Annotated in this window: 50 protein-coding genes and 15 pseudogenes (1 of these 65 only partly in view); 36 read left to right on the top strand and 29 right to left on the bottom strand. The window is 65.0% G+C overall.

From position 1 onward, the window contains the following. Positions 1 to 68 precede the first annotated feature (68 nt). On the bottom strand, positions 69 to 419 hold the full coding sequence (locus GO592_RS42615) for a hypothetical protein (RefSeq protein ID WP_032491936.1): 351 nt from the start codon (positions 417 to 419) through the stop codon (positions 69 to 71). 19 nt (positions 420 to 438) lie between these two features. Continuing rightward, a pseudogene (locus GO592_RS45580) lies at positions 439 to 668 on the bottom strand (general stress protein); the annotation flags it as partial. A gap of 552 nt (positions 669 to 1,220) precedes the next feature. Here GO592_RS45580 and GO592_RS46820 point away from each other — a divergent pair. The 4 genes and pseudogenes from GO592_RS46820 to GO592_RS46420 all read left to right on the top strand — a co-directional run. Next, positions 1,221 to 1,454: pseudogene (locus GO592_RS46820) on the top strand (universal stress protein); the annotation flags it as partial. A 428-nt stretch (positions 1,455 to 1,882) separates the two neighbouring features. Beyond that, positions 1,883 to 3,931: an erythromycin esterase family protein gene (locus GO592_RS42610; protein ID WP_050998611.1), complete on the top strand. Its 2,049-nt coding sequence runs from the start codon at positions 1,883 to 1,885 to the stop codon at positions 3,929 to 3,931. Positions 3,932 to 3,989: 58 nt separating this feature from the next. After that, positions 3,990 to 5,306, top strand: coding sequence for an NAD(P)/FAD-dependent oxidoreductase (locus GO592_RS42605; protein WP_007297296.1), 1,317 nt, complete (start codon positions 3,990 to 3,992; stop codon positions 5,304 to 5,306). A 137-nt stretch (positions 5,307 to 5,443) separates the two neighbouring features. Beyond that, positions 5,444 to 5,545, top strand: coding sequence for a universal stress protein (locus tag GO592_RS46420; RefSeq protein WP_109335568.1), 102 nt, complete (start codon positions 5,444 to 5,446; stop codon positions 5,543 to 5,545). Between the two features lie 442 nt (positions 5,546 to 5,987). Here the strand turns inward: GO592_RS46420 and GO592_RS42600 are convergent, their stop codons facing one another. The 7 genes from GO592_RS42600 to GO592_RS42570 form a co-directional block, all read right to left on the bottom strand. Further along, positions 5,988 to 6,719 (bottom strand): class II aldolase/adducin family protein, encoded by a 732-nt coding sequence (locus GO592_RS42600; RefSeq protein ID WP_007297297.1) that lies wholly within the window; start codon positions 6,717 to 6,719, stop codon positions 5,988 to 5,990. Then, on the bottom strand, positions 6,716 to 7,957 hold the full coding sequence (locus GO592_RS42595) for an NAD(P)/FAD-dependent oxidoreductase (RefSeq protein WP_007297298.1): 1,242 nt from the start codon (positions 7,955 to 7,957) through the stop codon (positions 6,716 to 6,718). The genes GO592_RS42600 and GO592_RS42595 overlap by 4 nt, the downstream gene beginning before the upstream one ends. Beyond that, positions 7,957 to 8,151, bottom strand: a complete 195-nt coding sequence (locus GO592_RS42590; RefSeq protein WP_005256000.1) for a ferredoxin — start codon at positions 8,149 to 8,151, stop codon at positions 7,957 to 7,959. The genes GO592_RS42595 and GO592_RS42590 overlap by 1 nt, the downstream gene beginning before the upstream one ends. Positions 8,152 to 8,188: 37 nt before the next feature. Further along, positions 8,189 to 8,995 carry a 3-(cis-5,6-dihydroxycyclohexa-1,3-dien-1-yl)propanoate dehydrogenase gene (gene hcaB, locus GO592_RS42585; protein WP_007297299.1) on the bottom strand — a complete coding sequence of 269 codons (807 nt, stop codon included), beginning with the start codon at positions 8,993 to 8,995 and terminating at the stop codon, positions 8,189 to 8,191. Next, entirely contained in the window at positions 8,992 to 9,303 is a 312-nt protein-coding gene (locus GO592_RS42580) for a hypothetical protein (protein WP_007297300.1), read from the bottom strand. The genes hcaB and GO592_RS42580 overlap by 4 nt, the downstream gene beginning before the upstream one ends. Continuing rightward, positions 9,300 to 9,851, bottom strand: a complete 552-nt coding sequence (locus GO592_RS42575; protein ID WP_007297301.1) for a 3-phenylpropionate/cinnamic acid dioxygenase subunit beta — start codon at positions 9,849 to 9,851, stop codon at positions 9,300 to 9,302. The genes GO592_RS42580 and GO592_RS42575 overlap by 4 nt, the downstream gene beginning before the upstream one ends. Positions 9,852 to 9,922: 71 nt before the next feature. Then, positions 9,923 to 11,353 carry an aromatic ring-hydroxylating dioxygenase subunit alpha gene (locus tag GO592_RS42570; protein WP_007297302.1) on the bottom strand — a complete coding sequence of 477 codons (1,431 nt, stop codon included), beginning with the start codon at positions 11,351 to 11,353 and terminating at the stop codon, positions 9,923 to 9,925. Positions 11,354 to 11,554: 201 nt separating this feature from the next. On the opposite strand from GO592_RS42570, the gene GO592_RS42565 reads away from it, so the two are divergent. Next, positions 11,555 to 12,349, top strand: a complete 795-nt coding sequence (locus GO592_RS42565; RefSeq protein WP_007297303.1) for an IclR family transcriptional regulator — start codon at positions 11,555 to 11,557, stop codon at positions 12,347 to 12,349. Between the two features lie 47 nt (positions 12,350 to 12,396). On the opposite strand, the gene GO592_RS42560 is transcribed toward GO592_RS42565, so the two are convergent. The 6 genes from GO592_RS42560 to GO592_RS42535 form a co-directional block, all read right to left on the bottom strand. Next, positions 12,397 to 13,062, bottom strand: coding sequence for an N-carbamoylsarcosine amidohydrolase (locus tag GO592_RS42560; protein ID WP_007297304.1), 666 nt, complete (start codon positions 13,060 to 13,062; stop codon positions 12,397 to 12,399). 75 nt (positions 13,063 to 13,137) lie between these two features. After that, on the bottom strand, positions 13,138 to 13,953 hold the full coding sequence (locus GO592_RS42555) for an ABC transporter permease (RefSeq protein ID WP_007297305.1): 816 nt from the start codon (positions 13,951 to 13,953) through the stop codon (positions 13,138 to 13,140). Beyond that, on the bottom strand, positions 13,950 to 14,651 hold the full coding sequence (locus tag GO592_RS42550; RefSeq protein ID WP_007297306.1) for an ABC transporter permease: 702 nt from the start codon (positions 14,649 to 14,651) through the stop codon (positions 13,950 to 13,952). Before GO592_RS42550 ends, GO592_RS42555 begins: the two co-directional genes overlap by 4 nt. Positions 14,652 to 14,755: 104 nt before the next feature. Then, the gene (locus GO592_RS42545) at positions 14,756 to 15,568 is read right to left on the bottom strand and encodes an ABC transporter ATP-binding protein (RefSeq protein ID WP_007297307.1); all 813 of its coding nucleotides are present in this window, start codon (positions 15,566 to 15,568) and stop codon (positions 14,756 to 14,758) included. Between the two features lie 14 nt (positions 15,569 to 15,582). Further along, entirely contained in the window at positions 15,583 to 16,569 is a 987-nt protein-coding gene (locus tag GO592_RS42540) for an ABC transporter substrate-binding protein (protein WP_011599107.1), read from the bottom strand. Positions 16,570 to 17,215: 646 nt separating this feature from the next. Beyond that, positions 17,216 to 17,950 carry an IclR family transcriptional regulator domain-containing protein gene (locus GO592_RS42535; RefSeq protein WP_007297310.1) on the bottom strand — a complete coding sequence of 245 codons (735 nt, stop codon included), beginning with the start codon at positions 17,948 to 17,950 and terminating at the stop codon, positions 17,216 to 17,218. 164 nt (positions 17,951 to 18,114) lie between these two features. Between GO592_RS42535 and GO592_RS42530 the strand changes: the two genes are divergently transcribed. From GO592_RS42530 to GO592_RS42510, 5 genes are read left to right on the top strand one after another with little or no spacing between them, the layout of a single operon-like run. After that, positions 18,115 to 19,380 carry an aromatic ring-hydroxylating dioxygenase subunit alpha gene (locus tag GO592_RS42530; protein WP_007297311.1) on the top strand — a complete coding sequence of 422 codons (1,266 nt, stop codon included), beginning with the start codon at positions 18,115 to 18,117 and terminating at the stop codon, positions 19,378 to 19,380. Beyond that, the gene (locus GO592_RS42525; RefSeq protein WP_007297312.1) at positions 19,377 to 19,847 is read left to right on the top strand and encodes an aromatic-ring-hydroxylating dioxygenase subunit beta; all 471 of its coding nucleotides are present in this window, start codon (positions 19,377 to 19,379) and stop codon (positions 19,845 to 19,847) included. The genes GO592_RS42530 and GO592_RS42525 overlap by 4 nt, the downstream gene beginning before the upstream one ends. Then, on the top strand, positions 19,844 to 20,860 hold the full coding sequence (locus GO592_RS42520; protein WP_007297313.1) for a PdxA family dehydrogenase: 1,017 nt from the start codon (positions 19,844 to 19,846) through the stop codon (positions 20,858 to 20,860). The genes GO592_RS42525 and GO592_RS42520 overlap by 4 nt, the downstream gene beginning before the upstream one ends. Beyond that, the gene (locus tag GO592_RS42515; protein ID WP_007297314.1) at positions 20,857 to 21,867 is read left to right on the top strand and encodes a 2Fe-2S iron-sulfur cluster-binding protein; all 1,011 of its coding nucleotides are present in this window, start codon (positions 20,857 to 20,859) and stop codon (positions 21,865 to 21,867) included. The genes GO592_RS42520 and GO592_RS42515 overlap by 4 nt, the downstream gene beginning before the upstream one ends. A gap of 57 nt (positions 21,868 to 21,924) precedes the next feature. Beyond that, positions 21,925 to 23,304 (top strand): MFS transporter, encoded by a 1,380-nt coding sequence (locus GO592_RS42510; protein ID WP_039951230.1) that lies wholly within the window; start codon positions 21,925 to 21,927, stop codon positions 23,302 to 23,304. Positions 23,305 to 24,089: 785 nt separating this feature from the next. Here the strand turns inward: GO592_RS42510 and GO592_RS42505 are convergent. After that, positions 24,090 to 24,293, bottom strand: coding sequence for a hypothetical protein (locus GO592_RS42505; protein WP_007297316.1), 204 nt, complete (start codon positions 24,291 to 24,293; stop codon positions 24,090 to 24,092). A gap of 15 nt (positions 24,294 to 24,308) precedes the next feature. Here GO592_RS42505 and GO592_RS46195 point away from each other — a divergent pair, with 15 nt between their 5' ends. Then, the gene (locus GO592_RS46195) at positions 24,309 to 24,653 is read left to right on the top strand and encodes a pentapeptide repeat-containing protein (RefSeq protein ID WP_337952694.1); all 345 of its coding nucleotides are present in this window, start codon (positions 24,309 to 24,311) and stop codon (positions 24,651 to 24,653) included. 98 nt (positions 24,654 to 24,751) lie between these two features. Here the strand turns inward: GO592_RS46195 and GO592_RS42495 are convergent. Both GO592_RS42495 and ltrA read right to left on the bottom strand, forming a co-directional pair. Further along, positions 24,752 to 25,183 (bottom strand): annotated as a pseudogene (locus GO592_RS42495) (IS30 family transposase); the annotation flags it as partial. Between the two features lie 115 nt (positions 25,184 to 25,298). Then, a pseudogene (ltrA, locus tag GO592_RS42490) lies at positions 25,299 to 26,754 on the bottom strand (group II intron reverse transcriptase/maturase). A gap of 373 nt (positions 26,755 to 27,127) precedes the next feature. Between ltrA and GO592_RS42485 the strand changes: the two are divergent. From GO592_RS42485 to GO592_RS42475, 3 genes are read left to right on the top strand one after another with little or no spacing between them, the layout of a single operon-like run. Next, positions 27,128 to 28,234: a site-specific integrase gene (locus GO592_RS42485; RefSeq protein WP_039951692.1), complete on the top strand. Its 1,107-nt coding sequence runs from the start codon at positions 27,128 to 27,130 to the stop codon at positions 28,232 to 28,234. 56 nt (positions 28,235 to 28,290) lie between these two features. Beyond that, positions 28,291 to 30,501, top strand: coding sequence for a tyrosine-type recombinase/integrase (locus tag GO592_RS42480; RefSeq protein ID WP_237720467.1), 2,211 nt, complete (start codon positions 28,291 to 28,293; stop codon positions 30,499 to 30,501). Further along, entirely contained in the window at positions 30,491 to 30,940 is a 450-nt protein-coding gene (locus GO592_RS42475; protein WP_007298229.1) for a DUF6262 family protein, read from the top strand. Before GO592_RS42480 ends, GO592_RS42475 begins: the two co-directional genes overlap by 11 nt. Positions 30,941 to 31,397: 457 nt before the next feature. Here GO592_RS42475 and GO592_RS42470 read toward each other — a convergent pair. Next, positions 31,398 to 32,120: pseudogene (locus GO592_RS42470) on the bottom strand (IS30 family transposase); the annotation flags it as partial. A 208-nt stretch (positions 32,121 to 32,328) separates the two neighbouring features. Between GO592_RS42470 and GO592_RS42465 the strand changes: the two are divergent. From GO592_RS42465 to GO592_RS45555, 11 genes and pseudogenes are all read left to right on the top strand, one after another. Beyond that, a complete protein-coding gene (locus GO592_RS42465) occupies positions 32,329 to 33,969 on the top strand; it encodes a flavin-containing monooxygenase (RefSeq protein ID WP_007295824.1) in 1,641 nt (546 codons plus the stop codon). 37 nt (positions 33,970 to 34,006) lie between these two features. Beyond that, entirely contained in the window at positions 34,007 to 35,068 is a 1,062-nt protein-coding gene (locus GO592_RS42460; protein ID WP_007295825.1) for an alpha/beta fold hydrolase, read from the top strand. Between the two features lie 116 nt (positions 35,069 to 35,184). Then, a complete protein-coding gene (locus GO592_RS42455) occupies positions 35,185 to 35,496 on the top strand; it encodes an EthD family reductase (RefSeq protein WP_005564687.1) in 312 nt (103 codons plus the stop codon). A gap of 93 nt (positions 35,497 to 35,589) precedes the next feature. Then, positions 35,590 to 36,518 (top strand): annotated as a pseudogene (locus tag GO592_RS45575) (AMP-binding enzyme); the annotation flags it as partial. Positions 36,519 to 36,695: 177 nt separating this feature from the next. Beyond that, entirely contained in the window at positions 36,696 to 38,429 is a 1,734-nt protein-coding gene (locus GO592_RS42440) for a sigma-54-dependent Fis family transcriptional regulator (RefSeq protein WP_237720346.1), read from the top strand. 474 nt (positions 38,430 to 38,903) lie between these two features. Further along, positions 38,904 to 39,368, top strand: coding sequence for an AraC family transcriptional regulator (locus GO592_RS45570; RefSeq protein ID WP_007295831.1), 465 nt, complete (start codon positions 38,904 to 38,906; stop codon positions 39,366 to 39,368). 29 nt (positions 39,369 to 39,397) lie between these two features. Beyond that, entirely contained in the window at positions 39,398 to 39,706 is a 309-nt protein-coding gene (locus GO592_RS45565; RefSeq protein WP_328286579.1) for a helix-turn-helix domain-containing protein, read from the top strand. Between the two features lie 51 nt (positions 39,707 to 39,757). After that, a pseudogene (locus GO592_RS42425) lies at positions 39,758 to 40,657 on the top strand (alpha/beta hydrolase). 36 nt (positions 40,658 to 40,693) lie between these two features. Next, positions 40,694 to 41,490: pseudogene (locus tag GO592_RS42420) on the top strand (SDR family NAD(P)-dependent oxidoreductase). A gap of 10 nt (positions 41,491 to 41,500) precedes the next feature. Further along, complete coding sequence (locus GO592_RS42415; RefSeq protein ID WP_007295834.1) at positions 41,501 to 42,298, top strand: SDR family NAD(P)-dependent oxidoreductase; 798 nt, start codon at positions 41,501 to 41,503, stop codon at positions 42,296 to 42,298. Between the two features lie 2 nt (positions 42,299 to 42,300). Next, positions 42,301 to 42,507, top strand: a pseudogene (locus tag GO592_RS45555) (AMP-binding protein); the annotation flags it as partial. Between the two features lie 151 nt (positions 42,508 to 42,658). On the opposite strand, the pseudogene GO592_RS42405 reads toward GO592_RS45555, so the two are convergent. Further along, a pseudogene (locus GO592_RS42405) lies at positions 42,659 to 43,631 on the bottom strand (IS110 family transposase); the annotation flags it as partial. Between the two features lie 169 nt (positions 43,632 to 43,800). Continuing rightward, positions 43,801 to 45,411: an acetyl-CoA hydrolase/transferase family protein gene (locus GO592_RS42400; protein ID WP_237737288.1), complete on the bottom strand. Its 1,611-nt coding sequence runs from the start codon at positions 45,409 to 45,411 to the stop codon at positions 43,801 to 43,803. Between the two features lie 282 nt (positions 45,412 to 45,693). Between GO592_RS42400 and GO592_RS42395 the strand changes: the two are divergent. Next, positions 45,694 to 45,942: pseudogene (locus tag GO592_RS42395) on the top strand (transposase); the annotation flags it as partial. Continuing rightward, a pseudogene (locus GO592_RS42390) lies at positions 45,942 to 46,653 on the top strand (helicase-related protein); the annotation flags it as partial. The pseudogenes GO592_RS42395 and GO592_RS42390, both read left to right, overlap by 1 nt. Positions 46,654 to 47,096: 443 nt before the next feature. Here GO592_RS42390 and GO592_RS42385 read toward each other — a convergent pair. Together GO592_RS42385 and GO592_RS42380 are read right to left on the bottom strand one after the other, a co-directional pair. Beyond that, a complete protein-coding gene (locus GO592_RS42385; protein WP_007295839.1) occupies positions 47,097 to 47,324 on the bottom strand; it encodes a hypothetical protein in 228 nt (75 codons plus the stop codon). A gap of 398 nt (positions 47,325 to 47,722) precedes the next feature. Then, positions 47,723 to 48,145 (bottom strand): Hsp20/alpha crystallin family protein, encoded by a 423-nt coding sequence (locus GO592_RS42380; protein ID WP_007295840.1) that lies wholly within the window; start codon positions 48,143 to 48,145, stop codon positions 47,723 to 47,725. A gap of 135 nt (positions 48,146 to 48,280) precedes the next feature. On the opposite strand from GO592_RS42380, the pseudogene GO592_RS42375 reads away from it, so the two are divergent. The 3 genes and pseudogenes from GO592_RS42375 to GO592_RS42365 all read left to right on the top strand — a co-directional run bounded on the left by GO592_RS42375 (position 48,281) and on the right by GO592_RS42365 (position 49,375). Continuing rightward, a pseudogene (locus GO592_RS42375) lies at positions 48,281 to 48,663 on the top strand (MerR family transcriptional regulator). Next, positions 48,593 to 48,811, top strand: a complete 219-nt coding sequence (locus GO592_RS42370; RefSeq protein ID WP_039950454.1) for a hypothetical protein — start codon at positions 48,593 to 48,595, stop codon at positions 48,809 to 48,811. Before GO592_RS42375 ends, GO592_RS42370 begins: the two are co-directional and overlap by 71 nt. Before the next feature lie 207 nt (positions 48,812 to 49,018). Further along, the gene (locus GO592_RS42365; RefSeq protein ID WP_050998567.1) at positions 49,019 to 49,375 is read left to right on the top strand and encodes a helix-turn-helix domain-containing protein; all 357 of its coding nucleotides are present in this window, start codon (positions 49,019 to 49,021) and stop codon (positions 49,373 to 49,375) included. 700 nt (positions 49,376 to 50,075) lie between these two features. On the opposite strand, the gene GO592_RS42360 is transcribed toward GO592_RS42365, so the two are convergent. Together GO592_RS42360 and GO592_RS42355 are read right to left on the bottom strand one after the other, a co-directional pair. Further along, entirely contained in the window at positions 50,076 to 50,399 is a 324-nt protein-coding gene (locus tag GO592_RS42360) for a hypothetical protein (protein WP_039950455.1), read from the bottom strand. A 68-nt stretch (positions 50,400 to 50,467) separates the two neighbouring features. After that, positions 50,468 to 50,890, bottom strand: coding sequence for an Hsp20/alpha crystallin family protein (locus GO592_RS42355; protein ID WP_007295844.1), 423 nt, complete (start codon positions 50,888 to 50,890; stop codon positions 50,468 to 50,470). A 128-nt stretch (positions 50,891 to 51,018) separates the two neighbouring features. On the opposite strand from GO592_RS42355, the gene GO592_RS42350 reads away from it, so the two are divergent. From GO592_RS42350 to GO592_RS45550, 5 genes and pseudogenes are all read left to right on the top strand, one after another. Continuing rightward, positions 51,019 to 51,519 carry a MerR family transcriptional regulator gene (locus tag GO592_RS42350; protein ID WP_007295845.1) on the top strand — a complete coding sequence of 167 codons (501 nt, stop codon included), beginning with the start codon at positions 51,019 to 51,021 and terminating at the stop codon, positions 51,517 to 51,519. Positions 51,520 to 51,691: 172 nt separating this feature from the next. After that, positions 51,692 to 52,363 (top strand): annotated as a pseudogene (locus GO592_RS46815) (TetR/AcrR family transcriptional regulator). Between the two features lie 38 nt (positions 52,364 to 52,401). Next, positions 52,402 to 52,845 (top strand): annotated as a pseudogene (locus GO592_RS46190) (hypothetical protein); the annotation flags it as partial. Between the two features lie 118 nt (positions 52,846 to 52,963). Beyond that, entirely contained in the window at positions 52,964 to 53,338 is a 375-nt protein-coding gene (locus GO592_RS46185; RefSeq protein ID WP_272943263.1) for a YhjD/YihY/BrkB family envelope integrity protein, read from the top strand. Between the two features lie 9 nt (positions 53,339 to 53,347). Beyond that, a complete protein-coding gene (locus tag GO592_RS45550) occupies positions 53,348 to 53,539 on the top strand; it encodes a hypothetical protein (RefSeq protein WP_039950457.1) in 192 nt (63 codons plus the stop codon). A gap of 182 nt (positions 53,540 to 53,721) precedes the next feature. On the opposite strand, the gene GO592_RS42335 is transcribed toward GO592_RS45550, so the two are convergent. From GO592_RS42335 to GO592_RS42325, 3 genes are all read right to left on the bottom strand, one after another. Beyond that, positions 53,722 to 54,063: a HepT-like ribonuclease domain-containing protein gene (locus GO592_RS42335; RefSeq protein ID WP_007295847.1), complete on the bottom strand. Its 342-nt coding sequence runs from the start codon at positions 54,061 to 54,063 to the stop codon at positions 53,722 to 53,724. Continuing rightward, entirely contained in the window at positions 54,060 to 54,386 is a 327-nt protein-coding gene (locus GO592_RS42330; protein ID WP_007295848.1) for a nucleotidyltransferase family protein, read from the bottom strand. The genes GO592_RS42335 and GO592_RS42330 overlap by 4 nt, the downstream gene beginning before the upstream one ends. 570 nt (positions 54,387 to 54,956) lie before the next feature. Continuing rightward, complete coding sequence (locus tag GO592_RS42325) at positions 54,957 to 55,946, bottom strand: ERCC4 domain-containing protein (protein ID WP_007295849.1); 990 nt, start codon at positions 55,944 to 55,946, stop codon at positions 54,957 to 54,959. A 618-nt stretch (positions 55,947 to 56,564) separates the two neighbouring features. Between GO592_RS42325 and GO592_RS42320 the strand changes: the two genes are divergently transcribed. Further along, complete coding sequence (locus GO592_RS42320; RefSeq protein ID WP_007295850.1) at positions 56,565 to 56,783, top strand: hypothetical protein; 219 nt, start codon at positions 56,565 to 56,567, stop codon at positions 56,781 to 56,783. 110 nt (positions 56,784 to 56,893) lie between these two features. Here GO592_RS42320 and GO592_RS42315 read toward each other — a convergent pair whose 3' ends face one another. Then, positions 56,894 to 57,158, bottom strand: partial view of an RNB domain-containing ribonuclease gene (locus GO592_RS42315; protein ID WP_007295851.1) — the 3' end only. The gene runs 1,610 nt beyond the window's last position; the window shows 265 of its 1,875 coding nt (coding positions 1,611-1,875); the start codon falls outside the window, past its right edge; it ends in the stop codon at positions 56,894 to 56,896.

Raw genomic sequence — 57,158 nt, 5'->3', positions numbered from 1 at the left:
GGTTTTCATCCCACTGCGCACTGTCCTGCGTGCTTCGACGAACAGGGGAAGAATGACCGCGACCGCGGTCAGCGGTAGGCGTCCAGCATGCCGTGCAGATGGGCGGCCGCCGCCTCGATGTCGTCGTGCTTGTACTGCGCCGCCCGCGACTCTGCGGACAGCACCCCGCACCTGTGCACGTTCTCGAAGTCGCCGTAGGGGAATTTGTACCTGCCCTTGGTGTCCGGGTCGTGCTCGTCGTCGATGCCGAGATACCAGTGGGCATACTCGGTGTGCCCGTGTTCGGCGATGTACTCGTTCTCCTGCTGCGTTGACGGCCGGTGCTCGCTCCAGGCATCGCGGTCGTCGAGAACGCGGTGACCGGACTTGATGAGGCGTTTTGCGTGTTCGTACGCGGTGTTGTTGAGCTTGATCGACATCATTTCTCCATCCACGCTCTTATTCCTTCTGATCGGTACTTCCGGCGAGCAGCCGGATGGCTTCGTCCGCAACCCCGATGTCGGCGAGGACCTCGTAATAGCGAGGTCGCAGTGAGCTGACGGACGCGAAATCACGCCGCCCCGCTGCAGCGCGTACATGACCAGCCCGAACAGGGCACCGACGAGGGCACCGACAATCAGCCCGTAGCAGGCGAGCGTGATACTCGCGAGCAGCGGCCGCACCCAGTCGACTCGCGGAACGGATCGAAACGCATCAGAGCCATGATCTTTCCTCCTCCTGAAGGGAACCTGGATTGACACCGAGCAGCGGTCACCTACTCGGAGCGGTTCCGCCGCCGCCCGAGTTGCACTCGCCGTTCACATCTCCCGGTCCCCCCAAATCTTTGCATCCAGACAACGGAGATGACATGCTCCGGCAAGTCAAGAGCGCGACCCCGATCTATCCGGTCAGAGCCACCCCCGCACTCGAGTCCACAGCAGCGGCGCCGGTTCGGAGAGAACTCCTCCGATCGCTACGGTTCGAGTCTTCCGCAAGGCCCGCGACCGGTGTAGGGCACAAGGTCAATGACACCTGTTGTCCGTCGGAGGGCCTCCGGCCCCCACCCGACCCTTTCGCGGACGATGAACAGGGGTACGGCATGGCTCGTTGCCGTGCCGGGCGAATCGCACCGCGCGACATTCACGCCGCCCTCTCCCTGCTTTCGATGACACCAAATGAGTTGCCGCACCACGATGAACCGGTAGCGCACGCGCGTGGCGAAATGCGCGCGAGCGTTGTCACTGTGCCGCCGTGAATTTGCCGTCAGGCAGCCGCGGGTGGACCTCCGACCCGAAGGCGGTGACCTTCTGCCCTACGGCGACGATCTGCTGGCGGCGACCATCGAGATCACCGACAGGCGCTTCCGCGTTCCATCACTCGTCGAGAAAGGTAGGAACACAATGACTGCCGACCGTCCGATCGTCGTCGGAACCGACGGATCACCGTCATCGCTGCAGGCTGTGTCGTGGCTCGCCGGATCCCTTCAGGGATCGACGAGCCAGAACCTCCTACACCATGCCCTCGGCCCTGGTCATGATCTGCCGCCCGCCGGCTAGTTGCGACAGACGGTGTTTCCCCCGATCCGCTCTTCGGGCCTCCACCGAGAGCCGGGGTCGAGGTCGTCATACCCGCGGCAAGAAGGGCTTTCGGCTCAACCCCCATGCTCCGTTCCCGATGGACGGGGCCAGTCCGGTCACGCGCCGACCTCGCCGAGGGGAACCGGGCCTGGTGCGCACCCACAAGAGGAGATGAGAACCATGAGCCGGCCGCTCGCGCTCGTGCTGGCCCCGAAAGTGGCCTTCGACCCTGTCACCCACGGGCCGCGGACGACACGATCGACAACGCCAACGACAACGACACCGCGCGGTGCGACGCCGGGCGGTCAGCTCGGGAGGAGGACCCGATGAAAAATTCCGGACACACATCGACGGACAGACCGGAACAAATCTTTCGAGACCGGCGAGAAGCTGGACGCGTTCTGGGTGAGTTGCTCGAGGCGTACCGGGGAGACCCACGCGTCGTCGTCCTCGGCCTCGCGCGCGGAGGTGTACCCGTCGCGTGGGAGGTGGCGGCTGCCCTGGGTGCAGCCCTCGATGCCTTCGTCGTACGCAAGCTCGGGGTTCCCGGCCGCGAGGAGCTCGCGATGGGGGCACTGGCGAGTGGCGGCGTGGTGGTCCTGAACGACGACCTGGTGAGAGATCTCGCGATCACCCCGGAACAACTGCGTCGGGTCGTGGACCGGGAGGGACGCGAATTGGTCCGCCGTGAAGCGGCATACCGGGGAAACCGGCCCCCGACCGACGTCGCGGGAAAGATTGCGATCCTCGTCGACGACGGTCTCGCGACAGGAGCCAGCATGCATGCGGCGGTCGACGCGCTGCGTGAGCAAGAGCCCGAACAGATCGTCGTCGCGGTACCGGCCGCGCCGGAATCGACGTGCCGCGATCTCCGAGCGGTGGTCGACGACGTCGTGTGTGCGACGATGCCGTTTCCCTTCCGCGCCGTGGGGGACTCGTTTTGGAACTTCGCCCAGGTGACGGACGAGGAGGTGCGGACGTTGCTGCGCACACCCACCGTCGGCCCGGGGACCCCGAACGCCCGGATACTCGAATTCAACTCGGCCGCGGGAATCGTTCGCTTGGCATCTCGTGAGGCGCCCGACGGCGTGCCGGCACCGCAGGACCTGCTCGACCTCGTCGGTGACGCGCGGATCGTGCTGATCGGCGAGAGCTCGCACGGAACACACGAGTTCTATGCCGCACGCGCGGAGATCACCAGGAGATTGATCGAGGAGAAGGGCTTCACCGCTGTTGCGGCGGAAGCCGACTGGCCCGACGCCTATCGGGTCAACCGCTACGTGCGCGGACACGGCAGCGACACGTCGGCGGAGGAGGCGCTGCGCGGATTCCAGCGCTTCCCGGCCTGGATGTGGCGTAACACGGTGGTCCGCGACTTCGTCGCGTGGTTGAGGGAGCACAACGACCGGTGCGCGACGGACGGCCGAGACCAGACAGGCTTTTACGGACTCGATCTCTACAGCCTGCACCGCTCCATGCGGGAGGTGATCGACTACCTGGACCGGGTCGACCCGGCGGCGGCCCAGCGGGCACGCGCCCGCTATTCGTGCTTCGAGCACGTATCCGGGGAAGACGGTCAGGCGTACGGCTACGCCGCAGCGTTCGGTGCCGGGGAATCCTGCGAGCAGCAGGTCGTCGACCAGCTCGTGGACCTGCAACACCACGCCCTCGAGTACGCCCGCCGCGGCGGTATCCTCGCCGACGACGACCAGTTCTACGCGGAACGGAACGCGTGGAGTGTGCGCGACGCCGAGGAGTACTACCGCACCATGTTCGGTGGCCGGGTGTCGTCGTGGAACCTACGCGACCGTCACATGGCCGACACGCTCGACGCACTGATCGCTCATCTCGACCGCCGGCTCGGGAGTACCGCCCGCGTGGTCGTCTGGGCTCACAACTCCCACGTGGGCGACGCGCGTGCCACCGAGGTCGGAACCCAGGGCGAACTGACGGTGGGCCAACTGGTGCGCGAACGGTACCGCGACGACTGCCGCCTGATCGGATTCAGCACCTACGCGGGAACGGTCACCGCGGCCAGCGAGTGGGGTGGACCGGCGGAACGGAAGGTGGTCCGCGCCGCGTTGCCCAGCAGTGTCGAAGAACTCTTCCACGAGGTGGGAAAGGACTCGTTCCTCGTCCGCACCGACCACGACCGGAGGACCGCGGACACCCTTCGGGTCGCGCGCCTGGAGCGGGCGATCGGCGTGATCTACCGCCCGGAGACGGAACGGCAGAGCCATTACTTTTACACGCGGCTGTCCGATCAGTTCGACGCGGTGATCCACATCGACACCACGCACGCCCTCGAACCGCTCGAACGCACCAGCCTGTGGGTGGAAGGCGAAATGCCGGAGACCTACCCGTTCGCTCTGTGACCTGCTGCGGGACTCGAGATGGCAAACACAAGTAGGACGACCGAGAGGTGCCCTGGCCGTGACGACCGAGAATTCCTCGACCCGAGAACGTGTACTCATCGTCGGCGCAGGCTTCGCCGGCTTCGAGTGTGCCCGCAGACTCCCGCATCTCCTCGCGAAGGATCCACGGAACCAGACCGAGGTGATATTGGTCTCGACACACGACTACATGCTCTACACCCCGTTGTTGCCGGACGTGGCCGGCGGCATCCTCGACCCGCGGTACGTCTCGGTGCCGCTGGCCGGCTCGCTCCCCGGCGTCGAGCTGATCACCGGACGGGTGACGTCGGTGAACTTCGATTCACGCACCATCACGCTGATGGACTGTGACGCGGATGTGGCCCAGTTGCACTGGGATCGACTGGTACTCACCCCCGGCTCGGTGACACGGACGGTCGACATTCCGGGCCTGAAGGAGAACGCCTGTGGCCTGAAGACGGTAGGCGAGGCACTGTACCTACGGGACCAGCTGCTGACACAGCTCGAACTCTCCACCCACGAAACCGATCCCGTGCAGAGGGAAGCGCAGCGGACGGTGGTCGTGGTCGGAGCTTCGTATGCCGGCACCGAACTGGTCGCCCAGCTACGTGCGCTCGCCGACGAGGTGGCGCGTCAACGCCGGTTCGATCCCACGCAGGTCCGGTTCCTGCTGCTCGACAGAGCCGACCGGGTGATGCCCGAGCTCGGCGAGAAGTTGGGCAGACAGGTACTGGAGGTGCTTCGCCGGCGCGGCATCGAGGTGCGCCTCGGCACGACTCTCGATGCCCTCACCGGCGAACACGTGGTGCTCAGTGACGGCACGACGATTCCCACCCGCACCGTCGTATGGGTCACCGGTGTCACGGCCAGCCCGCTGATCTCCACACTCGATCTCCCTCTCGCCGAGGGCAGGCTCATCGTCCAACCCGATCTCAGTGTGCCGGGTGCTCCCGACGTGTTCGCGGCTGGGGACGCCGCAGCGGTACCCGACCTGAAAAATCCCGGGAACATCACGCCGCCGACCGCACAGCACGCCGTTCGACAAGGCCACCTGCTGGCCCGGAACGTAGCGAGCAGCCTTGGAATGGGTCGGCCGGCACCGTACAGGCACCGCAATATGGGGCTGGTCGTCGACCTCGGCCCTCGTTTCGCGGTCGCGAATCCGCTGGGCATCAACCTGTCCGGCCTACCCGCGAAGATAGTGACCCGCCTCTATCATCTGTATGCGCTGCCGCGGACCGCGAACCGGTTCGCCGTCGCGGCGGCGTACCTCCTCGAGATGGTCGCCCCCCGCCCGCTCGTCTCGTTCGGCCTGGCCAGCGCTGAAGAGACCCGCTTTGCGGCGCAAGACCTATAGTGACACATCAGTTTCTGCTTACTACCAAGGCCGTTCGGAAGCCTCGCGCCCGATCCGCAGGACCGTTGGGCCGAATGCTGCCAGTATGAAGCCACCGGAAGGAGTGCGTTGCCGATGTTCACGGTCCGCCGCGGCAGGTGTTGGTGGCGACCGACCTGTCCGACCCGGCGGGCCAGGCAGTACGGCGGGCAGCACAGCTGGCCGGTCAGCACGGCGCGCTGGTCACCGCGCCAATTTGAAAACCATTGGGCAATCACCCCGTTCACGACCAGACATAAACACCGCGGACTGACCGGACGCCGCATCTCGGGCACCGAGACGGCTCAATTCGGCGTTCATCGGCGGATCGTCGCGTCATCCGGGTCTGACGGAGGAGTCCCATGCTCTGCATGGTCGTCACGCAGAGCACGCACGCGTGGCGATGAGTCCAAGGAGAATCAATTCGTTAAGTGACGTAACAGATATTATTGGCGCCGATTCTGAGTAGCCACGGGCCGTATCCAGCGGGGTTTCGGGTCCAGCCCCGCGCGAGGATGTTGACCCGGATGACAAGCGCGGCGTTTTCCATGATGGCCACCCGAGTCAGATCGTGCGCCCCGTGTTTAGACGCCGCACTCGTAGGGAATCAACACGCACGTGTCTCAAGTAGGTTGACAATTACAGTCGGTACCCACGATTGGCCTATACCGTCGCTGCGCGTGCGACCTCGTGTCGCCAGACTGCGCCGGTGTTGAAGTTGGCGCCCAGGTCGGGAAGATCCTCCCAATCGGCGTCGTCGATGTCGACGAGCGTGCCACCCGCGCTCACGACAGCCAAGGACATGCGCGCCAGCTCTTCCAGGCTGGCGGCCTGCAGAACCGACTGTTGCACCGACGACGCGACGGAGGTGATGCCATGTCCGCGGCAGATGACGACGGGCCGATCACCCATCGCCGTCACCATTTCCTTGCCGAGTTGGGTGCGATGAATCAACACTGCGCGGCGGTACACCGGCACCCCACCCCGCGCGAGAACTGCACCGGGGATGTCGTAGGCCCCGTAGATGGGCCGCAGCGAGATACCCGCTAGGTCGGCTGCGACAATCGACGGGGGGTGCAGGTGCGCTACAGCTCGGATGTCAGGCGAGGCCCGCATCGACTCGACGTGAACGGGCAACTCCTTGGGTACCTGATAGCCGTTGTCGAGTTCACCTGGAGCGCCGGCTGTTCCGTCGAACCGTACGAGTCGAATGTCGGACGGGCGTGTATAGGCCACGCCGGTGTCGTCTGCACTGCGACACCTGATGAGCAGAAGGTCAGGGGAGACTCTGAAGCTGATGTGGCCCAGGATGCCCTCCATCAAACCCCGGGCAGCGGCAACCCTGCACGCCTCGGCTACGACGACCCGTGCACCCTCGATATCTTTCTCGTTCACGTGGTTTCCTTGACCGTGGTGCGGGCTGATACCGTCATTGCCTCGAGACGTGCCGCAAACTCGGCATATTCGACCCCGAGTGCGATCGCTTTGCGGGCGGTGACAAGCGCTTTCGGCCAGTTGACGACGACGACCCCGGTCAGTTTGCCGTTCTCGTCGGGGTAGCAGACCGCGAATCGAGCCTTGTTCGTCACCTCGCCGATGACAGTGTGCGTCGACGAGCCCGCCAGTCCGACCGTCTGTATCTTCCAGTCGTACTGATCACTCCAGACGTATTCGACCGGTTCGTGGCGTATCTTCTCGTCCGGGCAAGCGATGTTCCGGGCGACCACGACGGCTTGCTCCACCGCGTTCGTCCAGTGCTCGAGCCGGGTCGAACCGCCGCGTCGGGTGTTGTCGAACCGGCACACGTCGCCGACTGCGTAGATGTTGTCGTGACCGATTGCACGGCAGTACACGTCACACACCACACCATTGCTCACCTCGAGACCGGAGGACTCGAGCCAGTCGTCGTTCGGTATCGCCCCGATTCCGACGACCACCGTGTCGGCGGCGAGCGTCGACCCGTCGGACAAGCCGATCGCGAAGGACCTGTGCTCACCGTGCACGGACTCGACACCGACCCCGAATCTGGTGTCGACGCCGCGACGCCGATGGAGGTCGATGAACAGCTCGCCGATCTCCGCACCCATCACGCGTGCCATGGGCACGGGTTCTGGATCCACCAGCGTCACGCGTATCCCGAGTTCGACCGCGGTTGCCGCGGTCTCCGCGCCGATGAAGCCGCCGCCGATAATGACGAGGTGGTCGGTGGTGCCGAAATGGCGGCGTAGTGCGCGGCCGTCCGCGGCTGTTCGTATCACGTGCAGGCCGTTCGGCGTTCCCCACGGTGACGGTCGGGCGCGAGCGCCGGTGGCGAGCACCAGGTTGTCGAATGCGACCCTCGTACCGTCTGCGAGTTCGACATCCTGGTTTGCCGTGCTCAGCCGTATGGCTGGTTGGCCCAACCGAAGCTCGAGATCGAGTTCCCGAGCCTGTTCGGTGGTCAACAACGTAATCTCGGCCATCGTAGAGTCCCCTGCCAGGATCGACTTCGACAATGGCGGCTTGTCATAGGGCAGTTCGCCTTCGGCACCGATGAGAACGATGGCGCCCGGATACCCTTCCGACCGCAGTGCCTGTGCAGTTCGGACACCACCGATCGATGCGCCGACGATGACCGTGGTCGATTCCGGCATCAGTCTTCGATCCAGAGCGCGGAGACCGGGCAGGAGCGGGCAGCACTGTCGACGCGTCCCCGTTCCGATTCGGGGACCTCCACGCTCAACAGTTCGACGACACCGTCGTCGTCGATGTCGAAGTAGTCGTCGGCAGCGACGACGCAATTGGCATATCCCTGACATGCACCAAGATTCGCTTTGACGACAGCCATCGCGGTTTCCTCTCTTTCCGAACTGGTCGAACTCGTATCAGCGGGTCGAAGGTTTGGGGGCTCCGATTCCGAAGCCGCCGTCGGGATGCGTCGCGCCTGCGGTGATTCCTCGGGATCTGTCGGAAGCGAAGAAGACGAAGCTCCACGCGTGGTCCTCACCTGAGAGGGCCACGTTGAGCGGTGTCCGCGCCGCCAACTCGCGTGCACGATTCGGATTGTCGTCGAGTCGATCGGCGTCGCGTCCCAGGCTCGCCAACCCGCGCAGGTCGGTGTTCAACGTGCCGCCTGGGGCGACTCCGTTGACGCGAATATCTGGGGCGAGCTCGTAGGCCAGGGTGGTGACCAGCCCGCGTACGGCAAATTTGGATGACACGTAGAGCACTCCGCCTCGTCCGGGATAGAACGACGAGGCAGACTCCGCCAGCACGATCGACGATCCGCGGTGCTTGCGGAGCTCCGGTACGGCGGCCTTGACCGAGTGCATGTGGCTGAGCACGTTGGTTCGGAAGATCTCGTCGAACGCCACGTCGAGTGTGTCCGCGGGGATGTCCTCTATGCCCTGGTAGAAGTCGAAGATCCCGACACAGTTGACCAGTGTGTCGAGCCCTCCGAACGCGGCGACCGCAGCCGCGACGGCAGCGTCGTTGTCCGCCGCGCGTGTGGCGTCACCTTCGATGACCGGTACCTGGGGTAGGTGTTCGCGCAGCACTCGACACTTGTTCGGGTCACGCTCGAGTACCGCGACGCACGCGCCTTCGGCGAGGAACGCATCGACGACTGCTCGCCCGATCCCCGATCCCCCGCCAACGACGAGTGCCCGCTTGCCGTCGAGCCAGCCAGTCATTCGTTGTCTCCCTCTGCGATCAACGGAGCAAACATGTTTCCCACCATCGCGGCGAAGGTGGCCGGGTTCTGCCAGGTCAGCGCCTCGAGTTCCAGCGGGTCCACACAGACCCACTGTCCGGACTTCGGGGCGTGCACCAGCAGCCGTACGCCGTTGCGGGTCGCCACCTTGTGCACGTTGACCTCGGCGAATTCGTTGGCGATGGTCAGCGGATCACCGACGGCACCAGCCAAGAGCTGCGCGAACTCGTCTGTGGCACGGCGCGCGGCGCGTGCGTCCTGCTCCTCGCCGTCCCACTGCAAGCTCATAGGAACACCGCGAGATTCTGCATCCGCATCACGGACTCGTCGACAAAGATGGTGCGTCGTGCGAGCTTCCATTCGTCACCGACGCGCCTGAGCAGATCCTCGCGTCCACACGAGACGAGTGCCGACTCATTGACATCGCCTCTGCTGCGGAACAGCAATTCGGCGCTTTCGACGACGAGGTGGTCCTCGGCGTCGGTGAGGAAGGTCCGGATGTTGGTGATGTAGTGGCGCAGTCGTGACGGGGGATCCTCGGTCCACGCGTGCTCGGTGACGAACCGCGCGACCCGCCGGCTCAGCGAATACTTGTTCTCATCGAAATGTGCCATTCCTGGTGAGGTGTCGAATCCCGAGTTGAGCGCCGTGGTTACCCGAACCGGCATGAGGTAGTGGATATCGTCGGTGATGTTGTCGAGCCAGGTTTGGTATTCCTGTGCGTCGAGCAGATATGCCTCGTCGATCAAGAATTGGTGCGCGTCCAGGTGCCGTCGATCGTCGAATCGCAGCGGAGTTCCGGTGCGCGTGACGCGCGATGCATGGTCGCCCAGCACGGCTTGTTCCGAATAGGTCGAGCCTTCACCTACGCGGCTGTAACCGGTATTGGTAGCTCGCACAGAGGTGGTCATGCCAGCACCGCCCCGTTGACAGTCGCGTCCTTGCTGTGGTCGCAGCTGCCGTTCGTCGGAGTCAGCGGCCTGATTCCGTCGGGATTGTCGGTTCCCACCGATGTCGGCCCCACCTCCAGTGCCGGCTTTTCGAGGTAGTCCGCCCACATTTCGAGAAGTTTGCGCTGGTTGGCCTCGTTGTATCCGACCTGCGCCGTCCCGGGGCCGTGGAACTCGTCGGCGGTGAGCTCATCGGAGACGCGTGTCCCGTCCTCGAGCAGACCCATGCGACTGTTGAGTAACAGGCGCCGCGCCATCGATCCTGCGGAGGTGTTCGTCAGCGACACCCAGTTCTCGACATCGTCCTGTTCGAACATGCCGGTGGATCCGAAGCACATCAGGTATGCCTTGTACGACTTCTTCTTGAATTCTTCCGGCGCGCTCCGGTCGACCGCGAAGAAGGACAACACCTCGGTCTCGTTCTCACTGATCGGTTGCCAGAGTCGAATGGAGATGAACGGCAGAACGTCGTCGCCGTCCTCGACCTTCGGCCAGTTGTGCACGAAGCTCAGGTTCGGAAACACCGATGCTGCCGAGATCATGAAGCCGTCTGCGCCGATTACTCGCTGCTGCTCGTCCGACCACACCTCCTTGGCCCGGTCGGTCATCTCCGCGGTGTATCCCACGTACTGCATGCGCTCGTCGAAGGTGCCGTCTGGCAACTTGTACGTCGTTCCCCCACCTGGTCCTGCCCAGTAGGTTGCTCCGTCCTTGCGCTTCTCCGCTTTCGGTTCGCGGAACAGGCCGATCTCGACGACCGAGGTGTGTGTCTGCGGCGTGTGGTACATGTCGCCCGCGAAATTCTCGGCTCCGATCTTCCAGTTCGCTTTGACCCTCCAACGCTGCGGGCCCCGTACCTCGAGCCCCGACTCGCTCTGCTTGGTGTAGTAGTCGAGGTAGAACTTGAAGTCACCCAGATAGTCCGACAGCGATTCCGCGTTCGGATCCATATTGATGAAGATCATTCCGTTGTAGCTGTCGAGATTGGGTGCAGGGAGGAGTGTCTGGCCCTTCTTCTTGAAGCCCTCCTCGCCCCCGTACGCCTCCTCGTGGAACGGCAGTCCGATGATGCGGCCGTCGTTTCGGTACGACCAACCGTGATAGGGGCAGCGAAAGTTCGACGCGTTTCCCATTTCCGCGCGACACACCTGCATCCCGCGGTGCAGACACATGTTGAACATCGCCCGAATCCCACCCTTGGAGTCGCGGGAGATGATGAACGAATCCTCGAGCACCCGGCGGACAACGTAGTCCCCCGCCTGCGGTACCTCGGATTCGTGCGCGACGAACAACCACGATCGACTGAAGACGGTCGCCTTCTCACGCTCGAAAATCTCTTTGTCGTTGTAGATGTGCGCCGGGATCATGCCGCGGCGAATGTCTTCCATCGCTTGTGTGTGGTGGGTCGTCCGGGGTTCCAAGGTTCATTCCTCTTCGATCGACGATGGCGTCTCTCTGCTATGCAGAAGCGCCTTCTGTTAGCTAGATGTTGCTCTCTTCAGCCCGACGAGTCAACCCCCTGCGCGTACGCGGATTCCACCCGCTGGCAGGTCGACCGCACACCCGACCTGACACGTATGCTCTCTGCTATGCAGAACCACGGTCCACGGCAACAGGCGCCGGAGGCGACACCACCGCAGTACCCGATCGAATCCGTCGACAACGCACTTCGTCTGCTGTTGCTGCTCGGTGAACAGACCGAAATTCGGCTGACCGAGGCGAGCCAGTACCTCGGAGTTGCGTCGTCGACGGCTCACCGACTTCTGGCGATGCTCCAGTACCGGGGCTTCATTCGGCAGGATCCGGCCAGCAAGGCCTATCGTCCGGGCCCAGCGCTGACGGGGGTCGCGTTTGCGATTTTTGCCAGGCTCGACATTCCTCAGACGGCGGCACCGATCCTGCGCACTCTCAGCGAGGAACTGCGTGAAACTGTCCATATCGGGGCACTCGACGGTCGAACCGTGCGCTTCATCGCCGCCCTGGAGAGCCCATCGGCAGTCCGAGTTGCGTCCCGGTTGGGCAAGGTCATGCCGGCGCACTGCACGTCCACCGGGAAGGCCATGCTGGCGGAACTTTCCCTCGACGAACTGCATCAGCTGTACCCGACCGAGGAACTGGAACAGGTGACTCCACAGTCCATCAGCACGCGGACCGAGCTCGAAGCCCAACTGGAAGAGGTCAGAAGGAACGGGTACGCGGTCAACCGGGAGGAATCCGAGGAAGGTGTTGCCTCCGTGGCTGTCTCGGTCCCGACGAACGCCCCCGGCATGCGCTTGGCAATGAATGTTTCAGCGCCCAAGCACCGCCTGCGTCCGGCGCAGGTACGCAGCATCGGCCGCGCCCTGACGGACGCGGCTGATCAGCTAGCGGCAGCGCTCGGGTGAGTGTCCGGTCCACCCGGCGAGGTACGTTCTCGCGGGCACTGTGACCGTCAGCTCGACGACCGAACGCTCTCGAGGTAGGCGCTGGCCTCGTCGAGTCCGACGACGTCACCGTATTTGGCGTCGATATCGAAGAGGCTGGCAGTGTGTGGTAGTGCCGCCCGGTCCCCCACTGCGTCCTCGACCACTATGGTGTGGAACCCGTACGAGCAGGCGTCTACCGCGGTGGCACGAACACATCCGCTCGTGGTGCAGCCCACGATGATCACGGTGTCGATCCGGCGGCTGATCAACCGAGCGGCCAGGTCGGTGCCGAAGAAGCACGATGCGTACTTCTTCACCAATGTCGTCTCACCTGGCTGTTGTTCGAGCCGTTCGTCGATCTCGACCCATTGACTGCCCTCGACCAGATACTTGTTCGAGGGGATCTTGCCGATCCAGGCGCCGGCCTCTTGGAGTTCCGCGTCGTAGGCCACTGTGGAGAAGATGATCGGCACCTGGGCCTTTCGCGCGAGCGCGAGGAGAATCTTCGTTGCGTCGACTTGGGTATCGAGGTCACCTGCGAGCGGCGAACGGCGATCGGTGAAGCCCGTGATCAAGTCGACCACCACCACTGCCGGCCGCACGCCGAAGCCGATGCGGCCGCCCAGACCTTTCTCCCGGAATTCGGTGCGCAACCGCTGGTATTCCTCTGCTGCGGCAGTCAGGGCGCTCATCAGTGTCCTCCGGAAAATGGGTGTGGGCATGGGCCGGAAAGGCCCACTGCCGATTCGGATAGTTGCGTGCGGCGATCAGTTGACCGCGTCGGTGATCTTCCGTTCGATGGCCCACAGGACGATGTTGCCCACCAGCGCCATCGAGACCAGCAGCATGATCACTCCGTACATCGTCGGTAGATCCAACTTGCCGTACGCAAGCATCGCCATCTGCCCCAATCCTGCTCTGGTCGCGAAGAACTCGGCGATCAATACATTGATGAAGGCAATGCTGAAGCCGATTCGGATACCGACCATGAGAGAGGGCGCCATCGCGGGCACCACGATCTTGCTCATTGTCTGAAGCGGACTTGCACCGGTGGCCCGGCCGAGTTTCAGCAGGATGGGGTTGATGGCGCGTACTCCCGCCGCCGTCGAGACGATGATGGGGAACACCGCGGCCAATGCGGCCATTGCCGACTGTGCTCCGAGTCCCAGGCCGAAGATCTGCAGCAGGATCGGAAAGAAGATTACCCGCGGTATGGCGAAGGCACCCGCGATGATCGGATCGAACACATCACCGAGAAACTTGCTTCGCCCGATGATGTATCCAGTCGGGAAACCCACCGCTGTTGCGATGACGAATCCGAGTCCGACAGCACTCATCGTAGCATTGAGATTCCTGTAGATGGAACCGTCTGCGAACAGTCCCCATACCGCCGACATCGACGCGCCCGGGGACGGCACAAGTTCGCTGGTCGCTGCAATAAGCGCCCAGACACCGATCAACCCGATGACGATGAGTATTCGCAGGAGGTTGTCGGCCCACCGCTGTGACAGGCGGAACCGCTGTTCCGTATTCTGTTTGCCTGCTTCACCTTCGGTTCCGGCACTGAGCGTGGTGGCGTTCACAACATGTCCCTTCGAATGGCTCGTTCAGCCAGGCCGAGTGCACTGTTCACTGCGATGCTGAAGACCACGACAATGGCGATGTAGGCCCACATGTCCGCGACGTAGAGTTCGCGGTACATAAAGCCCGCACGAAACCCCAGGCCTTTCGAGGCCAGAATGAACTCCATCGCGATGGTGCCGATGACTGCATAGATGAATCCGAGCTTGATCCCGGGAAAAATGAGCGGCGTGGCGGCCGGGAACAGCACCTTGAAATATTGCTGCCGGCGCGAGGCATCGACCGATCGCGCCAGCTTGTGCAGCACCGGTTTGACGTCTCCGAGCGCCACCATCGTGGTCAGCGCTATTGGAATGAGGGCCATCGTGCTCGCGATGACGATGATTGGTCCCGCGTTGAGTCCGAGCACCGCGACCAGAATCGGGTAGAACAGCAATGTCGGCATCGCGTACCCGGTGACGATGAATGGCTCGAGGACTCGGCCGACGACCCGGACCCTCCAGAGCAATACCCCCAGGGGCACCCCGCCGAGCACGCCCAGTGCGAACGCCGCCAGTATGGTCACGCTCGTCCGCGTCAGATCGGTGACGAAGTGGGTGCTCGGGATGATTGCCGCGACGTGGGCGAGTATCTCGGACGGCGCGACCATCTGATTGCGGTCGATCCAGCCGGTTCGCGTTGCCGCCTCGAGCAACAACACCAGAGCAACCAGCATCGTCCAACGTACGACGCGTGCCCGATGTTTCGCTCGTCGGAATCCCAACCTTGGCGTTTCGTGGAGGGCCGCCTGCGGCGAGGTCACAGTCATGCGGCATCCGTCCCGTGCCCCAGTGTCTTAGCGGCCTCTTCCTTGATTATCGACCACAGGTGATCCTCGAGTTCCTTGAATCTGGCCATGGCGTGTGTGCCGCTCGGGCGTGGACGAGGGAGCCCGACGTCGATCACCTCTCGGACCACCGATGGACGTGCCGACATCACCCAGATCTGATCCGACAGATAGATCGCCTCTTGGATGTCGTGAGTAACGAAGAGCACCCGATTGTGGGTCTGCTCCCAGATCTTCAAGAGCTCGCGCCCGATGAACTGTCGCGTCTGCTGATCCAGAGCGCCGAACGGTTCGTCCATCAACAGAATTCGAGGATCCGTGGCGAGTGCACGGGCGATCGCCACGCGTTGACGCATACCTCCGGAAAGCTGCCCTGGCCGGTGCTTCTCGAAACCCTTCAACCCGACCAGTTGGATCATCGCACGCGCTTTTTCCAGGCGCTCGTCCTTGTCGACGTGCTTGATCTCCAACCCGAAAGCCACATTGTCGAGAACACTCCGCCAGTGCAGCGTCGAATCTTCCTGAAACACCATGGCGGTGTCCTTACGGGGCCCTGTGACAATCTCCCCATCGATGGTCACCCGTCCACGTGAGGGAACAAGTAAGCCACAGGCCATGTCCAGCAAGGTGCTCTTTCCGCATCCACTCGGACCGATCACCGATACGAACTGGCCCTCCGCGATCGATGCCGTGACGTTACGCACGGCCTCGGTCCGCCCGGTGTCGGAATCGAAAGTCATACCGATACCGTCGAAAGAGACGTTCTTCGATTCGACTTGTGTAGTGGTCATGTTCTCTTCCCGCCTTATAGTTCGACTACAACTGAGTCAATATCGACCTTGCCGCCGAGTCGTCCGGCCTCGACGCCCGAGGCCACGACCGCTTCGAGTTGCGGGCGCGCGAAGTCGAGACTGAAGAAGCCTCGCGAATTCTCCAACGCCGCCAGAGCGATCTCGGGCTTGTACTTGATTGTGCGGCCATAGATTTCGGCCGCTCGCTCGAGATCCGTATCGATCATCTCGATACCGCGACCCACAGCACGCATCCACCCCGCCAAGACGTCCCGATTCTTTTCGATGAACGGGGTGGTGGCACACAGGCAGGTGTCCGACCAGTCCTGGACGTAGTCCCGGGATCGCCAGATCACCTTCGCGCCGGTTTCGGCGATGATGCGCTCGGACAGCGGGGACGCAGTCCACGCGACATCGACAACGCCCTGGGAAGCGACGGTCCACGAATCGCTCGCGGATCCGACGCTGAGCAGCTCGACGTCGACGCCGGGTGTCAAACCCGCCAATCGAAGCGTCTTCTCGGCGAAGTCGGTCGAGTTCGATCCCGGGCTGCTCACACCGATGGTGCGGCCCCGAACATCTTCGATCGTGTTGATCGGGGAGTCAGCGGGGGCGATGAAGTCCACAGATGCCGCGGTGTAGACGTTCCCGAACGCCTTGACATCGAGTCCGCGCTCCACGGCGATGAACACCGGAATCGTCGCCGAAGTGCCGAATCCGATCCCGGAGCCGATTCCACGCACGGTGTCCAGCCCACCCGGGAACTGAACGTTCTCCAGCGCCAGCATCTCTTCTTCGTAGTAGCCCTCGGACGCTGCGATCAGAAACGGGGCCGAATGGATCAGGCTCGCCAACCCGGTGATGGCGACGTCACCTCGATAGACGCCGTCCCTACCTCGCGACTGGGTAGCACACCCGGCACCGGCTCCCACAGCGAGGAGACCCCCCAGAGCCGCCGTCACTCTCATGAAATCCCGCCGGCTCAGCGAACTACTGCCCATATCGACCCGATTCCTTCTGTAGTCCCGTCACACCTGGCCCCGAAAGTGAAGCACATCACGCGACTGTTGTACAGAAGCTAACTCTGGTCTGCAGAGAGACAGTGTTGCGGGTGTCCCCAAATGCCACACTGCACCGTGGGTGCGCAGAACCTCGCGCTTTCACGATGATTGGGCGGAAATCCGCCCCTGCGACACAGCCCCGTTCCCAGCCAGACCCAACGGGTCACGGCTCCATCCCCGAGGTCTGGTGGCGGAAAGGCTGACCGTGGTGTTCGTGACGGCGTCGGCCGACTCGATGTACCCGATCGGCAAGTCCCGCGAACCTCCGAAGCACGTGGGGTCCTGGCGCTGCTCGGTCTCCCGGTTCCGATCGCCGTCGATCATCGCACTCGGCTCCGTCATGTCGCCTCCGTACCCGCATAGGTCCTGAAAGGCTCGGCCCTCCTGTGCGCGCTCATGGCCGCCTCGCTGTTGCCCGCGTCGGTTTCGCCGCCCTCATGACGTCATCGGCCACGACAGACAATGACTCCAGCACAACCGAAGTCACCTCCCGCAGGGGAGCCCCGCATGCGTCGACACAGACACGCTGGGAGCGTCGCATCCCTCTCCGTACCGCGGGGGTGCGAGTAGCCGTCTGGGTGGGATCTCACAGAAGCCGGCCGAGTCTTGCTGCGTACTTGTTCAGTACGGGCACGGCTGCCTCACGGATGTCGTGCAGGGTGGTTCTGGCTGTGGACGCACTGACACTCATTGCCGCCACGGTTTCACCCCGGGCAGTCCGCACCGGTACGGCTATCGACAGCATGCCGAGTTCGATTTCTTCGTCGGTGCAGGCCACGCCGCTCTCCCTCGCGGTCAGGATTCGCTCGCTGATGGCATCGACATCGGTCAGTGTCTTGGGTGTGCGCGGCTGCGGATGGCATTCTCGGAGGTAGTCGTCGAGTTGCGTATCGGGAAGTCCGGCCAGCAGTACTCGACCGGTCGCGGAGCTGTGGGCGGGCAGTTTGGCGCCGACCCGGACTCCGGTCGCGACGATCCGTGCGGCCTCGGCGCGGGCGACGAACAGGGAACACCCGTCTTCGAGAACCGCGAGCGACACCGACTCGCCCAGCGCATCGCGGGCCTCGACCAACTGCGGCTGGGCAAGTTGCGGCAGTGGCGCGGTGTCCAGATAGGCGCCGCCGAGCCGAAGCATCCTGGGTGTCGGTCGGAAGTTTCCGTTGTCGTGGGTCAGGTAACCGAGCTCGACGAGAGTGAGCAGGCAGCGGCGCGCCGCGGCGCGGGAGGTGTTCGTCCGCTGAGCGGCGTCGGTGACGGTCAGTTGCGGGTGGCGGATGCCGAAGGCCTCGATGACCGCCAGGCCCTTCGCCAGTCCGGCCATTCCCTCGGGAGCGCGGGCAGCACCCTTGACACTTCCCTTGTCGTCCGGCTTAATTGTTCGAGAATTGCTCATATGTTCGTTATACGAACAGCTACGGGGCTTGTCAAGTCCCGCCGAGCGAGTTCTCTGATGTCCCGACTGGTTGTCCAGACTGAGGAGAAATTATGGAAAGCAGCGTTGTCGACACGGTCCGCGAGACCCAGGCGGATTGGACCGACGACCTCACCCGGGTGCCGTATCGGGTGTTCCAGGGCGAAGACGTCTACGCGGCCGAGCAGACCAAGTTGTTCCACGGCCCGTACTGGAGCTACCTGTGCCTGGAAGCCGAGGTAGCCGGCCCGGGAGACTACTGCTCCACCTTCGTCGGCGAGACACCGGTGATCGTGGCGCGCGACCGAGACGGTGAGCTCTACGGCTTCGAGAACCGGTGCGCCCATCGCGGCGCCCTACTCGCCCTGGACGACCGCGGAAACACGAAGGACTTTACGTGCGTCTACCACGCGTGGAGCTACAACCTGCAGGGCGATCTGACCGGAGTAGCATTCCAGGACGGAGTCAAAGGCAAAGGCGGAATGCCTGATTCGTTCTGTATGGAGGACCACGGACCGCGCAAGATGCGCATCGCCGTACTTCACGGCCTGGTTTTCGGTAGTTTCTCCGATGACGTGCCTGACATCGAGGACTATCTCGGCGAAGAGATCACGAGTCGGATCGCCCGTGTCCTCGCGGGGCGCACACCCGAGATCATCGGACGCTTCACACAAATCCTTCCCAACAACTGGAAGCTGTACGTAGAGAACGTCAAGGACTCCTACCACGCCAGCATCCTGCACCTGTTCTTCACGACCTTCGAGCTCAACCGACTGTCGCAGCGCGGTGGGATCATCGTCGACGAGAGCGGCGGTCACCACGTCAGTTACTCAGCGATCGACCGAGACGCCGAGAAGGACGTCGCGTACTCAGATCAGAACATCCGGTCCGAAAGCGCCTACACACTGGCCGATCCAACCTTGCTCGAGGGGTTCAGCGAGGTCGGTGACGATACGACGCTGCAGATCCTCTCCGTCTTCCCGGGCTTCGTGTTGCAGCAGATCCAGAACTCCGTGGCTGTGCGCCAGATCCTGCCGACCGGGGTCGAACGAACACGGCTGAACTGGACGTACCTCGGCTTCGAAGAAGACACGCCCGAGCAGCGGGAAGTACGACTCAAGCAGGCCAACCTCGTGGGCCCCGCAGGCTACATCTCGATGGAGGACGGCTGTGTCGGAGGGTTCGTGCAACGCGGAATCGCAGGTGCGGCAAGCCAATCTGCCGTGCTCGAAATGGGAGGCAGTCTCGCCGAATCCAGCGAAAGCCGTGTCACCGAAGCATCGGTCCGCGGCTTCTGGAAGGCATACCGGGCCGCGATGAACCGACAGGAAGAGGCATGAGCGTGAACTACTTCCAGCGAATCGGCCGCGTGCAGGCCGACTACTCCCGCTGCATCGACGAGGGGCCGCTCGAGCAGTGGCCGGACTTCTTCGTCGAAAACTGCATGTACCGGATCACCACCGCACAGAACTACAGCGAAGGCCTGCCCGCCGGACTGGTGTGGGCCAACACTCGCCGGATGCTGGTCGACCGCGTATCGGCGCTGCGTGAAGCCAACATCTACGAGCAACACACCTACCGTCACATCCTGGGCCAGCCCTCGGTCCTGGAAGAGAACGGTGACGGTATCCATGCCGAGACCAGCTTCCTGGTGGTACGGGTGATGCGCGACGGCCAATCCGACATCTTCGCCAGCGGGCGGTATGTCGACCGGTATGTCGACGTGGACGATCAGTTGAAGATTGCCGAACGAGTCGTGGTGTGCGACAGCACCAACATCGATACCCTGTTGGCGCTCCCGCTATGAGTGGGTCCCCCCCACGGGTCCTGCTCACGATCGGCGATCCGAATGGAATCGGCCCCGAGCTCGCGGTGAAGGCCGTCATGGCAGCGCAGGAGCATCCCGCATTCAATCCGGTCCTGGTGGGCGATCGATGTGTCGTCGAGCCGCTCGCCCACCGGGCAGGCATGACGGTCCGCGAGACAGCCGACGGCTTGGCCACGCCCATGGCCGATGTCGTCGACCTGCTTCCGGTGCCCTCGCTGCCCGCCGGGGCCTTCGCCCCGGGCCGGGTGACAGCCGAAGCCGGGAAGGCGACGGTGGCGTACCTGGAACGGGCCGTGCGCTGCCTGCAGGGCGGCGGAGCCCGCGGCATCGTCGCGTGCCCACACTCGGAAACCGCGGTCAACGCCGCCGGCATCTCCTTCGACGGATATCCGAGCTTGCTGGCCGAACTCGTCGGCGCGCGGCCCGATCAGGTGTTCTTGATGTTGATCGGTGCCGGTTTGCGCATCGTGCACGCAACGTTGCACGAATCGCTGCGGGATGCGCTTCGGCGCCTCACGCCCGAGCTGGTGCACGGGGCGGCACATGCCGCGGTGGAGACGTTACAGGCGCAGGGCATCCCGTCCCCGCGCATCGGCGTCTTCGGCATCAATCCACACGCCGGCGAGGGCGGTTTGTTCGGTGACGAGGACCTGCGGGTGACAACGCCAGCGGTGGAGCGGCTGCGCGCCGCAGGGATCGACGCCTCGGGACCGGTCGGGGCCGACCTCATGCTGGCAGACCCCGGCTTCGACGCGTTCGTCGCCATGTACCACGATCAGGGCCATATTCCCGTCAAACTCCTCGCTGGGCGCAGCGCAGCCGCGATGACGATCGGCGCCGGAGTGCGGTTCTCCAGTGTCGGCCACGGCGCGGGGTTCGACATTGCCGGCAAGGGCACAGCCGACCCGGATGCGGTAGTCGGGGCGTTGCGACTCGTCGGCGCCGCCGAAACCCACATGTCCGCACCCAGCCCCTTTGGAGCTACCTCATGACCTACACAGTAACTGTCACCGGAACGGACATCAGCTTTCCGTGCGAGCCCGATGAGAGCGTGCTCGACGCGGCGGAACGTTCCGGATACGCGATCCCGTACTCGTGCCGCAAAGGCGTGTGCTCGAGTTGCGAAGGCGCACTCGATGCCGGCCGCCTCGATGTGCGCGGCTGGGGGATGTCGCAAGGCCCTCAGAGTGGAGTGCTGTTCTGCCAGGCCCGGCCGAGCACCGACACCTCGATCACGCCCAAGCGGATCACCAAGCAGGACAAGGTGATACGCAAGACCCTGACCGCAAAGGTCCATCGGATCACCCGTCCGGCGCCCGATGTCACGGTGGTGCAGCTGCGTCTCCCCACCGGGGTGCGTGCGAAGTTCGCTGCCGGGCAGTACCTGAAAGTCTTTCTCGACGACGGTGACAGCCGGAGCTATTCGATGGCGAATCCGCCGCACGAGAACGACGGAGTGCAGCTGCACATTCGTCGGGTGCAGGGTGGACGCTTCTCCGATGAGGTGCTCGGCGGGCTCGAAAAGGGAACCAGACTGAGGGTCGAGCTGCCCTACGGCGAGTTCTCACTGAACCCCGACTCGGACAGGCCGGTCATCTTCGTCGCCAGCGGCACCGGCTTCGCCCCGGTCAAATCGATCATCGAGGACCACCTCAAACGTGGTGGAGAACGGTCCGTGCACCTCTACTGGGGCGCACGAGGACAGGGCGACATCTACCTACCCGAGTTGCCCGAGAAGTGGGCCTCGGATCCGGGTCGTGTCTCATTCACTCCCGTCCTGTCACATCCCGCGGAGGACTGGACCGGACGCACCGGGCTCGTTCATCGAGCGGTGCTCGAGGACTACGCGAACCTCAGCGACCACGAGGTCTATGCATGCGGAAGCCCAGCAATGACCTCGGCGGCACGCGAGGATTTTGTCCACGAGGCCGGTTTGGCGCCAGAGAATTTCTATTGCGACGCCTTCGTACCGTCGGGCGAGCCCGTTGTCACCGCGTGATCCGCTACCACGACCACATCATCCGGGCAACCGGGCATCAGATAATGTGAGGCAATCATGTCCTTAGCACCATCGCGCGTGACACTGCCGGATTTCATCGATTCGCGGCCAGTGAGTCGATACCAGTACATCGTGATCGCCCTGTGTGGGGTGGTCATGTTCATCGACGGCTTCGACACCCAGAGCATCAGCTACATGGCGCCCCACATCGCCGAGGAGTGGGGCCTGTCGAAACAGGTGCTCGGGCCCATCTTCTCCGCCGCTCTCGCCGGTCTCATGGTCGGCTATCTGGCGCTCTCGCCGCTGTCCGAGCGGTTCGGCCACCGCCGGATGATCCTCACGAGCACGGTCATCTTCGCGCTCGGCACGTTGGCGGCGGCCTGGTCACAGAACGTCACCGAACTGATGGCGTTGCGCTTCATCACCGGAATGGGGCTCGGTGCCGCCGCGCCGAGTGCCATCGCACTGACGGGCGAATTCAGCCCCAAGCGTCTTCGAGCAACCTTCGTCCTGGTGATCTATTGCGGCTTCTCCCTCGGATTCGTCGCGGCAGGGCTGGTCTCCGGTTGGCTGATCCCGATCCTCGGCTGGCGGTCGGTACTCGTCGTCGGCGCAGTAGCACCGCTGCTCCTGCTCCCGGCGTTGCTGCGCTACCTGCCGGACTCACTCACCTCAATGATCAACCGAGGCGCGGAGCCCAACAGAATCCAGGCGATCTTCCGCAAAATGGATCCCGCCCTCGCCGTCGGCCCCGACATCACCTACGAGGCCGAGAAGCGGACCGACGGACAACGCACTGCACTGAGGAGCCTGTTCACCCGTGACCGGGTCTTGGGAACCCTGCTGCTGTGGCTGGTCTTCGTCATCAACCTCGGCGAGTTTTACGCGCTGCAGAGCTGGCTACCGTCGATCATGACGAGCCTGGACTACAACATGGGTACCGTGGTCACCGCCACCACCCTCACGACTGTCGGCGGCATCGCCGCTGCATTTGTCACCGGGCCCTGTATGGACCGACTCGGCGCGTACGTCACCCTCGGAACCGTTTATGTCGTCGGATTCGCATTCGTTGCGCTGACCGGTGTCGCCTTTACGGCGCCGTTGTGGGTCCTATTGACGGCCAATTTTTTTGCGGGGGTCTGCATCAGCGGTGGACAGAAGAGCCTCATCGCGCTGTCCGCGGTGTTCTATCCGACACCGATGCGGTCCACCGGGGTTGGATGGGCGTTGGGTGTTGGCCGCCTCGGCGGCATCGTCGGGCCGATCGCGGTCGGAGCGGCACTCGGCATGGGCTGGTCCGCCAGTGCAGTCTTCTACGCAATGTCAGTCCCCATGCTCGTCGCCGGAGCTGCGGTCTTCCTCCTCGGCCGCTGGGTCCGAAGCGACAATCACCCCGATCGCAAGTCGGCAGAAAGTCATTCGCTCGCCCGCAAGTAGTGTGGATCGGCAACACCGGCCGGGTGATCTCAAGGCCTGCGATCTCCAGCTGGGTCGGCTACCACGACCGCGGTGCACAGGCAACGCGCTGCCACCCCGCCTGGGCGATGTCACCCCCTTCGTGATCTCGCGGCCGTCCAGTCCGAGACCGAGCTCGCCGAACCGTGGGAGGGCGGTACCGTGGATACCGAGGACATTCTGGGCCGAAACCCAAAGACCCGGCCTCGGCGTCGAACCTCGGATTTCGCGTTCACCGCCACACCCCAAGGGCGAAGATCTGCAAACTGTTCGGCCGCCCGGCCTGGACGGCACCCGGCGCTGTTCCAGGCCCTCGACGGCCCGAGTTCTGGTGGGTCATCGCAAAAGTACAAGACGTCAACCTTTTGAAAAAGTGGAGTCGGCGGACGAACTCCATGGAACCCGCAGTTCGTCAAGTCAAATGAGCACCCAGTTCCGTTCCCGGGACGCCTCGCAGGCCTGAAAATGGGGTCGGGTCGCCCGCCGACGCCGACGTTTTCTTGGGAGTGTACGCCCGTAAATAAGCCTGGCGCCGGGGCCCGACCTTGGAAGGGTCACGCACTGTTGCTTCGAGCACGCCGGTCAGAATTTCGGATTCCCTCGACCGAGGCCCCCAGGCGGCCCGCCCGTGGAGAGTTCCGACGCGACTGGAGGACAAACAAAGTGGAGCCGGAACTGGAAGAGATTCCCGACGATGATCACGAGTTGGTGATCGATCGGGTTGCTGCGATCGATGTGGCCAAGGCGGCGGGCAAGGTGGTGGGACGTCAGCGCCGCCCGATCCCCGTCGCCGGCGCACACGTGACGGTCGCTTCAGCGCGTCGAGGACGGCGACGTCCTCGATGGTGGAGGGCACGGTATTCCTCGTGGTCGGCGATCTGCCGCATCGTCTTGCGCAGGATCTTGCCCGAGCGGGTCTTGAGCAGCGCCTGCACTACCGTCAGCGACGCATCCGGGAACCACCGGTACATTCGCCTCCCCCTCGTATGTCGCTTGCCAGGGTGATGGGACCACCTCGTTGCCACGAGCATTGGACCATCCGTAGGTGTCATCGAGCATCGCCTTCTGAACTGCCAATGGGACTGCCCCGGCTCTGGTTGACACCCGCGCAACCACCGAAGCCAGATCCACAAGAGCAAAAAGCGCGCATTGCAATATTGAGTGCGATCCGGAAGCGCCCTCGGGGAGACCAAAATCGCTGGGCGGGTTGCCGATTCGACTTGTCATCTGCAGACCTACCATCTGCAGACCTGTCCGGCGCGGACCTGCTCAAGGCAACTTTGACCCACGCGGACCTGACTGACGTGTTTTACACCGACGAAACGGTATAGCCAGCCGGTTTCACTCCTCCACCGAGCCGCGTAGCACCGACCGAACGTTGGGGCGATCGGTTCCCGGTAGCGGAACGGCGGATTCTGGCGGTCATCGACAACAGCAGTCGTTCCATCTCTTCGATGGGTGTGCGAAATTCTAACCGTTTCCGGGGACGCTCATTGAGTTGCCGCGAGACCCACTCCAGGTCCGCTTTCGAGTGCACACTCAGGTCCGAACCTTTGGGGAAATACTGACGGAGAATGCCGTTCGTATTCTCGTTGGACCCGCGCTGCCAGGGTGCGTGTGGATCACAGAAGTAGATGTCGATCCCGGTGGCCGCGCTGACGCTCTTCCAGTCCCGCATCTCCGAACCCTGGTCCCACGTCAAGGTCCGGCGCAGGCTCGTGGGCAGCGTCTCGAGCTGTTCGGTCAACGCGGGCGCGGTCTGCTCGGGCTTGTATCCGTCGGGCAGATGAACGAGCATGACGGTGCCGGTCGAACGTTCGACGAGTGTGCCGATCGCGCTCAGATTCCGTTTGCCGACAATGTAGGGGTCGGACCGGGGCGCGGTGCCGGGATTGCTCCCGGTCCGTTTCCCCGGCCCGCCCTCCGCACCGGACGTGCGACTCTCATCGCATCCGGCGCTCCACGGACTGCCACTGTCAAGCAGGGACCAAAGTCTCTGCTCTGCTGGTCCACGGTGTGGGGATGTTGCTCGCCCGCCACCGATACCGAGTAATCGGGACGGTGGTGGTGTCGAACATGATGATCCCGTTCTCTTGCGGACGATTGCCGGGCCTGCCGGTCAGGAACCGCCGGTAGAGATCCGCCCACGTGATCCGTTTGTGCCGTTTGAGCAGCCATCGGGTGACCCGATGCCAGGCGAAGGCATCGAGGTAGCCGAACGTTGCTTTCGACACACCGTGACGGAAATACGCACACCATCCTCGGAGCACCGGATTGAGGCGTCCGAGCAGATCAGCAAGACCATGATGACGTGCCCTCTTCGTGAGGGCCCGCACCTTCGCCATGATCGAAAGCAATGCTTTCTTCGACGGATAGGTGTAGACGCTCATCTTGTTCGTGCCCTTCCTGCGGCGCCGCTGGATGCGGAACCCGAGAAAGTCGAACCCCTCGTCCAGATGACATACCCGGGACTTTTCGGCGGACAACCGCAGCCCCAGAGGGGCTATCACGGCCGCGACTTCGTCCCACAATGCGTCCGCATGCGCTTTGGTTCCGGCCACCATAATCACGAAATCGTCCGCGTAACGGACGATCCGATAGGTGGCCCCGCCACGCTTGCGGTGTGCATCGCGCCGCTGGGATGTCAGATGGGCATCCCATTTCGCACAGAAATGTGCGTCCAACACCGTCAGAGCGATGTTGGCAAGCAGCGGCGAAAGTATGCCGCCCTGGGGCGTGCCGGCCTCGGATTCCCTGACCGTTCCGTCGCCGGACATGATGCCCGCCTTCAGAAACGCCTTGATCAAGGCCAGGACGCGTTTGTCGACGATCCGAGCACGTACCCGCTCCATGATCGCGGAGTGAGCCAGTTCGTCGAAACACGCCGCGATATCAGCCTCGAACACCCAGTGATAGTTCCGGGTCCCCAAAGCATGTATCTCGGCGATCGCGTCCTGAGCGCGACGCCTCGGGCGGAAACCGTAACTGACCGGCTTGAAATCCGCCTCGAAGATCGGCTCCAACACCAACAACAACGACGCTTGAACCATGCGATCCATCGCCGTGGGAATACCGAGCCGCCTGAGTTTGCTGCTCCCCGGCTTCGGAATCATTCTTTCCCGAACCGGAAGAGGAACAAAGGTCCGAGACTTCAGCTGGTCTCGAACCTGACCCAGAAATGCGACCGTCTCGGCGTCCCCGGTGATGGACGCAGGTGTCAGCCGGTCGACACCGGCCGAACGTGCGCCCTTGTTGCCCCGCACCCGTTCCCACGCGACGGTGAGAAAATCTTCGGTGGTGGACGAGGTTGAACACATCATCAAAGAGGCGGTCGGGATCGTCGACCGCCCAGTGGTGCAGCTTGCGTTGCATCTGTCGTACCCGCCATGCCGCCCGATCGGGATCGGGCCATGCCAGCTCACCGGTATTCACCAGTGCCTCCGTTCGTGTCGTACTCGCTGCATCAATTCCGCTGGGGCCCTTCGCCATGTACGAGGCTTTCCCCCGCTCGGACTACTACGGCCCCTCCGCCCCACCGCGTGGCCATCGACAGACGACGCGTCAACCCGACCAGCGACCCTGGAAGAGGCCGATGCTCGGGAGCCTCGCGGTGGTTCCCACGTTCACTGCGAACCGCTCGAGGAGTGAGGTGCCCAGCTATGCCCCTGCGATATCGCCACGGTTATCTCGAGCCGGGCCAGCAGTGTCTCTCATGTCCGCTACGGGATTTCTGAGTGCTTCGGCTCCCGTGGTGGACGTGGTTATCTTCGGCGTGTCCATGAAGTTGGTCATGTTGGAGGAATCAATGCAGGTGCAGCGGGTGGTGATGCCCGGATCGGGAGTCTCGTCCTGGACGGTGTTGGGTGACGACGATGTCCCGGTGGGGCCGATCGAGCGGTATCTGACGTATCTGACCGATATCGACCGGTCGCCGAACACCGTGAAGGCGTATGCGCACGATCTGAAGGACTACTGGGGGTTCCTGCAGCACCGCGGCCTGGACTGGCGCGAAGTGCGGCTGGAGGACATCGGCGAGTATGTCGCTTGGCTGAGCTTGCCGCCGCCCGGCCGAGCCGGCAGGGTCGCCGTGCTGCCGTCGGTCCAGCCGCATGTGGCGGCGTCGACGACCAACCGAAAGCTATCGGCGCTGTCGGCGTTTTATGCTCATCATGCCCGGCATGGTGTCGATGTCGGTGAGCTGCTCACCACCTGGCAGGTCCCCGGCCGCAGGGGCGGGTGGAAGCCGTTTCTGCACCACGTCAGCAAGGGCAAACCGCAACCGCGTCGGTCGATTTCGGTGAAGGTGCCGAAGAAGATTCCCCGCGTGTTGACGGTCGCGGAGATGCAGCGGCTGATGGATGCATGTGATCGGTTGCGCGACCGTTTCCTACTTGCCCTGCTGTGGGACAGTGGCGTCAGGATCGGTGAGGCGCTGGGACTTCGGCACTGCGACATCGCCGCGGCCGAGTGCGAGATCAGCGTGGTTCCACGGCTCAACGAGAATGGCGCCCGGTCGAAATCTCGCGAGCAGCGCACGATCCCGGTCTCGGCCGAGCTGATCCGGCTGTGGGGTGACTATCTCCACGGTGAATACGGCGAGCTGACCTCGGACTACGTATTCGTGAACCTGTTCGCCGAGCCCCGAGGACGAGCACTGTCCTACCCAGCCGTCTACGACCTGGTCATGCGGCTGCGTCAGCGCACGGGCATCGCGTTCGACCCGCATTGGTGCCGGCACTCGGCGGCGACCCGGATGCTGCGTGACGGTGTCCCGATCGAGATCGTGTCCAAGCTGCTCGGTCACCCCTCGGTGACAACAACTTTGTCCGTTTACGGTCACCTCACGGCCGAGGACGCCCGGCGAGAGCTGCAGAAAGCGGGCTGGTTCACCGGCCGGGAGGTGCGTTGGTGACCGGCATGGTCGACGCTGCAGCAGAGAATTCGAAATATGTTGGGCTGCTTGAGAAATTGATCGGAGCAGTCCGGCCGCGGTTCCGGACAGAGGTGCTGGCCTTCGGCCCGGACGATCCCGTTCTGGGCGGAACCCGATGCCGGGTCGCCGGCTGCGAGCGCACCGGACGCATCCACGGGTTGTGCTTCGGGCATGACCGCCGATGGCGGAACGAGGGACAGCCGGATCTCGACCAGTTCATCGAAACCACCCACCCGCGGATGAAAGGCCACCAGCCGCTCGCGTCCTGCCGGGTGTCCGGCTGCCGCCGCGGCCGCAAGGAGCGGGGCTTGTGCACGAAGCACCTTTACGCCTGGCAGCGCGCAGCACGTCCTGATCTGGACCGATGGGTGGCTCAACAGCCTGCGGTGGTCGAGCTCGACCAACCAGCGACGTGCCGGATCTCGTACTGCGACTTGTGGGTGCACACGGATCTACCCTTCTGCCTCGGGCATGGCGTCCGCTGGAAGGACCAAGGCCGCCCGGCCATCGACGAGTACGCCACTGGCTACGAGGACGATTCGACACCCGGACACGAACGAGTCGACCTGCACACGATGACGTCGCATCTGCGGTTGGAGATGCAGTATGCGCTGCAGTGCCGCCACGACGACGCCGCTATCCGGATCTCGCCCGCCGTGGTGCAGGTCGTGGTCACCTTTCTCGTCGCCTCGCAGACGGCCTCGCTGCTCGATCGTGACGAGGACGCCTGGCTGCAGGCATGGCGACAGCGATTCCGCACGCGGGCGCAGTGGTCCAACGGCGACTCCGGACGGGCGCTGCTGATCTACGCCCACCGCAAGGTCGAACAGCTACACCTCGGGCGAGGCTGGGACGTCGAATACCCCCGCGACGTCTGGCGGCTGCGGAATCTCGGAGTCGCGGAAGGACCGGGACGAATCCGGTTCGATCAGATCAGCCAGCCGTGGCTCAAGCAGCTGGCCAAACGATGGATCCGGCTCCGGCTCAGCAGCGGCCTCGGCGCCGGCTCGGCAACGAAAGCCGCGCTCGCGATCATCCGATTCAGCCAGTTCCTCGCCTCACCCGCGGTCGCCGTCGACCGGCTCGACCAGGTCGACCGCGCCCTGCTGGAACGCTACCTGGCCGACCTGCACACCGAGCTGGCCGGACGAAAAGTCCACGCGGATCGCGTCAGCCAACTGCACCTGTTCCTTCAGGCCATCAGGAGGCACGGATGGGACGATTCGCTGCCGGCCAACGCGATGATCCACAACGAGGACTTCCCCAAACGAGGACAGCTGTTGCCGCGGGCACTGGCCGAGCAGGTCATGACCCAATTGGAGGATCCCGGCAACCTGGATCAGTGGAACGATCCGGCACGCCGGCTGATCACGCTGATCCTCATCCGCTGCGGGCTGCGGCTCGGCGACACACTGCGGCTGCCGACAGACTGCATCGTTCACGATGCCGACCACGCCCCCTACCTGCGCTACACCAACCACAAGATGAGACGTGAGGCCCTCGTCCCCATCGACGACGAACTCGAGGCCCAGATCATCGAGCAGCGGAAACGAGTCCACGACCGCTGGCCCGACGGAGCGCCGGTGCTGTTCCCCAGAACCCGGGCCAACCCCGACGGCAGCATGCGCGCCAGTCACTCCGGCTATCAGCACGCGCTTGCAGAATGGTTGCGCCGCTGTGATATTTGCGATGCGCATGGCCGACCGGTCCATGTCACGCCCCATCAATATCGTCATTCCCTGGGCACCAGGCTGATCAACCTGGACGTTCCGCAGGAGGTCGTACGACGCATCCTCGACCACGACTCTCATGCCATGACCGCCCACTACGCCCGACTTGCCGATACGACGATTCGTAAGCATTGGGAGAAGGCACGCAAGGTCAACGCCTCCGGCCAGACCGTCACCCTCGACCCCGCTGGCCCGCTCGCCGAGGCCGCCTGGGCCAAGCAGCGCATCAGCCGCGCCACCCAAGCCCTGCCGAACGGCTACTGCTCGTTACCGCTGGTCAAAACCTGCCCGCATGCCAACTCGTGTCTCACCTGCCCGATGTTCGTGACGACGGCGGAGTTCCTGCCGCAGCACCGACACCACCGACAGGAGCTGCTGCAGATCATCTCCGCGGCCGAGGCCCGGGGTCATGACCGGCAAGCCGAAATGAACCGCCAGGTCGCCGACAACCTCGAAAAGATCATCACCACACTCGAAACCGACAGCGACACCGGGGAGCCCGTGAATGAAAGCTGACAACACCGCGTCGATCATCGAGGCTGCCCGCCGACGCCGCGAACTCACACGAGCCAAAGCAATCCAGGCACTGCGCGAACTCGAACGCACCGGAGCACCGGTGACCTTCCAATCCGTTGCAGCTGCCGCCACGGTCTCGCGATCCTGGCTCTACAACCAGCCCGACATCCGCGCCGAAATCGAACGACTCCGCCCGCTCACAACCCGAACATCTGGTCCGCAAATCCCTGCGAAGCAGCAAATTTCGGAGTCTTCCGTCCTGGCCAGGCTCAACACCGCGCTGCAACGCAACCGAGAACTCGCCGAAGAAAACCAACGGCTACGCCGCCAACTCGCCCACGCGCTCGGCGACCAACGCCACGCACCGAATCCCGAGGACCAACCGCGGCGAGCCACGGGTCGCAGCCGTCACTCTTCGATAACGATAGGGCCCTGCTGACCGCGCTGGAACCGGCCTCGTCTGCTGCGTCGAGGACACATCCTCGACGCAGCACCGCAGGTCACAGCCATGATCAACCGAGACGCTCAAGATAACCACGGCTACGCCGCAGGCATTCACCGTGGCCTCCGGAGCCGACGACCTAAACCGACCCTGGAGTTCCCAACACCGTAATGAGGGTGTTGGTGCGCATCGCAGACCAGCCCGAATCCACCGGGTTAGAGCTGGCGGGAGACTTGAGAGGCGTTAGAACACTGGTTCCTCGCGTACACCTTCTCCTCATGCTTGCCGGACCCAGACCATCCGGTAGTGCTGGCATGTCCCGTCGTTGTCGGGGCTGCTTGCCACCCTCACCGGCGTCTCCCGGATCAGGCTGCCCCCAGCTTCGTTATGCCGCTGCGACAGCACAACGGCGCAGGTCTTTCACCTCCGCTCGGTCACACAGCGCCTCGTGGCGCACGAGATCACCCTCCCAATGACCCGGTACTGCAAGGTCTTTCACGTCTTTGGGGCGGTCCGCGATGTTGGCCATATCGGGGATCCGATTCTTGCGCTGGCCGGCCTTCCGACTGGGTCGGCGCAGCCCACGTCCGGTCCGCAACGATCGGGTGAGGGTGTGTTCGAGTCCGCCGCGGGCGGGTTGGTAGAGCGATTGGTAGATGGTCTCGGTGCTCACCCGCATCTGTGGATCGTCGGGGAAATCGAGTCGGAGGCGGCCCGCGATCTGCTCGGGTGAATGGCGCTCGGTCAGGGATTTCTCCACCGTCTCGCGCAGCGACGGATTGATGGCGAGCTTGGACGGCTTGGGCCGCGAGGCCCGATGGTAGGCGGCTGCGTGAGCCGATCTGGCTCGGTACCGCCCGGACGGCTCACGATTGCGGGCGATCTCGCGTGAGATCGTCGACGGACTCCGGTTCAGGGCTTTCGCGATCTCACGAAGCGTGTGACCTGCGGCGATGCCGATGGCGATCTCTTCCCGCTCCGCGAACGTCAAACACCGGCCCTTGAGGTTGCGGCCACGCCGGGGACGCACCCCACCACAGGCCGCAAGCCACCGAGCACCCTGTTTGCGATACGAGCCGGCCGCCTCGGCCGCGCCCGTGATGAACTCACCCGCAGCCATCCCGGCCCAGAACGTCTGAAAGATCTCCGGAACCATCCGATGAGAATATTTCGCCATGTGCAACACCCTTTGATCAGTGGTGTTGCGATCACCGCACGAACCCAAGGAACGCCTACCGGGGCACCGTCCCGGAAAGGGGCGTTCACCGGCATAGGCAGTAGCTTCCGAACACGGGCCTACCGAACTGTCCGAAGCTGGGACAGTTGGCGGTGGCGGTTGTCACAAAAATGACTTCTCAGTGACCTGAACCACAGAAAGGTATGAGATGTCGACTACGGCTTCTGCGCCCACGGAAACTTCGGCAACGGAATCGCTCGAACTGGATGCGCTGATCATCGGCGCGGGGGTTGCCGGTCTGTACCAGCTGCACCAGCTCCGCGAACAGGGTCTGCGAGTGCGGGCCTACGACACCGCCGGCGACGTCGGCGGCACGTGGTACTGGAACCGCTATCCCGGTGCGCGCTTCGATTCCGAGGCGTACATCTACCAGTACCTGTTCTCGGAAGAGCTGTACAAGAACTGGAGTTGGAGCCAGCGTTTCCCCGGCCAACCGGAGATCGAGCGCTGGATGCATTACGTCGCAGACACCCTCGACCTTCGCCGCGACATCCAACTGTCCACCATGATCACCAGTGCGCACTACGACGAGCGGGCCGACAAGTGGATCGTGCGGACCGATCGCGGCGAGACGATCACCACCCGGTTCCTGGTCACCTGCAGCGGAATGCTCTCGGCTCCGATGTCGTACGTGTTCGAGGGCCAGGAAGAATTCAGCGGGCCGATCTTCCACACCTCCCGCTGGCCGAAAGAGGGCGCCGATCTCGACGGCAAACGTGTCGCCGTCATCGGCGTCGGTGCCACCGGCATCCAGGTGATCCAGACCGTGGCCGACAAGGTCGAACATCTGAAGGTCTTCATCCGCACACCTCAGTACGCCCTCCCGATGAAGAACCCCACCTTCGACGAGTCGGACGTGGCGGCGTACAAGAGCCGGTTCGCCGAGCTGAAAGAAACATTGCCGAATACGTTCAGCGGCTTCGAGTACGACTTCGAGCACGTGTGGGCGGATCTGACACCGGAGCAGCGCAACGATGTACTCGAGGAGATCTACGAGAACGGCTCGTTGAAGCTGTGGCTCGCCTCGTTCGGTGAGATGTTCTACGACGAGGAGATCAGCGAAGAGATCTCGGAGTTCGTTCGGCGCAAGATGCGCGCACGGCTCCAGGATCCCCACCTGTGCGACCTGCTCATCCCCACCGACTACGGCTTCGGAACACATCGTGTGCCGTTGGAAACGAACTACCTCGAGACCTATCACCGGCCGAACGTCGAGGCCATCGGAGTCCGCGACAACCCGATCACCCGGATCGTGCCCCAGGGCTTGGTCCTGGCCGACGGAACGCTGCACGAGGTCGACGTCATCGTCATGGCCACGGGCTTCGACGCCGGCACCGGATCTTTGACGCGGATCGACATCCGCGGGCGCGGCGGCCGGGCACTGAAGGACGACTGGAATCGCGACATCCGCACGACCATGGGCTTGATGGTGCACGGCTACCCCAACATGCTCACGACCGGTGCCCCTCTGGCGCCTTCCGCGGCACTGTGCAATATGACCACCTGCCTGCAGCAACAGACCGAGTGGATCGCCGAATGCATCCGGTACATGCGGGCGCACGACCACACCGTCATCGAGCCGACGCTGGCCGGTGAAGACGAGTGGGTCGCCCATCACGACGAGACCGCGAACGCCACGCTGGTCTCGAAAACCGACTCTTGGTACAACGGCGCCAACGTCCCGGGCAAGCCTCGGCGAGTGTTGTCCTACATCGGCGGAGTCGGCACCTATCGGGAGAAGACCCTCGCCGCAGCGGCCGCCGGGTACAAGGGTTTTCAACTGAGCTGATCCGACATCCATTTCATCGGCCCAAAGGAGGACGACAATGATCGAGAACCCGTACTACACAAACGAATTTCATGGCGATTACGAACTGATCGGCATCGGACAGCTCGACTTGGAGGAAGGCGGTTCCATCCCCGACTGCCAGCTGGCGGTGGCAACCTTCGGCGTATTGAACGAGGCCAAGGACAACGCGATCCTCATCCCGACGTGGTATTCGGGTACACACCAGATCTGGCGGGATGTCTACATCGGCCCCGACCACGCGCTCAACCCGGAGAAATACTTCATCGTCTGCATCGACCAGATCGGCAGCGGGCTGTCGGTCTCCCCACATAATGCCGCCGGCGCCAACGCCGGTATTGCGATGTCGAAGTTCCCGCACGTCCGCATCGGCGACAACGTGGTCGCGCAGGAGCGACTGCTGCGTGAGCACTTCGGCATCGAACGCCTCGCCCTGGTGACCGGCGGGTCGATGGGCGCCCAGCAGACCTACGAGTGGGCGGTGCGCTTCCCCGACAAGGTGCTGCGCGCCGCGCCGATTGCGGGCACAGCACAGAACACGCCGGGCGACTTCCTCATCGCCGAGGCGATGCGCGAAGCGATCCAGTCGAGTCCGGGCTGGAACGGCGGGGAATACACCTCCAACGAACAGGTCGTCGACGGGCTCATCCGGCAGGCCCACATCTGGGCCATCGTCGGATTCTCCACCGAGTTCTGGAAGCATGAGGGGTGGCGGGCGATGGAGTTCGACTCCAAGGAGGCGTTCCTGAGCGGATTCCTCGAGCCCTACTTCACTGCGATGGACCCCAACGCGCTCCTCACGCAGTCGTGGGCGTGGCAGCGCGGTGACGTCGCCCGCCATACCGGCGGTGACCTGGCGGCAGCACTCGGCCGCATCACCGCCAAGACCTTCGTCATGCCCATCGACGAGGATCAACTGTTCCCGGTCGGGGACTGTGTCCCGGAGCAGGAATTGATCAAGAACAGCGAACTGCGGGTCGTCGAGGACACCCTTGGTCACTTGGGTCTGTTCGGTGTTTCACCGACCTACATGCCCCAGATCGACCGGCACCTCGGGGACCTCCTCGACATCGAGGTCTGAAGCCGGGCCGGGCGCGGCGTCGAGCTTGATCGACACAGCCAGCTCATCCGCCGCGAACCACCCGGTCGCCCGAGTCCAATAATCCTGCTGTCTGACAACCCTTTCGGAGAAAATCGATGCATCATCTGATCGTCTGTTACGGCCACCCGGACGAACCCGCGTCCTTCGACCAGTACTACAGCACCACCCATCGCCCACTGGCCGACAAGATCCCCGGTGTTCGCACCTGGCACGCCGGCAAGGTCAGCGCCCTCGACCAGTCGCAGGCGCCCTACCACCTCGTTGCCGTCTTGAGCTTCGACTCCCGGCAGGCACTCGACGACGGACTCGCCTCACCCGAAGGGCAGGCCGCCGCCGCCGACATCGGAAACTTCGCCACCGGCGGAGCCACCCTGTTCGTCACCGACGACTTCATCCCCTCCGCCTGACCTGAGGCCGCGCACATCCCGGACCGTGAACGCCCCGCGGTCCGGGATGCGCCGTTCGGTGGCTCCGCCAACCACCCGTCACACGCAATGTCCGCTCTCTGGCGGGTCATTTCCGAATACGGAGCGAAAGCCCTGTTCACCGCCCTACCGCGCTGCGCGCGGTCAGAAAGGTGGATCCCGAGGCGGCCGAGGTGGCGCACTACGATCTGTCGAAGTTTCGGTCATTGTTCCTGGCCGGTGAGCGGCTGGACCCGGAGACCTACCGGTGGGAGCAGGCCAAGTTGGGTGTACCGGTGGTCGACCCCTGGTGGCAGACCGAGACCGGATGGCCGATCGCGGCGAGCCTGCGCGGGTTGGCACCGATGCCGATCAGGCCGGTTCGCCGTCGGTGCCGGTGCCCGGGTACGACGTGCGGATTCTGGACGAGGACGGCACCGAGATGGGGCCCGGTCAGGAAGGCGCGGTCTGCCTGAAGCTGCCGATGCCGCCGGGCACCTTGCCCGCCCTGTGGGGCGCCGACGAACGGGTATGTCGCGTCCTACCTGACGCGGTTCCCTGGCTACTACCTCACCGGTGACGGCGGATACCTCGATGAGGACGGCTACCTGTTCGTGATGGGACGTACCGACGACGTGATCAACGTCGCCGGGCACCGGCTCTCCCCTGGGTTGATGGAGGCGGTGCTGGCGGCGCACCCGGCGGTGGCCGAGTGCGCGGTGATCGGCGTGGCCGACCGGTTGAAGGGTCAACTGCCGCGCGGGTTCGTGGTGCTCAAAGATGGAATCGACATCGATCACGACACGCTGCAGGGCGAGTTGATCGCCGCGATGCGTCGAGACATCGGCGCCGCGGCAGCCTTCCGGCAGCTGACCATCGTGGAGCCACTGCCGAAAACGCGGTCGGGCAAGATCCTCCGCAAGTCGATGCGGGCCATCGCCGACGGCCACGACGAGCCGGTCCCCTCCACCATCGAGGACCCTGCGGTGCTCGACGCGCTGAGACCGACGCTCCGCGGCGAATAGCTCGGCGCTGCGAATCCGCAGTGCCGGCATCCGCCCGGACGGTCGGTCGCGGGTCGACGCAGGTTTCCGATGTCCTATTCTGGGACACTCAGGGAAAGTGACCTGCGACACAGTAGTGGGGTGAGTCGGAGACACCAGGACGGAGATTTGATGGACAGCGACCCTAGGCGGCGGCGAGTGACTACCGATCGTCGCCCCGCTTCATCCCTGTCCGCAACGGACGAGGTCTCCAGCTTCATCGCCCAGTCGTGGCAGCGATCTCGTCAGGCGGGCGTGGTGCCGGACGGCTCGAGCCCTCCTCGTCTCCAGTTCGTCGAAGACCTCGACCTGCGTCGCCGGCTGGTGCAATGCGCCTCACCGATCCTCGATCGCCTGCACGACGACCTGTCCGGAATGTCACTCAGCGTCGCGCTGACCGACGAGCATGCCCAAGTCATGTTGCGGCGCGACAATGATCCTGTCCTTGCCGCCAAGCTCGACAGCGTCTATTTCGCGCCCGGGTTCAACTACTCCGAGGAACTCATCGGCACCAATGGCGTCGGCACCGCCCTCGAGACCGGCATGGCCGTCTACGTCGACGGCCGCGAGCACTTTCACGAGGCAATCCACGATTTCACCTGCGCCGGCGCGCCCATCCACAATCCGATCCTCGGACGTGTCGAAGGATTGATCGATATCAGCGGTCTGGCCCGAGAGGCGAACCCGCTGATGCGTCAACTCGCGCTCGGGGCTGCACGGGACGTCGAGTCGGCACTGCGTTCGACAGGATCGGCGAAACAACAGCTCGTGCTGGGAGAGTTCCTCGCAGCCTGTCGACGTCGACAGGTCGCGGTGTACTCACTGAGCTGCGGCGTCTTCATGTCGAACACCATCGGTTCTCGCCTGCTCGATCCGATCGACGAGGCGTTCCTCCGCGAGGAAGCACATTCGCTGCTCGGCCCCTCGCGGATCACCCAGCTCGCCCTTCACCTCCCCTCGGGCGGCACCATCACGGTCAAGCGCAACATCATCGAGGACGGTGCCGAGGTCGCGGGAGTGATCCTCGAAGTCGAACGGCCTCCGCACCCCAGGTCCTCGACCACGCACCACCGCAGCCTTCCTGCGCTGCCCGGATCGACCGGATCCTCACCGCAATGGACCCGGTGCAGCAGGGAGCTGATCTCCCTGGCATCCACCGATGCCAACACGATCCTGCGGGGAGAAGGTGGAAGCGGCAGGCTCACCCTTGCGCGCGGGGCACATCTGTACAAGAACCCCCAAGCACCGATTGCCGTCGTGGACTGTAACCCCACGGAATCCGTCGAGGAACGCCTGAGAAACGCGCTGGATTCCGCCGCCACCACCGTCGTTCTCCGCGATATCGACCTGCTCGACGCACGCCTGGACCAGGCCGTCTCCGATGTGGTGTCCGCCGATCAGCGCAGCTATCCGGCACGGTGGATCGTTGCCACCTCGTCCACCGACGGAGATCGGCTCCTGCACTCCGCCCTTGCTCGCAACTTCACCACGACAATCGATGTCCCCGCGTTGCGACACCATCCCGGCGACGTACCGGCAATCATTCGAATGTGCTTGGGGCAGCTCGCACCTCACCGCGACGCCGACATCCCCGACGACGTGTTACGGGTGCTGAAGAAATACCACTGGCCGGGCAACATCACCGAACTCGTGGACACGCTCAAGCACGCTCTGCGCGCCAAGCCGGCGGGGGTGATCACCGCAGTCGACCTGCCACCCGCACTCAGTTCGGCGCCTCGGCGAACGATGACGGCGATGGAGAGCGCCGAACGCGATGCCATCGTGGTGGCGCTCCGCGAATGCGGCGGCAACCGCGTGGCAGCCGCGAAATCACTGGGGATCGCCCGGTCGTCGCTCTATCGAAAGATCGACACCTTCGGCATTCACCTGTGACCTCCTCGGCGCAGGCTCATCGGTCCAGACATCCGGTGTCTCGACGCCGGAAGTCGACGATCACGACCGAGGGTGTCGTGAATCTTCATAAACCTGTCCCGCTGGTTCTAGTTTCGCCGCACCGCCGGGCAGAGAGTGTGACAGCAGCGCTCAGCAGATCGCAGACCGCGACGGCAGGGCAGTACCGTGGATCACATGATCCCGGGTGGGCAATGCGCCCCGCGGAATGGAGAAGACGATGACAGCACGAGTCGACGAATACCGGCTCCTGAACTGGCGGACGACGAAGCCGCAGGCGAGAGGGTGCAGCGGTGGGAGCAGATGCTGTCCACGACCCACCTGCCGTGGTCGGTGACCGTTCCCGACGACACCTCGCGGCCGTTCGACGCCTACGTTCGGCGCTGGTGAATCGATGATCTGGCGCTCGTCGATTGTGAATGCGATCCCTGCTCGGGCACTCGGCAGCGCCGTCAGGTGGCAGACACCGACGGGGAGTTCTTCGTCGTTCTGATCAACCGGGCCGGCCGGGAAACCGTCACCCAGGATGACATCACCGTCAATGTCGGACCAGGCGATGCCGTGGCCTGGGACAGCACCAAGGCCGCCCGATTCGTGTGGGAAAAATTGTCCAACCGGAGTTTGATCATTCCCCGGGCCGCGCTCGATGAGGTAGGCGGCAAGGCGTGGGCGCATCCCGAGCTCACGCTGCGCGGAGACTCGCCGGCAAGCCAGCTGCTCACCAGCTACCTCGACACCCTCGCCAGCAGCCTGCCCCGGTTGAGCCAGTCCGCCGTCGCCGCGGCCCGCAACGCCACTCTCGAACTGCTGATCGGCGCCGTCCGTCCAGACACCGTCGACACCTCTCCCCGGGCAGCGGCCCGGCTCTGCGCGACGCCATCGACCGGTTCATCGAACAGAATCTGCTCGACGAGCACCTGAATCCCGGTGCGATCGCCGCCGCTCACGGAGTGTCCGTGCGCACCGTCAACCGCCACCGGCCAGACCGTCAGCGGCACCATCCGCATCCGCCGCCTCGCACGCGCTCGCGGCGAGCTCATGGACCGGGCAAGCCGATCGGTGCCATCGCCACCAAATGGGGTTTCTCGGACGGCCCCCACTTCACCCGCACCTTCAAGTCGACCTACGGCACCACCCCAAAGGAGTTCCGGGAGGCGTACCTCGCCAAAGGTGGCGCAACGATGCAACAAGATGTCCCGCGTGTTCACGGTCTCACTGACGGACTGATTGAGACTGGAGTCCCACCAGCCCAACGGTGAGCTGCAGTACTGCTTCTGGGCTGGGATTCCACCCACTGAAGGAGATCAACGATGACGCGCCGTGATATCGAGTTCAGCGCAGAAGGCACCACGCTCCGCGGATGGTTCTACACCGCAGACGATTCCGTCGGTGCACGCCCGACGATCGTGATGGCACACGGATATTCCGCGGTCAAGGAGATGTACCTGGACCGGTACGCCGAGGTGTTCGCCGCGGCGGGACTCAACGCGCTCGTCTTCGACAACCGCAACTTCGGTGCGAGCCACGGATCGATCCCCGCCAGGAGATCGATCCGTGCAGCAGATTCGCGACTACCGGCACGCCATCACCTTCGCCACCACCTTGGCCGAGGTCGACTCCAACAACATCGGTTGTGGGGCAGCAGCTATTCCGGCGGCCACATGCTCGTCGTGTCCGCGCTCGACCGCCGCGTCAAGGCCGTGGTGAGCCAGGGGGCCCTGGTCGACGGCTACCAGAACCTGCGTCGTTTGGTGCGCCCGGACTTCATCGAGGGTTTCCGTGAGCAGTTCGACGCCGACCGCCTGGCCCGATTCAACGGTGAGGCGCCGGCGATGGTGCCGGTGGTCGACGCGGACCCGCACGCTCCCTCCGCGCTGCCGACTCCGGACTCCTACCAGTGGTTCACCGAGGGCCACGAGACGATTGCGCCGTCCTGGCGCAACGAGGTGACCCTGCGCAGCGTCGAGATGCTCGGCGAATACGTGCCCGCCGACTACATCGCCTACATCAGCCCGACCCCGCTGCTGCTGTTGCCGGCTGTCAACGACGTGCTCACCCCGACCGATCTGGCGATCGCCGCCTTCGAGAAGGCCCGCGAGCCCTAGCGGATCGAGATCCTGCCCGGCGGGCACTTCGACATCTACACCAAAGGATTCGAGCAGTCGAGCTCCCTGGCCCGGGACTGGTTCGTCCAGCACCTGGCCCACTGATCCGGCTCTGACCCACAACATTCGAGGAGTGCAGTGATGGGAAACCGTCTGCAGAACAAGATCGCCGTCGTCACCGGATCCAGCTCCGGCAACGGCCGCGCGATCGCTTTGGCGCTGGCCGCCGAGGGCGCGACCGTGGTGTGTTCGGACGTCCGCCGTGAGGCCCGCGAGGGTGGCTACGAGGAGAACGCCAACGTCCCCACCGACGAACTGATCGTCGCCCAGGGCAAATCGCAGTATATCGACGCCGACGCCGGGAATTATGCGTCGATGGACAACCTGGTCACGACCGCGGTCAACAGCTTCGGCCGTCTCGATGTGATGGTCAACAACGCCGGCATCTTCACCGGGCTGCACACCATCGTCGACGAGACCGAAGAAGACTACGACCGCACCATGCGGATCAACTCCAAGAGCGTCTGGCTCGGCAGCAAGTTCGCCATCGCTCAGATGCTCACCCAGGATCCGGTGGACGGCTCCCGCGGATGGGTGGTCAACATCGCCTCGATCGGTGGTCTGGTCGGCCTGGCCGCCGAATCCGGCTACTGCGCCGCCAAGGGTGCGGTGGTCAATCTGACCCGCAGCTGGCCGTCGATTTCGCCGCCGAGCGGATCAACGTTAACGCCGTGTGCCCCGGCTTTCTGGCCACCGCCATGGTGCGCCCGTTCCTCGACGACCCGGAACTGAACAAGGCGCTGCACGCGAAGTCGCCGTGGCCCGAACTCGGCACCGCCGAGGACGTCGCGCAGGCCACCGTGTTCCTCGCCTCCGGTGACGCCCGCTGGGCCACCGGATCCCTGCTGACCATCGACGGCGGCTACACCGCCCCCTGATTGGAGAACCATGAACCGCCTACAGAACAAGGTCATCGTTGTCACCGGATCGAGTTCCGGTCTCGGCCGCGGCATCGCCAAGGCCTGCGCCACCGAAGGCGCCAAGCTGGTCATCAGCGACATCCACGAGCAGCCGACCACCGGAGGCTTCGAGGACGACGCGGCACCGACCACCGCGGAGTCGATCCAAAAGTCCGGCGGCGAAGCGATCTTCGTCCAGGCCGACGTCACCAAGTCCACTGAAGTGGCTGCACTCGTCAAGCAGACCGTTGCCGAGTTCGGCCGCCTCGACGTCTTCATCAACAACGCCGGGATCTTCCGCGCCGGCAAGCGGCTGCACGAGTTCAGCGAGGCTGACCTCGACGTGGGCTTCGACGTCAACGCCAAGGGCACGTTCTTCGGCGCCCAGGAAGCAATCAAGCAGTTCCTGACCCAGGGCGACGGCGGCAACATCGTCAACATCGTCTCCACCGCCGGGCTGCAGGGCCACCCGAATCAGTCGGTGTACAACATCTCCAAGGGCGCCCAGGCGAACCTGACCCGGTGCCTGGCCATCGAGTACGGAAAGGACCAGATCCGTGTCAACGGCATCTGCCCGACCTACGCCAAGACGGCACTGACCCGGGAGTTGTTCGACGACACGGACTTCGACACCTCCTTCACCGATTCCATCCCGCTGAAGCGGTGGGGAGAGATCGAAGACGTCGCCAACCTGGCCGTCTTCCTCGCCTCGGACGAGTCCAGCTACATCCACGGTGACCTGATCAAGATCGACGGCGGCGAAACCCTCTGCCGCTACTCGGTCTGACAGTGAGCGGCGGGAACACGGGCCCGATCGTCGACACCTGGTGGCAGACCGAGACCGGCGCGATCATGATCTCCCCGCTTCCCGGGATCACCGCCACCAAGCCCGGGTCGGCGATGGCACCCCTGCCCGGCATCTCCGCGAAGATCGTCGACGACGACGCCAACGAACTCGGCGCCGGCGGCTCCGGCTACCTCGTGCTCGACAAGCCCGTTACCTTATTTACGGTCCTTCACAGAAGGGCTACGGTCGCCAGACCCGGTATGACTCCTTGCCCCTGTCTCACGCATGATCCGGGGGGTGGTGTCGCCGGGTGTGGTGGCGTCGACGGACCGCTGATAGACCTCCGATCTTGTTATCGGGTCAAGCGGCGGCAGGCTCTGACGTTGTTCCGTGACAGGGAAATGCTTTGATCGCGTCGTACTTCTGATCGGTTTGCAGGCACTGATCGAGCTGACCGAGCGTACGGTTGAACAGATGCCGGAGTGCAGCCGCGTGGCGATCACCATGTTCGCGCCGGGCAAGGTAGTACGCGCGGGCTGCACCTTCCTCGGCCGGCGGCGACGAATGCCCAGACAACCCCGACCGCGGCGAGCCGGTTGTATTTCACGTGGCGGTGAGTGACTGCGATACTGCGCCCCGATGCGCGCGTGACCGGTGCCGACCCAGCAAATGCCTTCAGCCCACGTGCGTCGGCAAAGCGGTCGCGGTCGTCGCCGATCTCGGCCAGCACCCGGGCACCGGTGACGTCGGCCAGTCCCGGAAAGCTTGTGATGACCGCATGGCCAGGGGGCTGCCGAAATGATTCGGACGCAGCCTCATTGAGTTCCTGCGCGTTCTTGCACTCGGCGTCCAGCGTCGCGACGAGGGCGCGAGCCTGGCGCCCCATCGCCTGCTCCACCAAGGGTGGCTGGCGCAGTTGCCGGCGGCGCAGCGCGTCCTGGATTCGAGCCGCGGCGTCATCGAGGCGCCGCTGCCGCCCCGCCCGACGCAACACCGCAAGGATACGGCTCTTGGTCAACCTCGCGCCCTGCTCTAGCGTCGGCGCCACCGACAGAATCGCTCTAGCTTCCACGGTGGCGAGGTTGGTGTGCACACCGTCCCCGAAGGCGTCGAGAAAGCCCGGGTAGTACTCACGCAATAAGGCTCGTAGTTCTTGAGTGGCCCTGGTGCGCCGCCAGATTGCATCCTGAGCAGCGCGGGCGAGCACCGCGATCGCCCGCGCGAGGTCGCTATCGCCCGGTAGCCGCCGATGAGCATGTGCGTCGGTCCGCAGTATGTTAGCCAGCGTCAGCGCGTCGATTTTGTCCGACTTCTTGCGGGCCACCGAATGTCGCTAGGTGGACGGGCCGATCGACAACCCAGGGCGTCCACATACCCTGCGTCAGTGATATTCGCATCTCCTCGACCATCGGGCCCACCAGGTCTCAGATCGCGTCGGCTGGCCTTCCCGGACGAGTCCCCGCAGGGTCCACCGCCCGACGGTCGGGCGGGAAGGTGACCGTCTAGAGTCGCATCGAGCCGGACTCCAGGTACCGCTGGTGGAACGAGAACGCCTCCCCAAGCAGGTGCGGCGTCTGGCCGGCTCCCGCAGTGGCCGTCGCCCGCTCGACGTAGTCGGTGAGCAGCGGCCGGAATTCCGGATGCGCGCAGCGCTCGATGATCACCCGTGCCCGTCGACGCGGCGACAACCCCCGCAAGTCGGCGAGGCCCTGCTCGGTGACCAATACCTGGGTGTCGTGCTCGGTGTGGTCGACGTGCGGGGTCATCGGGACGATCGACGAGATCGCTCCGTTCTTCGCCGTGGACGGGCTGAGGAACATCGACAGGTACCCGTTGCGCGCGAAGTCCCCGGATCCGCCGATGCCGTTCATGATTTTGGTGCCCATCACGTGGGTCGAATTGACGTTCCCGTAGATGTCGGCCTCCAGCATCCCGTTCATCGCGATGATTCCCAATCGGCGGACCACCTCGGGGTGGTTGCTGATTTCCTGCGGACGGAGCCGGATGTGCTGCCGGTAGAAGTCGATGTTGGAGGTCAACTCCTCGATCCCGGCCTCCGAGAGTGCCAGCGCGGTAGCCGACGCGAACCGGACGGTGCCGTGCTTGATCAAGTGCAGCATCCCGTCCTGGATGACCTCGGAATAGCAGGTCAAACCCCGATACGGGCCGCGATCGAGTCCCCCGAGTACGGCATTGGCCACGTTTCCGATGCCCGCCTGCAGTGGCAGCAGGGTGTTCTCCGGGAGTCGGCCACACTTCACCTCGTGGTCGAAGAAGTCCAGCACGTGGGCCGCGATCGCCTCACTGACCACATCCGGAGCGGTCAGCGCGCTCGCACTGTCGGGGGCGTTCGTCTCCACCACCGCAACAACCTTGGCCGGGTCCACCCGGTAATGCGGTTGCCCGATGCGGTCCTCCACGCCGGTGAGTTCGATCGGTCGGCGGTGCGGGGGCAGAGCTGTGCCGTAGTAGATGTCGTGGATACCATCCATGGCGTCCGGGACCCACGAGTTGACCTCGAGAATGACTTTTTCCGCGACGTCGAGCCAGGTCTTGTTGTTTCCGACCGACGCGGAGGGGATCAGCTCACCGGTCTCGGTGATGCCGGAGACCTCGACGACCGCGACGTTCACCACACCGTAGTAGCCCTCCCACACCTGCTGGGCCACGTGCGAGAGGTGGATGTCGACGTAATCCATGCGCCCCTGGTTGATCTTCTGCCGTGCCGTGGATTCCGCCTGGTAGGGCATCCGCAGGGCGATTCCGTCGATCTCGGCGAGCATCCTCTCGGTCTCCGTCGACACGGACGCCCCGGTCAGCAGGTCGATGGTGAAATTCGCGCCAGCCGCCCGGGCGGCGTGAATCCGGTCAGCCAAGGCCGGGATGACCGCCTTGGGTGTCCCGGCACTGGCGAAACCGCTGACAGCGACGGTGTCACCCGGACCGATGGCCTTCACCGCTTCCTCCGCCGACGTCACCTTCTGCTGAAACGCCGAGTGACGAATCCGGCTCGACTGCACCGGGGACGCGGAATCACTGATCTGGAGGCTCACGGCGGCCAGTGTAGGAGTGGGCGACGTGACGTGAACACCCCGAAAGGTCGTGATGTTCACCGGATCACATTCGGTGTTCGCCACTGCCCGCCGTCCTCGACCGTTCATCGCGGCCGGGCCGCCGCTCGTCGGCCCCGTGAGGTCGCCCGTCGAGTCGCGCCCGAATGCGCCTCGAAGAGTGATCCTGCTCACTCCCCCGAGCTTCCCGGGTGAGAGGGCCCGGCGATCATGACGCCGACAGGTCTCGATTCCTGGCCTCCCCACAGCGGTCCGTCAGCCGGGGTCACCCTCCAACTCGTCGTCCGCTACCCACCGGCCGTGCCCGAATCCGCTTGTTCGGCGGAGAAGCCACCCCAGGGCGCCGACCATCTCGATTCCGCGCGAGCGAACCCGCTCGCGTTCACCGCGTTCCCCAAGCAGAGTCGAAAACAGATCTGGAGCCAAACCCACGATCGGTTGAACGAGGAAGTCCGGCGCGCACGACGTCGTCGGAATCTTCCCCGACCGCCCCGCCCTGATCCGGCTCGTCGGCGCCGTCCTTGTCGAGCAATACGACGAGTGGAACGAAGCACGTCTTACCTCGGCCTCGACGCTGCATGACGATCACCACCTTCGTCTCGCACTCGTCACTGTCCGCCTCCGAGCGACGTGAATGCGAGCATGCCTTCACCGAGGCCCGAGACTGCGTCATCGTCGCCACCTCGACCCTCAAGCTGGGAATCGACGTCGGCGACCTCGACCGCGTCATCCAAATCAACGCACCCCACCGTCTCGTCGTTTCTACAGCGTCTCGGCCCCACGGGACGCCGCCCGGGAACCAGCCGCAACTGCCTGTTCCTGTGCATCATCGAGGACGCGGTACTCGACGCCCTCGGCATGCTGCAATGCGGTCGCCCGGATGGGTCGAGCCCGTCGTAGCGACACCGGAGCCGCGGCACATCGACAGATCCTTGCCGCAGCGTTGCAGACCCGCCGGGTGCCGCTGGCGGACTGGTAAACGGGTGGGGTCGCTGCCGCGCTTCGATCAGACCGCCCCACAAATCATGGAACACATGCTGACCGAAGGCTTCCTCGCGCAGGACGCGGGAAGCGCGTTCTGCGGAATCGAGGCCGAGAAGCACTTCGGCCGGCGCCATTTTCATGGAACTACTGGCAGTCTTCACCGCAGCACCCGAATTCACCGTGCTCGCCGGCCGTAACAAGATCGGGTCGGTGGAGGCGGCCTCCCTGCTCACCGAAGCGGTCGAAGGCCCGCGCGTGCTGCTGTTCGGCGGCCGGTCGTGGAAGGTGACGCACATCGACTGAAGGCGGCTCTGCTATGTCGAAGCAAGCACCATCACCGGAAAGGTCGACGATGCGCCGTTCCCAATCGTCCTGGTCCGGTTCGGTAGGAAAATCGTCGAGGTCGACGACGTGGGCATGCAGGCCGAGCGCGAAGGCCAGCGCACTGCGCATAGCCCCCTAGACCCGGGCCGGCCCGGTGCGCCGATCGGGTCGACGAGGCGATCACCGAGCTCCGGCGGCTCGATCTCGCGGTGCCGGATTCCTTCCCGGTTCCGGTCAGGATTCTGCGCCTGCCCCCGGATTCTGTGCCACCGAATCTGCACCCCCGGCAGTGCGCCCGGTGAGGTCGGAATTCCGCCGCCACCGGGCCGGGGCGGTCCGGGAAAGCGGAGGCCCGTGGTCGTGGGACGGGTACCCGACGAACGCACCGACGACGCCACGCCGCCGCGTTGTGATGGGGTTCAGGTGCAGAGCCAGAGCCGTTTGCGGGCAACGTCTTTCATTGTTTCGACGACCTCCGGCCGCAGCGGTGCCGGTGGATTGCCGTCGAGGTGATCGGTGAGTCGGCGACAGTACTCGGCGGTACTCATCCCGAAGCGGAGTTCGATCTCGTGTGCGGGGCCGCCGCCGTGGGCCGACCACCGCAACGCGAATTCCACCATCCGGTCCGGGGAAGGTGCCGTTGTCATGCTCGTCCTCTCGAACTCGCGCGGAGTTCCGGTGGGTGTGGTACCACCCGACCGTGTGGCCTCACCCAGCGTGCGGGCGTGCCATGTGCCCCACGGGTGCGGCCGACGGTGCCGCGCCCGGCGGCCCCGCACTGCCCTGCGGCGGTGCTGTGTTGGTGGGGTGGGTGATCGATCGAACCTCCCCATTGACCCACGCAATGGGCGGCGGCTCCGGCCGCCGGTGTGGCACCCGGAGCCGCCGGGAGGGGCGCCGCCGACCCCCACATGGACCGCACAGGGGCGGCGCGGCGACGCCCGGGCTGGTGCCGGACAGATCCCGCCCGGCAGTCCCTGCGATCCCCGGTGCCGCCGTGCGCCGATTGCCGGCGCGTCAGCGCCGTCGCGGAAGCCGCCGGATCTCAGGAGTGGAGGGCCTTCTTCCCGTTCGCGCTGCTGCTGATCTCGACCTTGCGGGCCTTCGCCTTCTCCGCGACCGGGATCGTCAGCCGCAGCACCCCGGCCTCGTAGTTCGCCTCGATGTTGTCGGTGTCGAGATTGTCGCCGAGGATCAGCTGCCGGCTGAACACGCCCCGGGGCCGCTCCGCCGAGACCATCTCCCGGTTCGGGTCCAACGTCGCCCGTTCGGCGTGGACGGTGAGCACGTTGCGCTCGACGTCGAGATCCAGCGAATCGGTATCGACCCCGGGCAGGTCGAGCTCGACGACGAACGTCTCCCCCTCCCGCCAGGCATCGAGGGGCATCACCGTCGGACGCGACGCGGTACCGATCAGCTGCTGGGTCAACCGGTCGAGGTCGCGGAACGGATCCGTACGCATCAACATCGTGTCCACCTCCGAGAAGCCTTCCTTGTCCAGAATCTTCGGCAGGATATCTATGCCAACTGCCATAGATAAATGATGGCAGTCCGCGTATCGTGAGGCAAGAGGCAATCTTCGAAAAACGCTGGGGAGAAGCAGATGTCGCGTGAACCGGAGCCTGCCCCGCGTTCCGGGCGGGGGGTGTACGGCATCACGGTGGCCGCCGAGCTGTCCGGGGTGGCCATCCAGTCGCTTCGGCTCTACGAGCGTTTCGGGCTGCTCACCCCATTCCGCACCGCGGGCGGGACCCGCCGCTACAGCGACGACGACCTGATCCGGCTCCGGCGGATCACCGCGCTCGTCGGGCCGGGGTCAATCTGGCCGGCATCGCCCGCGTCCTCGAGCTCGAGGACGCCAACACCGCCCTCGCCGCCGACAACGCCACCCTCCGAGCGGAAAGGACCTCCCGCCATGACCGAGCCACACCCACCCGGCGTCCCGGACGCCGATCGGATCGAGCAGAACACTCCCGTCGACGATGACAACGACGACGACGCCGACCCGTCGGTCGGCCTCTTCCCGTTCACGACACCCCCGGCCTGGGATGCCGACGACGCCGACCAGCTCGACCAGGCGGTGATCATCCCACTCCCGGACGACGACCACGACGACAGCGACGACACTTCCTGAGGCGTCGACGGTTGGGGCGGGTTGCCGGGGCGAGGGTTGTGAGTGTGGAGGGCCCCGGCACTTTCCGGTCGGCGGCCGGGCAGCACGAGGGCCGACCGCCGGAGGAAGTGCGGGAGTAAAAGAAGTGCAGTGAACAGGGAAGTGAAAACCGATCCGGCCCCCGGTGCCCCACGGCGCCGGGGGCCCCGTCCGTGAGAGGGTCACCCCATTCCGGAATATTCCCCCGATCACGGCCCGGCCGGGAAGTTCGACGACGAGGACTACCCGGCCTACAGCATGGGTCACGCCGCCGAGATCCTCGGCGTGACACAGGCATTCCTGCGCAGCCTCGACGCCGCGAAGCTGCTCACCCCCGGCCGCTCCGCGGGCGGTCACCGCCGCTACTCCCGCTACCAGCTCCGGCTCGCCGCCCGCGCCCGCGAACTGATCGACCACGGCACGCCGCTCGAGGCCGCGTGCCGCATCATCCTCGAAGACCAACTCGCCGAAGCCCGACGCATCAACACCGAACTCCGGCAGAACCGCCCCCCAAAGCCGGGTCAGGTCGGCCCCGCCCCACGCTGAGTAGCCGTGGCCGAGCGTGCACTGCCACGGCCGGTGTTCGCGGGCGGCAACGCAAACGCCGGCGTCCCGGAACCGGGCCCCATCGACGTATTCGTCACTCTCTCACCAACAATCCCGTGATTGCTCCCGTCTTCCACCGCGAGCACGACGGGACGTCCGCCCGGGCGATGAGGAGGGACCCCGGGAGCCGGAGAGGGAATGCCGGAGTCCACGACCTGGTGGGAGGGGCCGGCGGGACGTCAGGACCATCGGGATTCATGCGCAGACACCGGTGGCCGGCGCAGCCGCCACCGGCCACCGGAGGAAGCGTGTGCAGCACGCGTCAGCGGTGCCATCGCACCGGGCCGACCCATAATCCGGTCGCGGGTGGGCGCCGCGGCGGTGGGGTGCCGCGCACGACGACATGGATGCGGGTGGGGGTGGCGTGCTGGGCCTGAGTCCGCGGCGGTCGCCGAGGCTCGGCCTCGGGTTCGGCCGCTGCCGGGTCGGTGGTGCGCCCCGGACGATCCCTCACCCGGCAGGCCGGGGTGACGGATGCGGTCGACGCCGTTGCTGACTCATCATGGGTCGGCGGCGGACGGGCGGTGTGCCCGGGGTTCGCCGCGCCGCATACGAGGGATGACAGGTAACAAAGGCGGCCGCGGACGAACCCGGTCCACAAATGTGCGCTCGTCGTTCTGATTCATCACCCCTTTCCACGCTACGTATGAGATGCGCTCTCGGGACTGGGTTTCCCGGTTCGCGGAGGTGAGCGCTGAGTGGCCCGGATCTCCGGGGCCGGGGGCGCGGACACCGTCCACGACACCGATGCGGGAGAAGATGGGCGCGACCGGCCGGCCGGTGCGGTGGCCACACGGGCGAGCAGGACCACGGCCTGCGGCGTGAGCGCGTCGGCGAGGATGCGGTCCGAATCGGCCTCGAGCAGGGCGTAGTCGAGCTCGTGCCACGGCCACACCACCTCGCGATCGGGGCGCCCCGGAATCACCGTGGCGTTCACCTCGGTGACCATGTTCGCCAATGTCATCGCTGTTCACCCCCTCCCGAGCCTTGTCGGCCTCGCATCGAGTGTCGACGGTCATCGTCGGCCTCGGCTCAGGCGTTGACCGCCTTCTTCTCCGAATGCCGACTGCTGATCTCGATCTTGCGGGGCTTGGCCTTCTCCGCGACCGGGATCGTCAGCCGCAGCACCCCGGCGTCGTAGTTCGCCTCGATCTTGTCCGCATCGAGATTCTCCCCGAGGAACAGTTGCCGGCTGAACACCCCACGCGGACGCTCCGCGGCGACCATCTCCCGGTTCTCATCGAGTGCGGACCGTTCGGCGCGCACCGTCAGCGTGTTCTTGTCGACGTCCAGATCCAGCGAGTCGGCGTTCACGCCGGGCAGATCGAACTCCACCACGAACCGGTCCTCCTCGCGCCAGGCGTCCATCGGCATCACCGCCGGACGAGCCGCGGTCCCGAGGATCTGCTGCGTCAGCCGGTCGAGGTCGCGGAACGGATCCGTACGCATCAACATCATGTCCACCTCCTGAAACCCTCTTCATTCCACCAGGTAAACTCCAGCAGATGCTGTAGGTTCGGTATAGCATCTGTCGTAGACAATGACAAGAGGGTGTGCGAGAAAATTCCCGATCGGAGCACAGAATGCCCGAAAGATCCGGCCGGTACGGCCCCGAATCACCGTCGCTGCGCGGGGTGTACGGCATTTCGGTGGCTGCCGAGCTGTCCGGGTTCGGGATGGCGGCGCTGCGGTTGTACGAGGACTACGGTCTGGTCACCCCGGGCCGCACCAGCGGCGGCACCCGCCGCTACAGCGACTACGACCTGGCCCGGCTGCGGCGCATCGCCGAACTCATCGACGCCGGCGTCAACCTGGTCGGGATCGGCCGGGTCCTCGACCTCGAGACCCGCACCGACGAACTCGAACGCGACAACCGCCGCCTGGCAGCGGACAACGCGCAACTACGCGCCGGAAAGGATCCGGAGACCAGCACAGACCACACGGGTGTCTCCCGTGCCCCCGCAGACGACGCCGACCAGGACCGGCCCGCACCGACCCGGCGGCGATCGGCCACCGGGCAGCGCCCCCGCCTGCCGGACAATGCAACCCGTACCCCCGGTGCCGGCGCAGGCGACCACCGCTGACAGCACCGGGCACGCCGCGTCGAGCGCAACCCCCGGGACTGTCCTTCAGCGACGCCGTGATCGGTCGCGGTCGGTCGAGGCACACCGAGAACAGCCGCACCGCGACGGGAGAGTCCATGCACGACACACGATGGAGGGCCCTCGGGACCTCCTATGGGCCTTACATGCTCGGATGCCCCGGCTTTCCGCAGATGCCCGCCGCACCCAGCTGCTCGAGGCGGCGCTGTCCGTCGCCGAGGACCGCGGCATCGGGGACGTGTCGCTGCGTGCGGTGGCCGAGGCCGCCGGCGTGTCACTCGGGCTGCTGCACCACCGATTCGCCGACAGGGACGAGCTCCTCGCCGCGATGGCCGACGCCCTGATCACCCAGATCAGCGACGGGCTGCGGCTGGCGTTCGGACAGATCGCCGGCGCCCCTGCCCTGACCGGGGTCACCGGACTGCGCCGGGTGCTGCGCACCGGGATCGGGGCCCTGGTCCCGATCCTCGAATCCACCGCCGGACGGTAACTACTCACCTACGAGATCACCACCACGGCGCTGCGCCGTCGCGACCTCGGGGACGGTCCCGGCGGGCAGATCGCCGACCGCCAGTACCGCACCATGGACACCGAGGCGGCCGAGTTCCTCCACCGGTGCGCGGAGCGGACCGGCACCAGCTGGCGCGTCCCGGTCGGCGTGGTCGCCCGCTCCGCCCTGGCCGGGTTGGACGGGCTGGTGCTGCGGTGGCTGGTCGACCGCAACACCGACGCGCTGATCACCGGACTCGACGAGCGCACCGCCTTGATCACCCGGAACGCGATCGACGCCACCTCCGATGCTCCGAGCCGGCCTCTCCAGCATTGAGCGCTGCCTAGCAGGCCACGGCGGCATCGCCAACTCGGATGACCGGCGCGCCCATATCTATTGGCACCATCCCCGAACCGGTCGCCCCTCTGACGCGGACAATGGAAGCAGGGCAACCCAGCACGGTCGAAGGGGGCGGACCGATGAATCGGGCGGAGACCGCGGTCCGCCGGATCGACCGCTTCCAGCAACGCCACGCGATCCTCGCCGTGCCCTTCGCGGTGGTGCAGAAGTTCGGCAACGACCAGGCCGGCGGCAAGGCCACCATCATCGCCTTCTACGGGCTGTTCGCCGTCTTCCCCCTCCTGCTGTTGTTCTCCACGATCCTCGGATTCGTCCTCGCCGGACACCCGGAACTCGAACAACGCATGATCAACTCCGCCCTGGCCGACTTCCCCATCCTCGGCACCCAACTCCGCAGCTCCACCCACCCGCTGCGCGGCAACGGCTGGGCCCTGGTCCTTGGTGTGCTCGGCGCCCTCTACGGCGCCCAGGGAATCGGTCAGGCCGCGCAGAACGCGATGAACACGGTGTGGAACGTGCCGTTCAAAGGACTGGCCCGGGTTCGTCGGCCGCCGGATCCGGGGACTGACGATCCTGGTGCTGCTCGGGATCGGGATCCTGGTCTCGACCACCCTGATCGGATTCGCACCCCGCTTCGGCCCCCTGTCCGCCGCCTGGACCTCGGTTATTGCTGCAGGGGTCAACTTTCTCGTCTTCCTCGTGTCCTTCACGGTGCTGACCTCGGCGACCGTGCGGGTGCGGGACGTGGCCGTCGGGGCGGTGGTCGCCACCGCGTTCTGGGAGATCCTGCAACGCCTCGGGGACTGGTTCGTCCGGTACACCATCAGCCACTCCACCGACGTGTACGGATTCTTCGCCATCGTCCTCGGCCTGCTGTCCTGGCTGTACCTCGGTGCCCGGCTGACCCTGCTCGCCGCCGAGATCAACGTCGTTCTCCGCTACCGGCTCTGACCCCGGTCGATGACCCAACCCCCGTTCACCCCGCAGGACAAAACCGCGATGGTGCTGCTGGCGAAGATGGAGGAACGACGGCCCGAGGAGACCGTCGACGTCACCTTCACCCCGGAGGCCGACCGCCAACCGCTCGACGAAACCGACCAGACGACACCCGCCCCCAACAGACCCAGCCGCCCCGGACCGCCGGAGCAATGACGCCCACGGCGTACCCGAGGCGGGCTACCTGCCGGTTTGGCGACGCAGACTTCCTCACTCGTCGGCTACAAGTGACTCCTCGAGGACCACGCCGCGCGGTAATCGCCACCTTTGGTATGGAATAGGTTGCACCTCAACAATTCTCACCGAACCGAACGGCTGCCGCGACCGGGGTGCGCCATTCACCGGGTCGACCTCGGCCCGGGGGCGATGCGTTCGACCGCCACGCGCAGCGGCGGCAGATAGTTGTCGATGACACCTTCGACGATCTCCCGATCCACACGAAAATACTCGTGCGCCGCGATGTTTCGGAACCCTGCGATCTTGTGCCACTCGATCTCCGGCGCCTTCGCCTTCAGATCAGGTTCGAGCGCCTTCGCGGCTTCACCGATGATCTCCAGTTGCCGGACAATAGCGTCGTAGGCCATGTCGCCGTCGCAACCCGAGAGCTTTGACTGATATCGCTCCACTGCGGCGATGGCGTCCAGGATGTCCCGACACCGATCGTGGTCCCCCCTGCTCACACGTCGATCATATCGGCCACGGCGGTCTCGGAAACCACGTCCTTGGCGACACCCCGGGCAACCACGTCCACTTTCGCTCCGAGCAGCTCGGATAGCTCGTCAGCCAGACCCAACATCGACACAACCTGCTCGTACTCCGGCGCCTCGATGCTGACCATCAGGTCGATGTCACTGTTCGGTCCGGCGTCGCCGCGGGCTACGGACCCGAATAGCTTGGCGTCGAACGCACCGTACTTGGCGAGCGTCCGTCGCACCTCGGCGCGACGCGCGGCCAGGACCGCACGGAGATGGTCACTGTCGGGAGAGCGGGCCGGTGCAGCCATTTCGATGTCCTTCCGAGACGGCGTGTTCTTTCCCACGGTACCTTTCACCCCTCAGACCTGCGCGGTCAACGAACGTCCGAAGTACGGCGTCGGGTGTGATCAAGGCATACGCCCCGAAACGACTCACCCGACGAACACGGTCAGGGCGAGCAGCACAACATTGCTCACGATCGTCTACCTCCTCGCCGCTCACTGCCGGCCGACGGGGTGTTGCGGCATGTCCTCGTTCCGAACCCTCACACCGGCATCCTCGCCACCAGCTCAACCATCAGGCGCAAGTGGGCGCCGGAGACGGTGACCTTCCCGACGCATTCCCGTTCTGGCCTGGCCCGATCAGCACAATCCCTTCGGAACTTGCAGCGAGTGGATGCCCTGCCGGGAACCGTGCGTGCATCGCTCGCTTGCCAGGGGCGGAGGCTGTTCTGCGAACGGCTCCTTACCAGACGACAAGCTGGCGACCGTCCGTGCCGCCGCAATCCGCGCCGCGACCACCGCGAAGCACCCCAGTTGCCGGCGGCTGCTGCGATCGTCCAGGGCGGTTGCGCGATCATTACTGTGGGCCGAACGACCCTACCGGTCGGTGGCGAGGAACGCGGCGGTCACCTCGGCCGGGATTCGTCCCTTGTCCGAGACCGTGAGGCCCTGTGCCCGTGCCCACGCGCGCACCACCGCCGGCCGCGGCCGAGCACCGTCCGCGCCGATCACCCCACCAATTTCGTCGAGGGGCCCGGCGGGAGCGAACGTGGTTTCGAGCCCGGCGGTGGTGTGCGCGGTGTCGAGTTCGTGCAGGCAGGCCCCGAGCCACCGGTAGGTCCATTCCTGCGCCAGCTGCCGTGTCTCGCAGAACGTCACCGGCACGGTGGGGAACCGGGCCTGCAGCTCCGCGAGGGCCTCGGCGACGGCGGCGCCGCGGACGTGCTCGAGTTGGAACAGTCGGCGGTAGCGGTCCTCGACCACCACCGCCGCGCGGGGCAGTGTGGCCAGCTCCGCGATCGCGTAGGTCATCCGCCCGGACAGCAGGCTCGCGGCCAGGTCCTCGACCGTCTTACGTTCCACCGCCGCGACGACATCCGGCCCGAGTTGCACCGCGTAGTCGCCCGCGGGGAGCCGGCGGCGGACGGTGCTGGCCTGCTGCTTGCCGAAGGTGTACGGGTACTTCTCCGCGGTGTCGACGACGATCTCGAGTACCCGGCCGTGCGCCCGCGCCGCCGGGACGTTCACCGCGGGGCGGGCCTGTTTCGCGGTGCGGGGCGACTGCCAGAAGATCATTTCCCGTCCGCGGGCCCGGGTCAGCACCAGTTGGGACCGGTTCTCCCGGGCCCGGGTCAGGACCAGGTCGATCGCCGCGCCGCGGCGGGTGCACGAGCGCACCGGCAGCCGGTCGAGGATCTGCGCGTCGTCGGGCCAGCCGTCGGCGCGGTGGCAGTACACCTTCGCCTCCCGCGGCCACGGTGACCGGGCCTTGACCACGATCCCGTCCGCGCCGAGCGGCACCCGGACCAGATACGGCAGGGACGAGCCCTCCTCCGGGTTGCGGGCGATGAGGAGGTCATCGGGCATGCGGTCAGGATAACGGCCGGAATACGAATTTCCCCGGCCAACTCCGCCCGGAGTGTCCCCGTCCTCCGGGGCGCGGTGCGGCGCGCATCCCCACGATCGGCGGACACGATTCCCCGCGGCGAGATCTCCCGGTCGAGTGTCTTTCACACCCAGTCAGGCACCCCGCTTCCGCCCCACTCCCCACCCTCGGAGGGTGACGATCATCCTGGTGACCAGCAATTTTCCGCCCACTCCCCCACTCCCCACACCATGGCCGAGTTCGGGCGAAATCATGTTCCGGCCCGCCTGCGGTGATGGACCCTGGCGGCGGCGGGGAGCCGAGGAGTCTGCGTACGCCACGGGAGGTCGAATCGGCGACGGCCCGACGAGGGAGACCACCCGGCAATGGCCGCGGGTGCAGCAGTGCAGGAGTGGCAGCACCCACGGTCACCGGGGCGACTCGGGCGATGTTCCGCGTCGGCCCGTGTGCGTTCGCATCGGCTGGCACGCCCCGCGGAATCACCACACGCCCCGACGACGACACCAACCCCCTGGGCGGGAGGCCGACACGCGCACGCCGATGCCCGCCATAGCGGTGACACCCGCACAACGGGAGGAGCACCACAACCGAGTCCTACAGTGAGAGCCCACCATCAACGCCGAGGGAGGGCGACACCATGGCCGGCGTCTACAACGGGCACCTACACCGTCAGCCAAACCAGGTTCGACGCCACCCGGGAGCTGCTTCAGAAACTCGTCGACGGCCAGGCGCACGGGGTGGCGATGTCGCTGAGCCACGACGGCGCCTGGCATCACCTGTTCATCACTCCCGGAGCGGCGGTCACCCTCATCGAGTAACCGGGGCACCACAGTTGCCTGCAGCTGTCAAAAGGAGGGGCGTCGGTTCCGGTTGCCGCGTGGGCCACCGCCGGGCATCGCCGGGCAATCGGGTGTCACCGGATCGGTTGTCAGGTGCCGAGTCGAGCCGCGGTGGTCTCGTCGAGCAGCGCGTCGACAAGGTGCTCGGCGGCACGGGCTTTCGCGAGGGTCTTCGTGTTCCCGCGTCCTGTCGCCACGTTGTCGAGATATCGAACCTCGCAGGTGAACTCCGGGGCATGCGGTGGCCCGTCGACCGTGATCTCCCACCGCGGGGATGGGTGCCCGTGGTGTTGGGCGTGGCTGAGCACCCACGCGATCGGGTTCTTCCGGGCCCGCGCCCGCTTCTTCGCCACC

Source organism: Rhodococcus sp. 21391, assembly GCF_016772255.1.
Lineage (GTDB): Bacteria > Actinomycetota > Actinomycetes > Mycobacteriales > Mycobacteriaceae > Rhodococcus_F > Rhodococcus_F opacus.
Note: the sequence above shows the minus strand (reverse complement) of the source record. Positions and strands in the feature narration are given on the sequence as shown.

Coding starts and splice junctions, on each gene's coding strand:
- GO592_RS42505 (WP_007297316.1), bottom strand. CDS start 24,293: ATGTACCGGTGGTTCCCGGATGCGTCGCTGACGGTAGTGCAGGCGCTG.
- GO592_RS42540 (WP_011599107.1), bottom strand. CDS start 16,569: ATGGGCAGTAGTTCGCTGAGCCGGCGGGATTTCATGAGAGTGACGGCG.
- GO592_RS42615 (WP_032491936.1), bottom strand. CDS start 419: ATGTCGATCAAGCTCAACAACACCGCGTACGAACACGCAAAACGCCTC.
- GO592_RS42545 (WP_007297307.1), bottom strand. CDS start 15,568: ATGACCACTACACAAGTCGAATCGAAGAACGTCTCTTTCGACGGTATC.
- GO592_RS42325 (WP_007295849.1), bottom strand. CDS start 55,946: ATGCCCGATGACCTCCTCATCGCCCGCAACCCGGAGGAGGGCTCGTCC.
- GO592_RS42475 (WP_007298229.1), top strand. CDS start 30,491: ATGAAAGCTGACAACACCGCGTCGATCATCGAGGCTGCCCGCCGACGC.
- GO592_RS42520 (WP_007297313.1), top strand. CDS start 19,844: ATGAGTGGGTCCCCCCCACGGGTCCTGCTCACGATCGGCGATCCGAAT.
- GO592_RS42530 (WP_007297311.1), top strand. CDS start 18,115: ATGGAAAGCAGCGTTGTCGACACGGTCCGCGAGACCCAGGCGGATTGG.
- GO592_RS42535 (WP_007297310.1), bottom strand. CDS start 17,950: ATGGCCGGACTGGCGAAGGGCCTGGCGGTCATCGAGGCCTTCGGCATC.
- GO592_RS42510 (WP_039951230.1), top strand. CDS start 21,925: ATGTCCTTAGCACCATCGCGCGTGACACTGCCGGATTTCATCGATTCG.
- GO592_RS42590 (WP_005256000.1), bottom strand. CDS start 8,151: ATGGCTGTCGTCAAAGCGAATCTTGGTGCATGTCAGGGATATGCCAAT.
- GO592_RS45550 (WP_039950457.1), top strand. CDS start 53,348: ATGACCCAACCCCCGTTCACCCCGCAGGACAAAACCGCGATGGTGCTG.
- GO592_RS42515 (WP_007297314.1), top strand. CDS start 20,857: ATGACCTACACAGTAACTGTCACCGGAACGGACATCAGCTTTCCGTGC.
- GO592_RS42415 (WP_007295834.1), top strand. CDS start 41,501: ATGAACCGCCTACAGAACAAGGTCATCGTTGTCACCGGATCGAGTTCC.
- GO592_RS42565 (WP_007297303.1), top strand. CDS start 11,555: ATGCAGAACCACGGTCCACGGCAACAGGCGCCGGAGGCGACACCACCG.
- GO592_RS42380 (WP_007295840.1), bottom strand. CDS start 48,145: ATGTTGATGCGTACGGATCCGTTCCGCGACCTCGACCGGTTGACCCAG.
- GO592_RS42595 (WP_007297298.1), bottom strand. CDS start 7,957: ATGCCGGAATCGACCACGGTCATCGTCGGCGCATCGATCGGTGGTGTC.
- GO592_RS42460 (WP_007295825.1), top strand. CDS start 34,007: ATGATCGAGAACCCGTACTACACAAACGAATTTCATGGCGATTACGAA.
- GO592_RS42370 (WP_039950454.1), top strand. CDS start 48,593: ATGACCGAGCCACACCCACCCGGCGTCCCGGACGCCGATCGGATCGAG.
- GO592_RS42570 (WP_007297302.1), bottom strand. CDS start 11,353: ATGGAAGACATTCGCCGCGGCATGATCCCGGCGCACATCTACAACGAC.
- hcaB (WP_007297299.1), bottom strand. CDS start 8,995: ATGACTGGCTGGCTCGACGGCAAGCGGGCACTCGTCGTTGGCGGGGGA.
- GO592_RS42330 (WP_007295848.1), bottom strand. CDS start 54,386: ATGGCTGCACCGGCCCGCTCTCCCGACAGTGACCATCTCCGTGCGGTC.
- GO592_RS42485 (WP_039951692.1), top strand. CDS start 27,128: ATGCAGGTGCAGCGGGTGGTGATGCCCGGATCGGGAGTCTCGTCCTGG.
- GO592_RS46195 (WP_337952694.1), top strand. CDS start 24,309: ATGTCGCTTGCCAGGGTGATGGGACCACCTCGTTGCCACGAGCATTGG.
- GO592_RS42580 (WP_007297300.1), bottom strand. CDS start 9,303: ATGAGCTTGCAGTGGGACGGCGAGGAGCAGGACGCACGCGCCGCGCGC.
- GO592_RS42610 (WP_050998611.1), top strand. CDS start 1,883: ATGAAAAATTCCGGACACACATCGACGGACAGACCGGAACAAATCTTT.
- GO592_RS42525 (WP_007297312.1), top strand. CDS start 19,377: ATGAGCGTGAACTACTTCCAGCGAATCGGCCGCGTGCAGGCCGACTAC.
- GO592_RS42385 (WP_007295839.1), bottom strand. CDS start 47,324: ATGACAACGGCACCTTCCCCGGACCGGATGGTGGAATTCGCGTTGCGG.
- GO592_RS42350 (WP_007295845.1), top strand. CDS start 51,019: ATGCCCGAAAGATCCGGCCGGTACGGCCCCGAATCACCGTCGCTGCGC.
- GO592_RS42355 (WP_007295844.1), bottom strand. CDS start 50,890: ATGTTGATGCGTACGGATCCGTTCCGCGACCTCGACCGGCTGACGCAG.
- GO592_RS42360 (WP_039950455.1), bottom strand. CDS start 50,399: ATGACATTGGCGAACATGGTCACCGAGGTGAACGCCACGGTGATTCCG.
- GO592_RS42455 (WP_005564687.1), top strand. CDS start 35,185: ATGCATCATCTGATCGTCTGTTACGGCCACCCGGACGAACCCGCGTCC.
- GO592_RS42560 (WP_007297304.1), bottom strand. CDS start 13,062: ATGAGCGCCCTGACTGCCGCAGCAGAGGAATACCAGCGGTTGCGCACC.
- GO592_RS42465 (WP_007295824.1), top strand. CDS start 32,329: ATGTCGACTACGGCTTCTGCGCCCACGGAAACTTCGGCAACGGAATCG.